The sequence below is a fragment of the Maribellus luteus genome (genome assembly GCF_003576475.1).
In the GTDB taxonomy this organism is placed as follows: domain Bacteria; phylum Bacteroidota; class Bacteroidia; order Bacteroidales; family Prolixibacteraceae; genus Draconibacterium; species Draconibacterium luteum.
On record NZ_QWGR01000025.1, the window covers coordinates 1 to 43250 of the forward strand.

Sequence of the window (43250 nt, forward strand, 5' to 3'; positions counted from 1 at the left end):
CACAGTACATAATAACCTTACTCCACTCTTTCGTTCTTTCAGTTAATTATTAGAAGATAAGAAAATGTAAACTTAGGCAGTACATATTGCAGGGCGGGGTTCGGTGGTACGCCAACTGCGTCCCGAGTACTCGGGATCGCATCGCAGTTCCGTGTCCTTCGGACAGGAACGCTCTCCGAAATCCGCCCCGACAACATGTACCAACCGTTAGCACCAATTTTAAATTGCACAATTATCATGGAATCACTCCGCTCGCGCCGATTTGCAATCGGTGTGCAATCCAAATGGATTGAAAATAACAGTATCAGCCTTTGGCTGAGGCACGGATTGAAAATCCGCGCCAGCGAGGACTTAAATAAGCATGCATTAATAGAGTGTATGTTACACCGTGAAATGCACAAACGTTATGGGCATAATATTGAAAAAGCCTTGATATGAAAAAAATATTATTCGGAATTGTAATTCTAATCTCGAATTCTTGTCATTTACTTGGACCAGGAGACGGAATTAAATTCACGGTTAAAAACAATTCTGACTTTCCGGTTGACAATGTAAGATTTACAACATCTGAAAATCTTGCCGAATTTAAGTTTGACAACATCAAACCAAATCAAAGTGTGTCTGATTTTTTATCTATGAAAGAAAATAAAAGTGATGGAAGTTACGTGTTGGAATTTACTCGCATGAATGGGAAAAGGGAATCAAAAGGATATGGATATTATACGAATGGCGGAGCTCTTGACAGTTGGATTGAGTTTGAAATTAAAAATGATACTATAATTTCGAAATATAGCGGAATGAAACATTAAAAAATACTCTGCACAACATATACCATCCACTGGCGGTGCCAGCAAAAACAAACCCGTAAAAAACAAATGATAGAGAAACAAAACAAAATTCCCGACAATTCAATTCTGAAGAATGACGAGAAATCATTCCACTATGTGGATAGCTTTCAAAGTCAAGACGCAACTATCCGACCGGATAATGATGTAATCAGTATCGGAAAGTTATTCTTAACCAGTGGTCCCGGGTGGGCTGACCGTTTAATGTCGATCAGGGACAAAGCAGTTGGCGTGGTTGGATTGAAAACCGCAGGACAACTGACTTCGGAAGCAAAGAATCCTGATAATTTTAAATTCCAGGTGGGAGAACAACTCGGCATTTTTAAACTGTACGCAAAAACCGGGAATGAACTTGTGTTGGGCGACGACGACAAACACCTTAGCTTCAGAGTTTCATTATTACTCGACGGCAAAAAGAAAATAATGATAACAACGGCGGTTGAATACAAAAATGTTTTTGGGAGAATTTACTTTTTGCCCGTTAAGCCCATTCATCAGCTTATAGTAAAAGGGACATTGCGGGAAATTATCAGAAAATTGGAAAACGAAACCGCCGAAAACCTGCAAACAACGAACCACCGTTGAAATCACGAAAAAATGAATGAAGTGACAACTAAATATTTTGTTGACAGAAAAGATTGGAGAAAATGGCTCGAAACGAACTTTGAAACCGAGGATGATATTTGGTTGGAATATCCATTAAAGAAGACCGGACGAAAACGCATCCTGTACAACGACGCCGTTGAAGAAGCGTTGTGTTTTGGGTGGATCGACAGCACTGTTAAGTCACTAAACGAAGAAAGCTCAATTCAAAGGTTTTGTAAACGACGAAAGAACTCGTCGATCTCGCAACCAAACATTGAACGCCTAAAATGGCTCTTTGAAAACGGATTGATTCACGACTCAATTCGAAACGAGGTTGTAAAAACAATTCAACGAGAATTCATTTTTCCCGAAGACATAATAACCCGGTTAAAATCGGAGAAAGCTGTTTGGGAAAACTATCAAAACTTTTCAGAACCTTACAAACGGATCAGAATTGCATACATTGATAGTGCACGGAAAAGACCCGAGGAATTTGACAAACGCCTGAGCAATTTTATAGCCAAAACCAAAGAAAACAAAATAATAAAAGGATTTGGCGGAATTGAGAAATACTATTAATGCGAGAATAGCTAAGAGCTACGAGCCACTAGCCGCAAGCTATTGGTTATTCGGTATTCAATCTATCAATCAATGCGAGAATGCAGAAATGCTTTAATGCGTAAATAAGCTGCAATCTGCAAGCCATTAACCACAAGCTTCAAGTCATTGGTCACTGGTCATTGATTGGTTAAATTCAATCCCTCAGCCCATCAGTCCTTCAATCCCTGAATACTGAGACTGAGACTGAACACTGCGACTGTTCTCTGAACTCTGAACACTAAACTCTGAACTTTGCTACTCCTCACCTCTCCCCTTTCCACTCAAGCAAACCATCCACACGGGAAATAACTTTCCGGTTATCAATGTACCAGCGAAGCACCTCGCGCATTTTTTCGGGTTTCCCCTCCAGGCGAAAGATCAGGTCATCGAGTCTGCACGGCGATTCAAGTATTTTGGCAATCTTTTTACCGATGGCTTTGAACTCAAAAGCAGAGATTTCCATTTGTTTCATCGCTTTGCACACATCGCAAATTCCGCAAGGCGCCGCATCGTCTTCCCCAAAATAATCCAGCAGAATCTGGCTCCGGCACTCCGACGAGCTCCCTGCATAATGCAACACTGAGTCAATGCGTCCGGCATACTCTTTTTTTCGTATGTCGTAATTCTCTTTCGAAATTTTCAGGCGGTCAATCGTCACCCTTTCCTTGCTGAAATAAACAAACGGCGTCTGGCTACGGGGCACATAATCGATCACATTCGATTTCCGCAGATGTTTCAGGTAATTATAAACACTCTCCCGGTCGATTCCGGCGCGTTTGGCCAGCAATTCTTCATCGATCGACACATAGCCGGTAAACAAACCGGTGTACGAACGAAGCAGCAATTTTATAAAATCGTCGAAAACCGAGTTCGCCACCTGGTATTTATACAATTCGTCGCGCGAAATCACAAACGATACCCGCGAAGGATTGTCCACTTCTTCAGTAAATTCGAGATAACCTTCGCGCTGCAATATTTTCAGGCTGCTGTACACCATGGCCTGCTGAAATTTGTAGGCCTGCGCGAAAGCCTGCAAGCCAAACTCGTAAGTCATTCCCTTTCCGTAGCCCACCGCCACCTGAAAATAATTACAAAGCGCATCGTAAATACGCTTGATATTGGGAATTTCGGGGAAAGCCGTTGAAACATGCTTTTTTAGTTTTGTCCGGTCGGCATTGTTGTAAAGCAGCACTGCTGCCGACTTTTTGCCATCCCGGCCCGCACGCCCGGCTTCCTGGTAATAGGCTTCCAGCGAATCAGGTGCATCAATGTGGATCACAAAACGCACGTCGGGTTTGTCGATCCCCATCCCAAAAGCATTGGTGGCCACAATCACTCGCGTCTCACCTTTCAGCCAGGCATCCTGTCGCGAACTGCGCACCAGGTTGCTTAGTCCGGCATGGTAGTAACTGGCCGATATTCTTTCTTTTTTCAGAAAATCGGCCACTTCGCGGGTCGCCTTTCGGTTGCGCACATAAATCACCCCCGAGCCGTTTACTTTCTGAAGCGTTCTTAATAAGTAGCCGTTTTTATCTTCCACCTGTCGTACGAGGTAAGCCAGGTTCTCCCGCTCAAACGACATTTTTTGCAGGTTCTTTTCAGCAAATCCCAGCTTTTCCTGAATATCATCGGCCACCCGCGGAGTGGCGGTAGCAGTTAAAGCCAGCACCGGCACATCCTTCAAGGTTTTTCTGACCTCCACAATATTCAGGTAACTCGGTCTGAAATCGTAGCCCCACTGCGAAATACAATGCGCCTCGTCAACAGCCAGCAGGTTGATGTTCATTTGCTCCAGCCGCTCCAGAAAACGTTCGGAGTTCAACCTTTCGGGCGAAACATACAGAAACTTGTAATCGCCCCACACCGCACTGTCGAAGGTAAGTTTGATCTCCCTTTTCGACAGGCCGCTGTGAATGGCCAACGCTTTAATGCCTTTGCGGTTCAGGCTCTCCACCTGGTCTTTCATCAGTGCAATCAAAGGCGTTACCACCAAACACATCCCCGGCTTCGACAACGAAAACACCTGGAAAGTCACCGACTTACCCCCGCCGGTAGGCATCAGTCCAAGCGTATCTTTTCCGCTGGCCACCGACTCAATAATCTCAAGCTGCAAGGGCCTGAAATCGGGGTAACCCCAGTATTTGGTCAATATTTGATGGTATGTACTCATTCAATAGTGGGCAAAATCATTTTTCAGTTAACGCATCCAGGCGAAATCTCTTGTCTGTTTTATGCGATTTAATTTTTTCTTTACGTACGAATATCACACTCAAAGTATGCATGTCCTTTAGCGGGCAGATGATCTTTCTGAATCGGCGTAAGCCAATTGCCATGCTCATTTCATACAAATTAAGAAATCATTTCAGGTATTAACAATTTTTATTGTTCAAAATAATTCCACGATAAAATTAAGTGCCAGCAGTCTGCTATTTTTTTGTAGTTTTGCGCATTAAAATAATTCATAAAAAAGATTGCCATGTCGTTTATTGAAGACAAAATCCAATTTGAAGGACTCACCTTCGACGATGTTCTTTTACTTCCCGCTTACTCGGAACTTTTACCACGGGAAGTTGATCTCACCTCGCACTTCACACGTAATATCAGAATCAATACGCCCATTTTGTCGGCTGCTATGGATACAGTTACCGAACACAAGATGGCGATTGCGATTGCCCGTGAAGGCGGAATTGGAGTGATTCACAAAAACATGGGAATTGAGGAGCAGGCGCACCAGGTAATGACGGTTAAACGCGCCGAAAACGGGATGATCTATGACCCGATTACCATTACCGCCGAAAAAAAGGTAAAAGATGCGCTCGACCTGATGGCCAAATACAAAATCGGAGGTATTCCGGTTGTGGACGGCCATGGCTACCTGGTAGGAATTGTTACCAACCGCGACCTTCGTTTCGAAAAAAACATGGGCCGTCCGATCTCGGAAGTGATGACCAAAGACAACCTGGTTTCCACCACCGACTCCACTCACCTCGAAAAAGCAGCAGACATTCTGCAACAATACAAAATTGAGAAGCTGCCCGTAGTGGACAAAAACAACAAGCTGATCGGGCTGGTAACTTACAAAGACATCACCAAAGCCAAAGACAAACCACTGGCATGCAAAGACGAAAAAGGCCGTTTGCGTGTGGCTGCCGGAGTTGGAATTGCCGGTGACACCCTGGATCGCGTAGATGCGCTGATCAAAGCCCAGGTGGATGCCTTGGTGATCGACACCGCACACGGACATTCAAAAGGTGTGCTTGAAATGCTGAAAAGAATAAAAGCCAAATACCCCGAGAAAGACATTGTTGCCGGAAACATTGGTACTGCCGAAGCTGCCATTGCATTGGTGAAAGCCGGCGCCGACGCGGTAAAAGTGGGCATCGGTCCCGGATCGATCTGTACCACCCGTGTAATTGCCGGTGTTGGTATTCCGCAACTTTCAGCCATTTACAATGTATCAAAAGCCATCAAAGGCTCGGGTGTGCCGATTATTGGTGACGGTGGTATCCGTTACTCGGGCGACATTGTAAAAGGATTGGCAGCCGGTGCCGATTCAATCATGGCCGGTGGCTTGTTTGCCGGGGTGGAAGAATCTCCGGGCGAAACCATTCTTTACCAGGGAAGAAAATTCAAATCTTACCGCGGAATGGGTTCGGTGGAAGCCATGCAACAAGGCTCGAAAGACCGCTATTTCCAGGACATGGAAGAAGACATCAAAAAGCTGGTGCCGGAAGGTATTGCCGCCCGCGTTCCGTTTAAAGGTTCGCTGTACGAAGTTCTTTACCAGTTACTTGGTGGTTTGCGTGCCGGTATGGGTTATTGCGGTGCTCAAAACATTAAAGCATTGCAGGAAGCACGATTCACCCGCATCTCCAATGCAGGTGTTGCAGAAAGTCACCCGCACGATGTGAGCATTACGCGTGAAGCACCGAACTACAGCAGCCGTTCGTAAGAGCGCTGCTGTAAATATATACCTGGCAGTTTGTACCGCTTAAACCTTGAATAAATGTATCGGGTCATTTTTTCATGCTTTTTAATTTTGAGTGCCGCATTTCATTTGCGGGCACAAGATGATCAACCCCTGCTGACCATCGACGGAAAACCGGTTAGCAAGGCTGAATTCGAATACATTTATCAAAAAAACAATACCAACGTTTACGCTGATTCCGAAAAAAAAACACCGGAAGAGTACCTGCCTTTGTTCATCGACTTTAAACTGAAAGTGACCGAAGCCGAAAGGCTGAAGATGGATACCAGCCGGGCGTTTATCAACGAGCTGGCAGGTTACCGGAATGAGATTGCTGCGCACTACCTTACCGATATCAATTTTGAAGACAAACTGGTACACGAGATGTACCGCAGAATGACACAGGAGGTAGATGCCAGTCACATCTTGTTAAACGTGGCCGAAAGTGCCTCGCCGGAGCAGGAGCAAAAGGTGCTGGAAAAAATCAACTCGGTTCGCCGGGAAATTCTCAACGGAAAAGATTTCGGAGAAGCGGCTGTTGAATATTCCGAAGATCCTTCGGCCAAAGACAACAAAGGCCACCTGGGCTACTTCTCGGCTTTTACCATGGTTTATCCGTTTGAAAATGCAGCCTACACAACACCTGTGGGTGAAATATCGGAACCGGTTCGGAGTCAGTTTGGGTTTCACCTTGTGAAAGTCAACGACATCCGCCCCAACAAGGGAGAAATTTTGGTGGCGCACATCATGAAAAGCATACCTGCCGATGCCACCGCAGAAAAGAAAAATGCGCTGAAAGCACAGATCGACTCTATTTACGTTCGGCTAAAAAACGGAGCCGACTTTGCCGAACTGGCCAAAAAAGAATCCAACGACCGTCGTACGGCGGTAAAAGGAGGCGAAATGCCCCGTTTTTCAAGAGGACGGATTATTGCGCAATTTGCCAACCCGGCCTTCGAATTAAAAAACAACGGCGATATTTCGGAACCCATCGAAACACCGTTTGGCTATCACATTATCAAAAAGCTGGACCAATTCCCGGTAGCGTCTTTCGATGAACTCAAAAAGGAAATTGAAACACGCATTTCCCGCGATCCGGAACGCCGCACTTCCAGCGAAAAAGTTTTTGTGGAAAAGCTGAAAAAGGAATACAATTTTTCGGAGAACCATTCATCGAAACAATTACTGGCAGATAAAAATGTAGATTCGGAAGATCTGCCGGCCGACCTGGCTCTGTTTTCCATCGACAATAAAAACTACACATCTGCAGATTTCCAAAAGTGGATTTTGGAGAAAAAAATAAAATCCGGTCTGCTTCTTTCGTTTTACAACGAGTGGGTGAATGCTGAAATCATTGCATGGGAGGATTCAAAACTGGAAGACAAGTACCCCGCTTTCAGGTACCTGATTCAGGAATACCACGACGGTATTTTGCTCTTCAATATTTCGCAGGAAAAGATCTGGAACTTTGCCAGTGAAGATTCACTTGGCTTGCAGCAGTTTTACGGGCAACTGAAAGACAAACAAATGTGGAAAGAGCGCTTCAAAGGCAGCATAATTACCTGTAAAAGCGAGGGAATAAGAGACCAGGCTGATAACCTGCTGGGTGCCGGCCTGAGCGTGGAAGAAGTGGCCGAACACTTAAATACCAACGGAGAGGTGTTTACCTACGAAACCGGCGCCTGGGAAGAAGGATCAAACCCGGTAGTAGATTATTATGTGTGGAACGGAAGCGAACCCGAAAATTTTAACAGCCTCACTACGTTTATCAGAGGCGACAAGGTGGGTCCCGAGCCCAAGTTGCTCGATGAAGCCCGCGGCCTTTATATTTCAGACTACCAGCAATACCTGGAAGAAAAATGGCTAAAGGAACTCAGGGCCAGATACAAAGTAAAAGTGAACCGGAAAGTATTAAAAACGATTGAAGGTGTTTAAAACAAGCTTGCTATATGGATTGATTTTGGGAGCGTTCGTTTTTATGAATGGCTGCTCGGAAGCGCCCCGCGAAGAACCGGTGGCACAGGTTGGCGACCGCTTTCTGTACAAATCCGACCTGCTCAAAATATTTCCCGGAAATGCCACCCGCGAAGACAGCATTTTGATTGCTACCGACTACATCAACAAGTGGGTGAAACAGGAGTTGATGATCCAAAAAGCCAACGAAAATCTTAGTCCGGGACAAAAAGACGTTACCCGCGAGCTGGAAGAATACCGCAACTCGCTGATCATTTTCCGCTACAAAAACGAGTTGATGCAGCAACGCATGGACACCGTGGTAACTCCCGCCCAGATTGAACAATATTACGAGCAAAACAAAACCACCTTTAATCTCGACCGGAGCATTGTAAAGGGCGTTTACGTGCGCATTCCGCAGGAACTGGCAAACGTTGACGCACTAAAAACCATGGTTCAGGATATGACCGACGAAGGGCAAAGCATTTTGCGCGATTACTGCACCCGTTATGCAAAAAACTTTGAGATCGCCACCAACTGGATCGACTTCAAAGTGCTGAACCGGAACCTGCCTGTTCAGATCGACGACCCCGAGGCTTTTTTGAGGAATAACAGCCTGAAAGAGATGACCGATGAAGATTATTATTATCTTGTCAGCATTCTCGACTACAAACTAACAAACGATTTGGCTCCCCTCGAATTTGTGGAAAACGATATAAAGAATCTAATTTTGAACCAGCGTAAGATCAAATTCCTGCGCGAAGTGGAAACCAATATCTTCAAAGAAGGAGAACGACAAAAGAAATTTAAAATTTATGATACAGCTATCAACAATGAATAAAATGCAAAAGATTTTTGGAGCGTTTTTGCTCACGTTTTTTCTCATAGGAAGCGTTGCTGCACAAGACAAAGTAATCGACCAGATTGTGGCCGTTGTGGGCGGAAATATTATTCTGAAGTCCGATATCGAGAATATGAATATTAGCCAGCAGGCACAGGGAATTACCTCGGAAGGCGATATGAAATGCGAGATTCTCGAACAATTCCTGATCAACAAACTGCTGGTTGCCGAAGCCGAGCTGGATACCCTGATTACGGTTACTCCCAGCGAAGTAAACCAGCAGATGGACGGAACACTGCAAATGTACATTGCCCACTTCGGTTCGGAAAAAGCCGTGGAAGGCTACTTTAAAAAACCGATTGCTTCGGTTAAGGCCGACATGCAGGAATCGATCCGCGAACAGCTGCTTAGCCAGAAAATGCGCAATAAAATTGTTGAAAACGTTAGTGTTACGCCATCCGAAGTGCGTTACAATTACAGAAGCCTGACAAAGGACGAGGTACCAACCATTCCTACTCAGTATGAATACGCACAAATTACCATTCAACCCAAAATTGATTTGGAAGAAGAAAACCGCGTGAAGGCTCAACTCCGCGACATCAAAAAAAGGATTGAAAACGGTTCCAGCTTTGCCGCTATGGCGGTGATTTATTCCGAAGGTCCTTCGGCAAAAGACGGAGGTGTAATTGGTTATTCAGGCCGTGCGCAGCTTGACCCGGCGTATGCAGCAGCAGCCTTCAACCTGAAAGGCGACCAGGTTTCAAACGTGGTAAAGAGTGCTTTTGGCTACCACATCATCCAGCTGGTTGACAAGCAGGGCGCCAAAATAAATACCCGTCACATTCTGATGAAACCCAAAGTTTCGGTGGAAGCGAAGGAACAGGCCAACAACCGTCTCGACAGTCTGGCTAACATGATCCGCAAAGACGAAATCAGTTTCGACCAGGCTGCTGCCATGTTTTCGTTCGACAAAAACAGCCGCAACAACGGTGGTGTGGCCATCAACCCCAACACCATGTCGTCGAAATTTGCAGTGGAAGAACTTGACGGCGATGTAAGTAAAATTCTTACCGGAATGAACCTCAACGAAATTTCAAAACCTTTTGAAACCATCGATGCCGAAAACCAGCAGACGATTTATAAAATCATAAAGCTTACCAACCGGATTGATGCTCACAAAGCCGATCTTCAGAACGATTATCAAACGCTGGCAGAAATGTACCTAATGAAGAAAAAGGAAGAAACACTCGAGAAATGGATTGCCGAGCGTCAGTCGCAGACTTACATCCGTATCGACAATACTTACGCCAACTGTAACTTCAAATTTGATCACTGGATTAAGTAACACCTGAATAAAGCCCATGGAATACAAAAATGATGTTGCTGCGCTGGATGCCCTGCGCGAAAAGTTTAACGAGCTAAAAGCGGAAATTAAAAAGGTCATTTATGGCCAGGATGCAATCATTGATCAGGTGCTGGTATCGCTGTTCAGCCGGGGCCACGTGCTTTTGATTGGTGTACCGGGACTGGCAAAAACCCTGCTGGTTACCACCATTGCCAAAACGCTGGGCTTGAAATACAACCGTATTCAGTTTACTCCCGATTTAATGCCTTCGGACATTATTGGCACCGAGATTCTGAACAACGAACGCAACTTCAAATTTATTCAGGGGCCTATTTTTGCCAACATTATTCTGGCCGATGAGATCAACCGTACGCCTCCCAAAACGCAGTCGGCCTTGCTGGAAGCGATGCAGGAACGCGCGGTAACAGCAGCCGGGCAACATTTCGAACTCGACAGGCCGTTTTTTGTACTGGCTACTCAAAACCCGATCGAACAGGAAGGAACCTATCCCCTTCCCGAAGCACAGCTCGACCGTTTTATGTTTTCGGTATGGCTCGATTATCCCAAGCTGGAAGACGAGCTTACCATTGTAAAAAACACCACTTCTACGCTCGATGCAAAACCCAACACCGTTATTTCGGGCAAAGAGATCATGTTTTTCCAGGAACTGATCCGCAAAATACCGGTGAACGACAATGTGCTGAAATATGCCGTTACGCTGGCAGCCAAAACAAGGCCGGGTACCGAAACTGCTGCCGAAGTTTCCACGCATTACCTGAAATGGGGAGCCGGGCCAAGAGCCTCGCAGTACCTGGTTCTGGGCGCAAAAACACATGCGGCACTGCGCGGAAAATATTCACCCGACATTGAAGATGTGAAAGCCATCGCTCCTTCGATTCTGAGGCACAGAATCATCAAAAACTACAAGGCGGAAGCCGAAAATATTTCCATCGACGACATCATTGCGAAACTGCTTTAATGCTTACATACCGTTACATTATCACTACCATTAAAAATCCCCTGCTCCTGGTTGGCGCTGTGGGTTTATTGCTGTTTTTTACGGCCCCGGTAAAGGCTCAGGAGAAAAAAAGAGTGGATATTATCCAGGCAGGTTCGTTGGAACAAAGCGAAAAAATTGCCAATGCCCAACGCCTGCTCGACAATGTTATTATTAAGCACGAAAACATATTGATGTACTGCGACAGCGCCTACACCTACGAAGGCACCAACCGCGTTGATGCTTTTGGCAACGTGCACATTAACCAGGGCGACACGCTTCACCTTTATGCCCGCAAAGTTTTTTACGATGGCGACCGAAGCTTTGCGCAGGCCATCAACAACGTAAGGCTCGAGAAAAGGGAAATCACCCTTTACACCGATACGCTGGATTACGACATGAACCTCAACATCGGGTACTACGATTGCTCGGGTAAAATTGTAGACAGTACCAACACCCTGACCAGCAAAGTTGGCCAGTATTACCTGAACGAAGACATGGTACATTTTACTGACAGCGTAGTTGGTTTTAACGATAAGTACACGCTAAACAGCGAAGACATAAAATACAACACCAAAACCGAGGTTATCTATTTTTCGTCGCCTACTACCATTCAGGATTCGTCCAGCACCCTGTACGCCGAAGAAGGCTGGTACAACACGCTTACCGGGGATGCCGACCTGAACAAGCTCCCCAGGATCTACAACGAAACTCAGTTTCTCAGTGCCGAACAGATTACCTTCAACAAAACAAGCGGCGACACACGGGCACTCGGAAATGTATTTTTACAGGATTACGAAAACAGCAGCATCGTTAAAGGGCAAAAGGTGGATTACAACGAACAGACGGAAATGGCGCTTGTTACCGATTCGGCCGTTTTTATTTCGTACAACCAAACCGATAGTTTGTACCTGCATGCCGACACTTTGCGCACCATGCCCGACACAATTGAAGGCGAAAACATAGTAAAAGCCTATTACGGCGTTCGGTTTTACCGGAGCGATGTGCAGGGCGTTTGCGACTCGATGATCTATTTTACCAAAGATTCAACGGTGGAACTGCACAACAACCCGGTTTTGTGGTCGGGCATACAACAGTTAAGCGCCGAGAACATTAAAATGATACAACACACCAATGCGCCCGACGAATTGCGTTTGTATTCCAACAGCTTTATTATTTCGGAACAGGACACCGGCATGTTCGACCAGATTAAGGGCAAGAACATGGTGGGCTATGTAAAAAACGGGCAGCTCGATTACATTGATGTGGATGGAAACGGCCAGACCCTTTATTACGCCAGGGAGAAAGCAGAAATAATAGGTTTGAACCGGGCCGAAAGCAGTAACATTTCCATTCGCTTTCAGGACGGAAAGATCCACAAAATTGCTTTCCAGAAACAACCCGAAGGAGAACTGACTCCTCTGGCCGATGTTACGGACAACAACAAAAAGCTTTCAAATTTTAACTGGCAGATCGAATTAAGGCCGGTTTCGAAAGACGATATATTTCGTAAAACCGAAAAGGTAAAACCCGTAGTGGAGGAGCCCAAAAGAGCGAACGCCAAAGTGCCAACAGGACCGGGGGTACGGTAGAAACACAACGCGAGGGTATTTTTCCTTCATCTGATCTGTAAAAGTTAACATATCATTCGACAATCTTCGATGTCAGACAAGTAAAACCCAATTACATTTTTTCTAACCAATTTTCATTGTCTGTCAGATAAAATCCCATTTTTAAAGTAGTATTTGCGGGTGTGCTTTGGGGCAGCCCTGTTAATGTTGTTTGTGTTTTTGTTTGGTTAATTCCAGGTAAAAAAAAAATTGAAGGTATGTTTATAAAAAAGCTGCTCTTAAAAATGTCATTACAAACGACGTGTAACCTACCCCTCGTTACCGCTGTGCTCAAACGAGGGGTAGAGAAGCAGCCCGGTTAATTGTTGTTTGCCTCGCTGCCGCACGATTGCACCGTGTGGTATTATTGACAACCAAAATGGCTTTGTATTCATTCCTGGTAAAAACATCTAACCATTCAACAACGGCAAAACCTACAAAATATACGCCGTCAGGATTATGGAATTTATAATTTCGTCTCATTTTAGCCGGGTACTATGTTTCGGAATTGTTGATCTGGTGTTTACAAACCACGCGATACAATCGCGCGGGAGCGGGATTGTTTCCTTTTCTGTTTTTGCTTTTGGTAATTTTTCTTTTTTTATTTTAGCAAATGAAACATAGCCGTTCCTGTGCTGTGTTTCTTCGAAAAGGTCGCTTACTTGCGCCTGTGATTTTATTGAAACCAATAACAAAACAAGCACGATAAAAATAATGTTCTTTTTCATTGCTGTAGGTATTAAAAGTTAAAGTTCCTTTGTCATGAGATAAGCATAAGAATCAACAGAATTTCGAGGTAATACTAATGTATCCTCCTTTAGCATGTCAATTACAAATTCATCTTTCAATCCCAAGTCATTAATAAATTCAAAATCCAGGATCCACGCATCAAACCCAAATTCCGTTTGTTTACGCACAAACTCAGTCTGTGTGGCGGCGTATGTATCGCCTTCAAAAACAACGTACATACTATCGTTGGGCAAGAATTGGAACCACGAATCAGTAAGATCAATTCTGCCATGTCCGGTAAAACCGCCATATGCGTAGTGCATCTTCCATTTGCCCTGAATAGTGTTTTTTATCAAAGACAATGATTTTACGTCCCTCAACAAGATTATACCATTTTCATCTGGTGGCGGTAGATGTTCTATATCCTCTTTTTCGCACCCTGTCCCAAAAACAATATAGAGCGGTAGCAGGAGTAGAAAAAATGTTAGTAATTTTAATTCTTTTGATTTCATATTTTTATAGTACTTAGTAGTGAGTAGTTTTAAGTAGTTTCCCCGAATAGGGAAAGATAAGAGCGCATTTAAAAGGTCTGTTACAGCTGCTTAACACAATTTCGATTTCGGGGAGTAACCACATACGGCGAAAGAAAGAAAGAAAGAAATATTTTTTCATAACATTGTTTTTAATTAGGAGAAATTTCAATTCTGGAATCTAAATTTTTAGAATAATTAAAAGTAAATTTTGCTTTTGGGTTCTCACTACGCACATATATCTCAATATTGTAGCTCCTGTTTTCCATTGAGCCGATTACACATTCAAGGTCGTAAGAACAAATACAATTACATAGTATCGGTGTTTGCTCACTAAAAACAACTTTTAGTATTTCATTTTGAATAAATGCACTTGAGGTTATTTCTCCCGGGCAACAACTTAAAGTCGCATTAATAAACTTAACCCGAAGTTGGTTCTCTCCTTCTGCCTTAAGTTCAATATATCTTTCAATATCCGTGGATTTTGTATTCTCTTTACAGCCCTGCGTTTTTATTTCGCTTACTGTTAATTGGTTGTCTTTCAATGGTGGTAATTGTTCTTCATTCTGGCAGCTTGCGCCCATTAGGACAAACACCAAACAAAATAAACTTAGTTTTAAAATTTGTGTTTTCATTTTCTTGTATTTAAAATGTAGTAAATAGTACTGATTAGTTGGTACAAAGTACATTTAAGTAGTTTCCCCGAATAGGGAAAGATAAGAGCGCATTAAAAGGTCGGTTACGTTGTTCTACAACGCTTGGGTTGGGGCTTCGTAGCCTGGCTACTGCCTAAATTTTCTTTTGTTTTTTATAGAGGGTTATTCATGGTTGAGTTTTATTGTAGTTTATGTATTAAGAGATGCTTAAATATAGAAAATGGTTGCGTTTCAGGCAATTTATTGTCACATTATTTTTACCATATGTTCATTTATTGAAAAATGGCGCTTATATTCTGATCTCCAAATCAACCCGCACAAGCCAGGTTAAAAACAGAGTTTGCAGTATTAATCTTAACTTTTCTCACAAAAAGGCAGGTTTTATTTTCATTTTAAAAAAATATTTTGATATTTGCAGGAAATCGTAAGAAAACGACATGAGATTCAACATTTCCATTATTAGCATTCTTCTTGGTATTCTTCTTCTAACAAGGCAGAAATGAGAATGGTATGTTGATAAACGATATTGGATAAGTAAAGCCATTCTCAAGTAAGAGGGTGGCTTTTTTCATGTTGAAAGATGAAAGTTGAAAGTCACAAGACGAAAGCTTGAAAGACTTGTAGCTTGAAGCTTGAGACTTGCAACTATAAAAAGGAAATAATAACTGATAAATAAATTAAAATGAGCGACAGACTGTACATTTTCGACACAACATTGAGGGACGGAGAACAGGTCCCGGGGTGTCAGTTGAATACGGTAGAAAAGATTGAAGTTGCCAAAGCATTGCAGGAATTAGGCGTTGACGTAATTGAAGCCGGATTTCCTATTTCCAGCCCGGGCGATTTCGAATCGGTAGTAGAGATTTCAAAAGCGGTTACCTGGCCCACCATTTGTGCCCTTACCCGCGCAGTTCAAAAAGACATTGATGTAGCCGCCGAATCGCTAAAATACGCGAAAAAAGGTCGTATCCACACCGGAATCGGAACATCGGATTTTCATATTTACCACAAACTCAACTCCAATCCCGAAGAGATTATTGAACGTGCTGTGGAAGCCGTGAAATATGCCAAAAAGTACGTTGAAGATGTAGAGTTTTATGCCGAAGATGCCGGTCGTACCGGTAACGAATACCTGGCCCGTGTTATTGAAGCGGTTATTAAAGCGGGTGCCACCGTGGTAAATATTCCGGATACCACCGGCTATACCCTGCCCCACGATTTTGGAGCAAAAATCAAATACCTGGTGGACAACGTACCCAACATCCACAAAGCAGTTATATCAACCCACTGCCACAACGATTTGGGAATGGCCACCGCCAACACCATTTCGGGTATTATGAACGGTGCCCGCCAGGCCGAAGTGACCATTAACGGGATTGGCGAACGCGCGGGTAACACTTCGCTGGAAGAAGTGGTAATGACGCTGAAAACACATTACCAGGCCTTGCAGATTGAAACCGGAGTAAACACCAAACAGATTTACCAGACCAGCCGTTTGGTATCAACCCTGATGAACATGCCGGTACAACCCAACAAAGCAGTGGTGGGTAGAAACGCCTTTGCTCACTCATCGGGGATTCACCAGGACGGAGTATTAAAAAACCGTGAGAATTACGAGATCATGGACCCGACCGATGTGGGCATCAACGAATCGGCCATTTTGCTGACTGCAAGAAGCGGACGCGCTGCATTGAAACACCGCCTGGAATTGCTGGGCTTTCAGTTGACCAAAGAAAAACTGGATGAAGTGTACGACGAGTTCCTGAAACTGGCCGACAAGAAAAAAGACATCCGCGACGACGATATCGCATTACTGGTTGGAGATGCTACCCGCAAAGAACATCGCATCAAGCTGAATTACCTGCAGGTGATTTCCGGCAAAAGCCTGAAACCGATGGCATCAGTAGTTTTGGATATTGCCGGTGAAAAATTCGATGCCACATCAGCCGGCAACGGCCCCGTGGATGCAGCCATTTCCGCCGTTAAAAAGATCATTCACCGTCAGGTAGTGATCGAAGAGTTCCTGGTGCAAGCCATTACCCGCGGTAGCGACGACATTGGTAAAGTACACATGCAGGTTGAGTACCAGGATTCGGTTTACCACGGCTTTGGTGCACACACCGATATTATCACGGCTTCGGTGGAAGCTTTCCTCGATGCCATCAACAAATTGCCGGTAGGAGAATAAGTTCAGAGTTTAGAGTTCAAAGAATAAAAATTATACGGAGATACTAGTTCTGAATCAGAATCGAACATCCGATATCCAGTATCAAGTATCAAGAATCCAGTATCAAGATTATGGAAGCAAAAACATTATTTGATAAAATTTGGGACGCACACGTGGTGAAAAAGGTCGAAGGTGGCCCCAATGTATTGTACATCGACCGCCATCTGATCCACGAAGTTACCAGTCCGGTTGCTTTTTTAGGCTTAAAAAACCGCGGGCTGAAAGTATTTCGCCCCGACAAAACCACAGCTACGCCCGACCACAACGTTCCTACCCAGGAGCAGCATCTTTCCATTAAAGATGAATTATCGCGCAACCAGGTGGAAAAACTGAAACAGAACTGCGCCGAGCACGGCATCGTTTACCACGATTTGCAGTCGGAAGGACACGGCATCGTTCACATCATTGGCCCGGAAATGGGACTTACCCAACCCGGGATGACGATTGTTTGCGGCGACAGCCACACCTCTACCCACGGAGCCTTTGGCGCCATCGCCTTCGGTATCGGAACCAGTGAAGTAGAAATGGTATTTGCCAGTCAGTGCATTATGCAGCCCAAACCCAAAAAAATGCGCATCACTGTTAATGGTGAGTTGGAAAAAGGCGTGACCGCAAAAGACATTGCGCTTTACATCATTTCAAAAATTTCGACCAGCGGCGGAACAGGTCACTTTATTGAATACGCAGGCTCGGCGATTACCGAACTTAGTATGGAAGGCCGTATGACCCTTTGCAACCTGAGTATTGAAAGTGGTGCCCGTGGCGGAATGATCGCCCCTGACGAAACTACATTTGCGTACGTAAAAGGCCGTCAGTTTGCTCCAAAAGGTGAAGAATGGGAAAGCGCTCTTGCTAAATGGAAAGAACTAAAAACAGATGAAGGTGCTTTATTTGATACAGAATACGTTTTTGATGCAGCAGACATTGAACCGATGATCACTTACGGTACCAACCCCGGAATGGGTGTTGGCGTTACCCAAAGCATTCCTACTTCGGAAGGGATGGAAGGAACGGATAAAACAACCTACATCAAATCGTTGCAGTACATGGGTTACCACGAAGGTGACCCGATGAAAGGCAAAACGGTTGACTATGTATTCCTGGGCAGTTGTACCAATGGCCGAATTGAAGATTTCAGGGCTTTTGCCGAATTTGTAAAAGGCAAACAGAAAGCACCGGGCGTGGATGCATGGCTGGTGCCCGGATCAAAACGCGTAGAAAACCAGATCAGGGAAGAAGGTTTAACTGAAATTCTGGAAGCTGCCGGTTTTGAGCTGCGTCAGCCCGGATGTTCAGCCTGTCTGGCAATGAACGAAGACAAAATTCCGGAAGGGAAATATGCGGTCTCCACCACCAACCGAAACTTTGAAGGTCGCCAGGGCCCCGGTTCCAGAACGCTGCTGGCCAGCCCGCTTACAGCCGCTGCCGCCGCAGTTACCGGAGTTGTAACCGACCCGAGAGAAATGTTATAATAAAATTTGCAAAGTGCAAAGAGCTTGGTGCAAAGAGCAAAGCATTTACACAATGCTCTATGCTCCATGCCCTTGGCAAAAAATTACAAAAATGGCTTACGATAAATTTTCAGTAATCAATACACCGGCAGTGCCGCTACCGATCGAGAATGTGGACACTGACCAGATTATTCCCGCACGTTTCCTGAAAGCTGTGGAACGCAAGGGATTTGGAGACAACCTGTTCCGCGACTGGCGGTACGAAAAAGACGGAACACCCAAAGCAGATTTTCCGTTGAACAACACAAAGTATTCAGGAAAAATACTGGTTGGAGGCAAGAACTTCGGAAGTGGTTCGAGCCGCGAACACGCAGCATGGGCAATTTACGACTATGGTTTCCGCGTGGTGGTTTCCAGTTTTTTTGCCGACATTTTTAAAGGCAATGCTCTGAACAACGGACTATTACCGGTTGTTGTTACTCCGGAATTCCTTCAGAAAATATTTGATGCCATCGAAAAAGAGGCAACAACAACTTTTGAGGTGGATCTCGAAAAACAAACTTTTACAATTACAGCGACAGGAGAATCGACCGAATTTGAGATCAATCCGTATAAAAAACATTGTTTGCAAAACGGTTTGGATGATATCGATTACCTGGTGGCAATGAAAGACGAGATCGCTGCATTTGAAGCCCCCTAAATCCCCCAAGGGGGACTTACGATAAGGTGTTATAATTGATGAACAATTTGAAATAGTGGATTTCAGTTCAAAGGAATCATCAATCATAAAAACAGAGAATGATAATCAATAAAATACGAATAAATATCCTCCCCTTTGGGGAGGCCGGGAGGGGCTAAAAAATGACAGGAAAGACAGTGGAAGTTTTAGGAAAGCGGCTCATTATTATGGATACCACTTTGCGTGATGGTGAGCAAACCTCCGGGGTGTCGTTCAGCGAGCACGAAAAGCTGAGCGTTGCCAGGGTGCTGCTTGAGGACGTGAGAGTGGACCGCATTGAAATTGCTTCGGCCCGCGTGTCGGAAGGCGAATTTAAAGGAACACAACGCGTAATGAAGTGGGCTGCCAAGAAAGGCCACCTCGAAAAAATTGAGGTGCTGGGCTTTGTAGATGGAAAAGTGTCGCTTCAGTGGATTGCCGATGCAGGTGGGAAAGTAATCAACCTGCTTTGCAAAGGTTCGTACAAACATGTAACCGAGCAGCTTCGAAAAACACCCGAAGAACATCTGAACGACGTTCGGAAAGTAATTGCCAACGCCAACGAGATGGGCATCAGGGTGAATATTTACCTGGAAGACTGGTCGAACGGAATGCGCAGCTCAAAAGACTATGTTCATTTTATGATTTCGGCCCTGCAGAAGGAACAGATCGGACGAATTATGCTGCCTGATACTTTGGGCATTCTTGACCCGGACGAAACCTACGACTTTTGCCTCGAAATGATTGAAGCCTTTCCTGACGTTGACTTTGATTTTCATGCCCACAACGATTACGACCTGGCCATTGCCAATGTTTTCCACGCCTTAAAAGCCGGAATCCGCTGTGTACACACCACGGTGAACGGTTTGGGTGAACGGGCCGGAAATGCACCTTTATCGAGCGTAATTGCGACCATAAAGGATCATTTAAAAATGAAAACCAATGTGAACGAAACCCAGCTGAACAAGATCTCCAAGTTGGTGGAATCGTTTTCCGGAATTCGCATCCCCACCAATAAACCTTTGATCGGGGAATTTGTGTTCACACAGTGTAGCGGAATACATGCCGACGGCGACAGCAAAAACAACCTGTATTTCAACGATCTCTTGCCTGAACGTTTTGGCAGAATTCGACAGTACGCACTCGGAAAAACATCAGGGAAGGCCAACATCAAAAAGAACCTGGATGAACTGGGAATTGAGCTGGATGCTGAATCGCTGAAAAAAGTGACCAACCGGATCATTGAGCTGGCCGACGAAAAGGAATCAATCACCAACGAAGATCTTCCGTACATTGTTTCCGATGTGCTTCACAGCGACCTGGTGGAACAAAAAGTGAGGGTGGTGAATTACTCCATCACTTACACCATGGGGCTTCGGCCGGTTGCCAATGTGGCGCTGGAGATCGACGGAAAAGAATACGAGGAATACAGCGATGGCGATGGTCAGTACGATGCCTTTGTAAAAGCGCTCCGGAGAATTTACCAACGACTGGGCAAATCGTTCCCGAAACTGGTCGACTACGTGGTTACCATTCCGCCGGGCGGACATACCGATGCCCTTGTGGAGACCGTCATTACCTGGCAGAACAACCGCGAATTCAAAACCAAAGGGCTGGATCCGGACCAGAATGCCGCAGCGATTAAAGCAACCATCCGTATGCTGAACATCATTGAAAACGAGTTCAAACCGGAAATGTTAGATAAAATAGTTAGTACAAATTCATAAAAACCAGATGAACCGGAGTTATAAAAACGGGACTTCGGGAACTTCGATGATCTGCTGCAAAAACACCGCTGATCGTCGTTAATTATTAATCACATGAAACTAAACATTGCAATACTTCCCGGAGACGGGATCGGGCCTGAGATTGTAGAACAGGCAATGAAATCGGTGAAAGCAATTGCGCAGAAATTCAATCACGAACTTGAATACCAATACGGATTAACCGGTGCCGCTGCCATCGACCAGGTGGGTGATCCCTACCCTGCTGAAACGCATGATTTATGCATGAAATCGGACGCTGTTCTTTTTGGCGCCATTGGTGATCCAAAATTCGACAACAACCCAAAAGCACCGGTGCGCCCTGAACAAGGTTTACTGGCCATGCGCAAAAAACTGGGTTTGTATGCCAACATCCGCCCGGTAGAAACGTTTGAGTCCTTACTGCACAAATCGCCTTTACGCCGCGAATTGGTGGAAGGGGCCGATTTTGTTTGCATCCGCGAATTAACCGGAGGAATGTATTTTGGCGAAAAAGGCCGTAAAGACAATGGGAATACGGCATTTGACACTTGTATTTACACGCGTGAGGAAGTGGAGCGTATTTTAAAACTGGGGTACGAATTTGCTGCTAAACGTAACAAAAAGCTTACGGTTGTTGACAAAGCCAATGTATTGGAAAGCTCACGTTTGTGGCGTGAAGTGGCCCAGGAGATGGCTCCCAACTATCCGGATATCAAAACGGAATACATGTTTGTGGATAATGCTGCCATGCAGATTATTCAGTGGCCCAAGAATTTCGATGTAATGGTTACTGAAAACATGTTTGGTGATATCCTGACCGACGAGGCGAGCGTGATCACCGGTTCGCTTGGATTGTTGCCATCTGCATCCGTTGGTATCCACACCTCTGTTTTCGAACCCATTCACGGTTCGTATCCGCAGGCTGCCGGGAAAGATATTGCCAACCCGATTGCCACCATCCTTTCGGCTGCCATGATGTTTGAATATGCTTTCGACCTGAAAGAAGAAGGCAAACTGATCCGCGATGCTGTGGCTGCTTCAATGGAAGAAGGCTTTGTTACCGAAGACATTGCTGAAGGGCCGGCTTACAAAACTTCGCAGGTGGGCGACTGGATTGCACACTGGATTGAAAAGAATTAAGGAAATTAAATCATCCGATACAAAGAACCGTTCTTCAACAGAGCGGTTCTTTTTTTTATCTAACAGTCAACATCCTCCTGTTACTCCATATCCCGGTATTCAAAAACAACATTAACCGGTTCCTGTCCCGAAAAACGGACATTATTCATTACCGCTTTTACCGGTAAACCTTCTGCATTGTATTCGTACGATATTTTATACTCAGGCGGTAAACTACTCATTACCAAATTGGAATACGATGAATAAACCGGGTTGTTAACCTGCTTAATATCGGCACTCTGCATATAACTATATCCATTCAACATGCTTAAACCGGAAACCGCATGGGGGTTGTTTTTTGTATCGTACCTGAATTTAATTTCGATCAGGTTTATATCCGATCCGTCAGCCGGACGAACCAATTTCTCCAGTGTATTCCCGCGTGCGTCGTATTTATAACTGATGTAGTGCAAGATTTCTCCTTCCGTAGAATATTCAATTCCCTTGCTTATTTTTCCATTCTTGTACCTGTATTCCGTCTTTGCATTCCACTCATTGTTGCTGTCCGGAGATTTATAATGCACATTCTGTTCAATCAATAAACCGGTTGAATGATACGAATAAGTAGTTACATAATCTCCACTTACCTTTTTAAACAGCTGTCCCTCATTATTGTAATAAAATGAATCCGAAAAAACCAGGTCTTCCGGGAAAATGGTTTGTATCTCCACCAGGCGGTTTTGGTTATCGTATTTAAAATTGGTACTGTATTCGGTATCGCCATCTATTCTGGTTACTGACATGAGGAGCTTGTCCACATCAGGATAATCGTAGGTAAAATCATCTTTTTTGCAGGAAGTCAGAAACAAAGCCCCCGAGAATACGATCAAGATTAGCTTTTTCATAAATAATGGTTTTTAATCACTTAGATGAAAATACCCGGCAGAAGGTTGCGTTGCATACAATCATTTATTAGAAATGGCACCAATTCCCCTGTGAAATCTTATACCACTTCACAGCTAAAGGACTATCCAAATTTATTGTCAAAACTACTGTTGTCCGGTAAAAATAATCCGGATCTAAATGACGATGTTGCCTGATAGTTCTGCAGAAGCATAAAAAGAACAAAAAACAGACAGCTTAGTGACCATTTATTATAAGTTTTGGTCATTACAGTGTTATAAACTACTTTTGAGAATAAAAAATGTTTACAAGAACAATTGAAAATACTATAAAAGATAAATTCAATAGTAGAAAAGCAATTATTGTAGTAGGCGCAAGGCAAGTTGGTAAAACAACTCTATTGAAAGAGGTTTTAACAGACAAAGAATTTTTGTTTCTTGATGCCGATGACCCATCAACCAGAAGTCTTCTTCAAAATCCAACAACAGAACAAATAAGAACATTTATTGGAGATTATAAATATGTATTTCTCGATGAAGCTCAAAGAATACCAGGAATTGGATTAACCTTAAAAATAATCACAGACCAATTTAAAGATGTTCAATTATTTGTTAGCGGTTCTTCATCTTTTGATTTAGGGAATGCCCTTAACGAGCCATTGACTGGCAGAAAATGGGAATACGAGTTATTTCCAATTTCCTGGGAGGAATACGAAAATAAAATTGGATTTATAAAAGCAGAGCAGCAACTAGAAAATAGATTGTTGTATGGGTTTTATCCGGAAGTAATAAATAATCAAGGCAAAGAACGGGAAACTCTAAAAAACCTTGTAGCCAGCTATTTATATAGAGATATCCTGGCATTCTCAGACATTAGAAAGCCTGAAGTTCTCGACCAACTACTGCAAGCTTTAGCTTTACAGATGGGCAATGAAGTTAACTACAATGAATTATCTCAACTCATAGGGGTGAATAAAATTACAATACAGAATTACATTGATATTTTAGAAAAAGGCTACATCGTTTTTCGTCTCAATAGTTTTAGTCGAAACTTAAGAAATGAGATCAAGCAAAATCGTAAAATTTATTTTTATGATAATGGCATTCGAAATATGATAATTGGTGATTTTAAACCTTTGAACCTAAGACTGGACAAAGGAGCTTTGTGGGAAAACTTCCTTGTATCGGAAAGGCTAAAACAAAATATCTACAAAGACACATTTGCAAGAATTTATTTCTGGAGAACGCAGCAACAGCAGGAAATCGATTTTGTAGAAGAAAAAGACGGAAAAATCACTGCATTTGAGTTTAAATGGAAAGATAAGAAAACCAAGTTCCCTCAAAAATTCTTAGATGCATATAGTGCAAAAGGATTTGTAATTGACCGAGATAATTTTAGAGATTTTGTAAGCATAAAAAACTAAATACCAATGCATAATGATGCTCAAACATAAGCCTTAAATTGTGTATCATTCGATCACAAGGCTTCGGAAGAAGCAACCTAAAAGAATTATCAAACACGAATATTTGAAAACCGCTTAATAAGAATTCCTTATTGAAATTTACGAATCATTTCCTCCAGTCGCACTCCATAATCCTCCTCTCCTTCTGTCAGCACCACATTGTCAACTTTCTGAATATCGTCCTCGTTGGTACTGTTGTAACGAATCGGTGGGTTTCCCGGTGGACAAAACAGGTAATTTTCCTTTACCAGGTTGGTAGTGGCCCGGTGAAAACGCAACGGTGATTTGGCGATATTGTAAATCAGGTTATTGGCCACAAGCACATCGGTAGTACCTTCATCCAGAAACATACCGTTGCTTTCGGCCCTTCCCGCATTTATTTGCACATCGTGAATGTGATTGTTTACCAGGCGGCTTCCCGGCTGCAGGCCCAGCATGTAAATTCCTCCTCCATCGCTCAGTACGTTCATTATATTGTGAATGTGGTTTCCATCTATCACATTTTCCCGGCAGGGAGTGGCAACCGGGCTCCACATCCACCCAACAGAAATTCCGGTATACGGCAGGTTATGTATATGATTGTTTTTGATGTTTACCTCAGCGGTTAAACCACACCAAATGCCCACTGCACCATAAAGCCGAACGCCACACTCTGTAACGGTACAGTTCTCGATTGTATTGGCAAGGGCGACTTCCTCCGGAGCTTCCTGCCACCAGGGCTGACCCTTTACCCGACGGTCCTGCCCTTCTCCGATCATAATCCCGTTTCCGGAAATATCGGAAAACTGCGAATTGCTGACACGGCAGTTTTTACAGCCGGAGGAAAACCATAAACCGGAGCCTCCCAAATTTTGAAAAGTGCACTTATTAAAAGTAATGTTCTCGGCCCATTCAGCTTTTATTGCTGCCGGAACCACATCCCATTGCTGGCTTGCCGGTCGCGGATCGTAAAAACAGGCCTGAATGCCGCAATATCCGCGGGGAGGTGTTCCCCACGCACTGTGCCGGAACGTAATCCCTTCAAAAGAAATATTTTTTACCGGATGCTCTTTTGTTCCTGTCAACGATAAAAGGCCTTCTGAAATTGGGAATACAACATCCAATTCTTCCGGATGCTGATCAGGCGGCAACTTCAACAAAATCTTACCGGTTTCAGAATCGAAATACCATTCAAAATCGGCATCAAGAAACGCTCGGTCATTCTCCAGAAAATACCGGGGATGCTCCTCCCAGTTATCCAGATTAAAGAACGGCAGGCATTTCGCCCCGATGGAATCAACCGCAGTAATTTGTTTTTCCCGAAGATTTATTTCTTTTAGTCCGATCCGGGAAACTGACCAGTCGTGCAACAACACCAGCTCTGTATCATCTGCTCTCTGAGGTGCCGGGAACTCATCCGCTTCAAAAAAGAAGTTGGTACGGCGATCCTCTCCTACTCTTTTCACCCTCAAGAAACCTTCGTTCGGAAATCTTGCACGGACACACCGCTTATCGCCAATAAATAACTCTCGGGGCATTTTGCCCGGTTCCACAAGGGCTTCCCAGAGTCCATCGTCCAGTTGCTGCCAATCCCGAATCCTGATTCCGCCCGAAATAACCGGATTGGCCCCTTCTTCGGCCCGCAACAAAAGCTGGGTTTCCGGGTTGGAAAATATTCCCGATTCAACCAAAAGAGGCTCTTCCTGAAAATAGGTCCCTTCAGTAAGATGAATGACAAAGCTGCCCGAAACATCGTGCGGCAGGTTTTCCAGCGCTTTCCGAATGGTTTTAAAAGGCTCCTTCGCGGTTCCTGAATTTGCATCGTTTCCACCTGGAGAAACATAAAATTCGGAGGTGGTCCGGCTACACGAAGTTATCATAAGGATAATGCTTACCAGCAAACAGTTTCGGATTGAACGCCTCTTAATCATTGCTAACTTTTTATGAATATTGCTTCTAAAATTATCGAAATTAAGACAAACACCAACTCTCACCAGCAGATAAAACCTCGAACAATTGTCCATTTAAAACGTTATTTTCCCAAAACCGCATGGGTTTAAAAGTTAAGAAATGATTACAGAAAAAACTGCATTGAAAACCAACCAACAAATAACAACCCAGGAAGCACTTAAGGATTATTACACCGCTTTCCTGAGCAGACAGCTAAGCATCACCGGACGAAGAGAAGTACACAACGGACGTGCTCATTTCGGAATTTTCGGCGATGGAAAAGAAGTGGCACAAATTGCCTATGCTAAAAATTTTCAAAAAGGAGACTGGCGCTCGGGTTATTACCGCGACCAGACTTTTATGATGGCGCTGGGTTTGCTGCAACCCGAAGAATTTTTTTCGATGATATACGGCGATACCGACATCGAAATCAACCCGTCAACCGGTGGGCGTAACTTTAACAACCACTTTTCGACCCGAAACATTACGTCTGAAGGTGAAATAAAAAACCTCGCCGATCAATACAACTCGGCTTCCGATATTTCTTCAACCGCCGGGCAAATGCCACGCTTATTGGGACTGGCACAGGGTTCGAAAATCGTTCGCGAAAACCCGGACTTAGTTAGTCAACTTAAAAACAACCTGAAAGGTAACGAAGTGGCTTTTGGCAGCATCGGCGATGCGAGCACTTCGGAAGGTATCTTTTTTGAAACCATTAATGCGGCAGGCGTTATGCAGGTTCCGCTGGCTGTGGCTGTTTACGACGACGGTTTCGGCATTAGTGTGCCCATTGAACTACAAACCACCAAATCGAGCATTTCGGAGGCACTAAAAGGCTTTGAAAAAGAAAAAGACACCAACGGTATTAAAATATACAAATGCATTGGCTGGGACTATCCGCAGCTCGTTAAAACATTTGAAGAAGGCATTAACTTTTGCCGGAAAAACCAAACTCCGGTGGTATTTCATATCTACGAATTAACCCAGCCGCTGGGGCATTCTACATCAGGTTCGCACGAGCGTTACAAGTCGAAAGAACGGCTTGCCTGGGAAAACGAGTTTGATGCCGTAAACCAGATGCGGAAGTGGATGCTGGAAACCGGCATCGCCGATCTGGAGATGATTGAGGAGATTGAAAAATCGGCACAAAAAAGGGTGAAAGAAGCCCGCAAAAATGCCTGGAACAATTATGTTAACGGTTTTCAGAAAGAACGTGAATCGATTGTAAGCATATTAAAAAAGATCGACGCGAAAAGCGACCTTCAGAGTTTGCGCCGGTTTGAAAAAGTAACGGAAAAGATTTTCCCTACGCGCCGCTCGCATTTAAGCTTTGCCAAACGTTTGAACCTGGAGTTGCATTTGCTGGCTGATTTGCAAACCGAACGAACCGAACTAAAAAACTGGATTCGTAAGTTTGAAGAACGTTCCCGCGAATTTTACAGCAGTAATTTGTACCGGACCGGCGCCGACTCCATTCACCATGTTTCGCCTGTGCCCGTAAAATACGATGAGAATTCGGAGGAAGTAAACGGGTCGGTGGTGATCAATAAAAACTTCGATGCACTCTTTTCAAAATACCCCAACCTGGTAACTTTTGGCGAAGACACCGGAAAACTGGGCGATGTAAACCAGGGAATGAAAGGGATGCAGGAAAAATACGGCATTCACCGTGTTTCGGATGCGGGAATCAGGGAAGCCACCATCATTGGACAAGGTGTGGGATTGGCGCTTTGTGGTTTTCGCCCCATTGCGGAAATTCAGTACCTCGATTACCTCATCTATGCGCAATCGCAACTAAGCGACGACCTGGCAACCATGCAGTACCGAACCATGGGGAAACAGGCTGCCCCGGTGATTGTTCGTACACGCGGACATCAGCTGCAGGGAATCTGGCACGCCGGATCGCCAATGCAAATGTTGCTCGGATCGTTGCGCGGAATGTACCTGTGTGTTCCCAGAAACTTGACCCAGGCGGCAGGATTTTACAACACCCTTCTCGAAGGAAATGACCCTGCCCTGGTGATCGAACCCTTAAAAGCATACAATGTAAAAGAAAAACTGCCTGCCAACCACGGCGAATACAAAGTGCCGCTGGGAGTTCCGGAAGTTATGCGCGAAGGAAGCGACATCACCGTTGTTACTTATGCCTGGAATGTGCATCACGCCATTAAAGCAGCCGATTTAATTCAGAAATACAAGGGGATTTCACTTGAAGTTATTGACGTGCAAACATTGATGCCTTTCGACGTGAATCACCGCATCCTTGAATCCATCCAAAAAACCAACAAGGTGATTTTTATGGACGAAGATGTTCCCGGAGGAGGCACTGCCTACATGATGCAAAAGGTGCTGGAAGAGCAAAAAGCCTTTGATTACCTGGATACCGCACCGCGTACCCTGCCTGCCATGGAGCATCGCCCGGCTTATGGTATCGACGGCGAGTATTTTTCGAAACCCAACGTAGAAAGGCTTTTCAGGGCTGCGTATGAAATAATGCGGGAAGTGGAGCCGGCTAATTACCCGGAGCTGTAATCCGGGTCTCTTCCTCTGTTCTTGTTGTGTTATAAAATCCGGGAAAAATCTTCCCGGGTTATGATCATTTAACCAATTCTTTAAATGCAAGCTGGTAATTTTCGTCGTATTGCTTGCTGTAAAGTTTGGTGTAATTATTATATACTTCCTGTGCCAGGCTGTGTTTTCCCTGCATATAAAGAATTTTGCACTTGTACTTTAAGGCTGTTTCATTCATCGGGCCGAACATAAAAATCACTTCCGCAATCTGAATGATAAGGCTGGCCTGTTCTGTCACATCCAGAATACGGCATGCATACTCAAGTTTACCAACAATTTTTCGGGTTATATCGTCTTTTTCTTTAGCAAGCCAGTCATTTTCAATTCCAAATAAAAAGCGGCCTCTGCTCAATGTTGCCACACTTTCCTTTAATTCCCGAACAAAGAACTGTTCATCGTTTGAAGTAAATACATAGCGGATGTATTCCAGATCGCAGAACACATCGTTGCTGTGATTAATTCTCCACTGGCTACCGTCGTATGAAATACTGATGTTCCCAATATCTTCCAGAATCGATCGCAGCTTTTTAATATTCACTCCGCGATTGTTTTTAGCCTTCGACTCAGGTTTATCCGGCCACAAATATTCCTGGATGGTAGCAGATGAAATTCCCTTGTTGTCATCCATGGTAAACAACAGGATGAGCAAAAACAGCTCTCTCAGCGTAGGACTAAAACGGTAAGTTATATCTTTCCCCCGTTTATCGTATACCTGAAATCCACCAAATAACAGCACCTTTCCTTCCGGCCTTGTTTTCGGCTCCGAGCCTGACAGGATTTCACTTAATCGGCTTTCATTGCCCTTATTTTTTCGTAAGGAGTTGTTCTTTCTGATCAGCAGAAATACCAATACTCCAACGATTAAGAGCACTACAGCAAGCAGCATCGGGTATATTGAATCAAAAAAAACGAACGAATCCAAATGAACCGGCTTATCATATACAAAATCTGACGGAGGATAATTGATTGAATACAAATTTACCTCGAACTTCCCGTCCGGCTTTTTGTGCATGGTAAGCACCACCAGCTTATTGTGCGAACGCCAACGATAAAGATCGGCGTAAGAGCTTATATCAGAAAACGTATAGGGAATTTTACTACCGAAAAACAATCCCTGGTCACCAAGCATACTTCCTCTGTAAAGTTGAAGATCGCTAACATAATGGTTGAGCGAGAAGCAGAGCGTATAAAAGCAATTCCTGGCATCATCCACAATCATCGAGTTTAGCGGCGTGAAGTTTATTTTTCGCGCTAAGCGGGGCTCGTACATCTTGTGTATTTGATTGGTTTTGAAATTTATCCGAAACAAATCATAATAAAAATTCTTCCCAAAAATTTGCTTGCCGTCTTCGTTTCCCACACCTCCGTAGAGATAGTAAATGTTACTGTCTTTTTGGCTTTGTCCGAGCGAAGCCAGGTAACGCGGGCCTATCCGGTCGCCGGTCATTTTCAGTTCTGACCAGGTGCAGGAATCTTCATCAAAAACCCGGATTGTATTGAAGAAAGTAAAAAAGCCATAGCCACAAACTGCTGTATAATTTCCGCTTACGGGATGCAGCAGTTGATTATGATGCCAATATTTGGGAAGGTAGGCGATAGTGTCAAAGCTATTGTTCCAGCTCAGTGTTTTTTCATCAAATTTTGTAGAAAGCTTCCTGTATTCAGAATAAGTCACCAGCTCTCCCTTTTTATTGAAAAACACTTGCTGTCCCTCTTCGTAGAACGGGTTTCCACTGGCATATGGCAACATTGTTTCGCTTCCGTTATTCAAGCTGTACTTTAGTAGTTTTTTAGTTCGCTGAACAAAATAAATCTCCTCTTTATCTTCGTTATAGGCAATTTGCGGAAACTCATCAAGTCCCAGCGTTCTGATTTTTTTCCATACCTGGTGCTGTTCAACCACCCAGGCCGGATTGATTACTTCAGCCACTTTACCTCGTACCGAATCCCTGACGGTGGTACCATCGGTAAACGACAATGGCCAGAAATAGCTCAGGCAATCGTTATTAAAAAACTTTATGTTCCGGACAGAAATGGGAGGAACCTCGCCAATGCCTCTTCCGAAATCCTCCACACAACCAAATCCCCATTTTAATTTGAGCGTTTCAGGAAACGGAATATGATCCGTAATGATTTTGTCGGCAAATTGAAGCGTAATTTCACTCGAATCAGGATCGACACTTAGCCTGATCTTGTACCACACGTTCACCAGCTTCTTCTGTTCTGAGGTCATGCCAAGCTGCAGGTTTGTCTCTTTCTTGTCAACCAGCACAAGAAGATCGGGCGATACCTCATCAATTTTGCATATTAAATCTATTTTATGCTCGCCCTCTTTATCCATCAACCTGAAAACGTAGCCGTAACGTTCGGCATAATCCCGAAAAGATATTTCAAATTCGATCGAAAACTTCCCCTCGTATTTTATGGCGCCGTTTTTTGTTAAATCGATTCCGGTTCTTTCTTCCACCCCTACTTCTTTGGATTGGAAGAAAACTCCACGGCGCTCGTTCGCACACACATTTATGGCTAACAGCAATAATACCCATGCAATATGGAATCGTTTTTTCACAAGCATATGAGTTTATTGTTAAACCAAAGGGGCAGCAGTGCGGTGGCTCTGAACTGTCTTATAATCATAATTCAAAAACGGTAAATATCAATTAACCTTCTGTTGATTCTGAACGAGTTTAGACTATCTGGCTTAACAAAAAACTCTGTAGAAATTAAGTATTACACCCAGTAAGAACGGGCAAAAAACAGGAAACTCATCCATCAAGACCTTCAATCCATAAAAAACAAAGCCTCTTTTCCCGAATAATACCTACCATTCATTCTACTGACAAACATTCTCTTACAAATATATTAATCCAATATTAATCTTGATTAACAAGAAATAAGAAAAATTCACTCTGGCACAAAAAAGGAAAGTGGTCGATCTACCGTAATTTGACGTAATTATTCACTAATAAGCTACTTATGAAAAAAATTTACTTTGTGCTCAGCCATAGCCATCTGAAATGGCTGACGATTAAAAAATCAGTGGTTATTTTTGGTTTAATTGCATTATTACTTACCGGTCTGACATCGGTATCCAGTGCCCAGGGGGTTATGAGAGGAACAATAACTGACGATTCCAACCTGCCTCTACCGGGAGTTTCGGTAATGGTGCAAAACACAACAAACGGTACCATTACGGATATAGACGGAAACTATGTCCTTTCCAATCTCAACACCGGTGATGTTGTTATTTTTAGTTTTATCGGGATGATTACTCAGCAAATTACCTATTCCGGCCAGTCGGAAGTGAATATTCAAATGCTTACCGACACCAAGAGCCTCGACGAGGTTGTTGTTACGGCGCTGGGTATTCAGCGTGATAAAAAATCGCTGACGTATTCTTCTCAGCAAGTAACCGGAGAAGAGCTAATGAAAACCAAAGATGTAAACTTCATGAACAGCCTGGCTGGTAAAACGGCCGGTCTCGACGTTAAAAAGAGCAGTTCCGGTGCCGGAGGTTCTACACGGACGGTTTTAAGGGGAAGCAAATCGATCAGCGGACTAAGCGAACCGCTTTATGTTATTGACGGTATTCCGATGATCAACCGCAAAGGCGGTCAGCCGGGCATGTGGGGAGGCACCGACCAGGGAGATGGTTTGTCTCAGATTAACCCGGAAGACATCGAAAGCATCAGTATTCTGAAAGGATCGAACGCAGCCGTACTATATGGTAGCGAAGGTGCCAACGGTGTGGTAATCATCAACACCAAAAAAGGCCGTACCGGACAAACAGTGGTAAGTGCCAGCTCCAGCACCGTATTTGAAAGTATTTTACTGATGCCCGAACTTCAGTTTACTTACGGTGCCGACGGTGGACAATTAAGCTGGTCGGATACAAAAGGAAGCTATGATGACACATTTGTCGACGATTTCTTTGAAACCGGTCATAACCTGATCAACACTATTTCGATCAGCGGAGGCAACGCCAGAACAACCGCTTATTTCTCATACGGAAATACATCGAACAAAGGGATTGTTCCGAAAAACACGTATTCAAAACACAACGTAACATTTAAACAAGCCACCAAGTTGTTTAACGACAAGGTTACTGTTCGCTCAAATGTTATGATATCTTCTGAATCTACGAAAAACAGGAACCCTGCCGGTTATTACCTGAACCCCTTGGTGGGTTTATATACTTTCCCGAGAGAAAGAGACTTTGACAGCTACAAAGAAAACTACGAGGTATTTAACGTGGATCGTAACATGAACCTGCAAAACTGGTTTATTCAGGGTGACCATTTTCAATCGAACCCTTACTGGGTGATTAATAAAGAGCCCCGGGAAGACCTCACCAAAAGGCTGATTGCACAAGCTGCCATTGAGTGGGCTATTGACAAACACTGGAACATAGAAGTTCGCGGAAATGTGGACTATGCAGATAAGATATTTGAACAAAAACACTATGCCGGATCCAACTTTGTGAACTGTTCGCAAAACGGTCGCTGGCAATACCAGAATTACAATGATTTCCAGCTTTACACCGATGCTTTGTTAAAATACAACAACGAGTTTGGTGATTTCAGGATTGATGGTGTTCTGGGAGCTGTTTATTCAAAAACCACATTGGGAAAAGGTGTTTCTGTTGACAATGGAACTGATGCGCTGTTCTATCCCAACGAGTTTTATTTCCAGAACCTGCCGACCAATGTTCAGGTTAGCTCAACACTGGCCGACCGAAGAATCAAACAGGGATTGCTGGGAACCCTTACATTGGGTTATAAAGAGATGTTGTTCCTTGATCTTGCCGGGCGTAACGAGTGGGCTTCCACCCTTATCGGAACCGGAAATGAGTCGTACTTCTACCCATCTGTTGGTATTTCGGCTATAATCAGCGAGATGCTAACCATGCCTACCTGGGTAAGCTATGGTAAAGTAAGAGCTTCGCATACCACGGTTGCCAACGAAGTTCCCTGGAACAGAATTCATCCGCAAAATACCATTACTGCCAGTGGCGGGGTTTCAAGAAATACCCAAAAGCCATTTACCGATCTGAAACCGGAAATGCTAAAAAGCCTTGAGCTGGGTACTGAGTGGAGTTTCTTCGACAACCGCCTGTCATTTGATTTCACGTACTACGACATTACCAGTAACGATCAGTTCATCGAACTTCCGGCTCCTTCCGGCTCCGGATTTACGACCTATTTCATTAACGCAGGTGAAATCGTAAACAAAGGTTACGAGGTTACCTTAAAAGCCGAACCGGTTCGCACTGAAAACCTGACGTGGACAACCGTGTTCAACTTCGATAGCAACAAAAACGAAATTGTTGAGTTTGTAGCGGAATATCCGGATAGAACCTTTAGCTATGGTTCATCAGAAGGTTATGAGACCTATATTAAGGCCGGTGGTTCATTTGGCGATTTATACGGATACAAATTCAAAAGGAATGAAGCCGGGCAAATTATGCTGAACGAAACTACGGGCGCTCCGCTTCGTACTGCCGACAGAGAATATCTTGGAAACTTAAACCCCGACTGGAGTTTGGGATGGAACAACACCGTCACGTATAAAAACTTTGCAGTTAGCGTATTGATCAACAGCAGAATTGGAGGTAAAACAGTTAGTCAAACCGAATCCATTCTCGACGGATACGGGGTTTCAAAACGTACCGCTTACGCACGTGACCTAGGCTATGTCCCAATCGATGCTATCCAGGGTACAACCAGGGTGAACAAATTAGACCCGAAACTGTATTACACCACCATTGGCGACCGGAACGGAACACTTGAACCCTACGTTTACGACCGTACCAATATAAAACTGGCACAGCTTGCCATTTCATACGATTTCGATGTGAATGCTCTTAACATTCCTGTTAAACAAGCATCCATTTCTCTGATAGGACAAAACTTACTGTTCTTATACAAAAAGGCTCCATTTGATCCGGAACTGACCATGAATACAACCAACAGTTCGCAGTCGCTGGATAACTTCAACCTGCCTTCTACAAGAACTTATGGATTCAATGTAAAATTCACGTTCTAATCAGTTAATTGGTAACATAAAAATTTAACAAGATGAAAAAATATATAATCATATTGCTAATCGCTTTTTTTGCGAATGCATGTACCGATAATTTTGAGGAATTCAACAGCAATCCATACCAAATTAGCGGCGAGTCGTTAAAGCAGGACTTTAACTTTGTTGGGGCGTATTTCCCTACCCTGTTGGCAAATATTTTCGGACATCAGATTGAAGAAAACCTGGCTGCCGAATCATTCTGCGACCATATGGCGACTCCTACTCCTTTTGTTGCAGGTGTTAACAACACGACGTATTACATACGATGGAATACTTACTGGAACCGTATTTATAACAGTATAATGGCTCCGTCGGAACAGGTAATAAAACTAGCTCAGGAAGAAGATTATCCGGTGTTTGAGGCATGGGCCAAATTAATCCGGATCATGGGAATGTCGCGTTTAACCACCTATCACGGACCTGTAATTTATTCCGATTACGGCTCTTCGGCAGCTACGGTTAATTACGACAGCGAACAAAACCTGTACAATACATTTTTCACCCAGCTCGATGAAATTCAAGCGGTATTCTCGGCCAATGCAGACTACAACGGGATGAAAAATTTTGATGCAACTTACAAAGGAGATGTAACACAATGGATGAAACTGGTAAATTCACTGCGTTTGCGTCTGGCCATCAGAATCTCGAAAGTTGCCCCGACTGTTGCCAAAACGCAGGGAGAAAAGGCCATTGCCGATCCGGCAGGGCTTATTCTGACCAATGCCGACAACACAACCATTTCGCTTTACGGAGGAAAATTGTACCTCTCTATCATTTGTTTTGAATGGGATGATACACGTATGTCTGCCGGTATGGAATCAATTCTGATTGGCTTAAAAGATAACCGGATTTCCAAAATGTTTGCTCCGGCAACCGACAATACGCTTTATCCTGATCATCCGGAATGGCCTTACAAAGGAATCAGAAACGGTGCTTTGCTGGCAGATAAATCACAACGTACTTCGTTTTCGAAAATAAACGAAAGCTTCAAATCCATTACCAAACGGAATTATTTGGCAGCATCAGAGGTTTATTTCGATTTGGCAGAAGCCGGTTTGCGCGGCTGGACAGGTGCAGGCAATCCCCAGGAAAATTATGAAACCGGTGTCCGGCTTTCATTTGCCGACTGGGGCGCAGGAGGAGTTGACGCTTATCTTGCCGATGAAACGAGTAAACCGTTAAACTATACCGACCCTGTTTCTTCGCCGGTTAACGATTATGTAGCCAGGTCTACCATAACCGTAAAATGGAACAATGCCGATTCAAACGAACTGAAACTCGAAAAAATAATCACCCAAAAGTGGATCGCAGGATTTTTCAATCCGAATGAACCCTGGGCTGATTTTAGAAGAACAGGCTATCCAAAACTAAATCCGGTTTACAAAAACGACAGTAGTCCGGACTGGGGTGTTATTCCTGCAGGAGATTTTATCAAACGTATGCCTTTTGTTAATGCAGAACGCACAGGCAACCCTCAAGGAGTTGCAGCAGCCGTTGCAACAATGGGCTCCGGCGCCAAAGACGATATCGCTACCTCGCTGTGGTGGGACGTTGACGGACCAAACTTTTAGTACACTATAGAAATTCTTATACAAAGGCCGTCCGCTGTGACGGCCTTTGAATTTCACACGTTCTTTTCATCTTATTAAAATTGTTTGTCTTTTAAGGAATAAGATAGAACTCGCATGATTTTAATTATTCGCGTATGTGTTCCCGAGGATTCAGGATCATGCTCGTTTCATTCTACTTTACAAGCTATCAGCTATTAGTAAATCACCAGCCTAAACCAAGTCTATGAAATCTAAAATCATCATTCGTTTAGCAGCCATCTTCCTACTGGTTTTGTCACACTCCCTCTCCAACGGACAAGCCAACCAGGATAAGCTGGCAAAGCCCATCGAAAACAAACTTCAGTTCAACGGTTATACCAACCACTGGCAAAACAATTACACCGTTTGGAACCGCTACGGAAACCTGTTTAAAACCGCCATCACTGATATTCCTCCAACCATTTTGCAAAGTAAAATTGACGCAGCCGACGACATGGGAATTCCCGGATTATTTATGCAGGAAGGCTTTATCTCCGCTCTTTTCCAAAACCCGTATAAAGTTCTTGATCAGCCCTCAAAAGAAGAACTTTCCAAAGAATCAACCAATGCCAATGTACTAGCGATCATAAGCACGGAAACGGCTTTGGGTGCAGAACTGGAAGCAGAGGCAAAAGCTATTTTTAATTGGGCAGATGCATTAAACAGCTATCAGTTTGGAGCAATTGATTTTGAACCGGTTTACGCTTTTGTTTCAAAAAACGGGAATAAAAATTTTTTTGCCGTTGTAACCGCCGATCATGCTAAAGCAGAGCAACTCGTTCAACGAATCGCCGACGCCCGGGAGATTCTATCGCAGTTTAACCTGAAAAAAGGATGGTTCGGTGCCTCTACCCTGCTAAAAAGCGTAACCTGTACGCCGGGTCATCCACTGGAATTAATCGGCCGCGGAATGAACGAAGGAAACAGCTGGTTTATTTTTGATGGATACATGGACTTTCTGGCCCAACAGGAGATAAAAAACTGGGTACAGGAAATTGACTTGCCGGTATTGGCCGATGTTGGTTTTTCGCCGATATACGGCTGTAATGATTACGATGGCTTGCAGGTACAAGACATGCAAACCAAACAGGCATGGATCGACTATGCACATCAAAAAGGGGGCTATGCCTTTCGTCCGGTTTACGATCCTCCCTCTGATGCTTTCGAATTCGACGGATACATCGCCGTTGAAGGCAACAAAGAACAGATCGACAATGAAAATGTGCCGTTCATCAATAAAACCGGTATGCTAAGCGGGAACATGACGTCTTCAATGGTGCTGTTTGTCGAAAAAGAAGAGGAATTTACGCAAGCTACTTTGTGGAATACCATTTTAAGCCGAAAAGCCGTAGCCGTTTTTGAAAATGCACTGATGATGGGGCCTTCAGAATTCAGGAATGCCCTCCAGTTGCTGTATCTCGACCGGTATTTCCTTGAAAATTACTTCGGGGATAACATCGACATGGAAGCTTCCGTTAATGGCTACAACCTGCAAGTCATGCTTCGAAATTACACCGACAGCCCCTTAAACGGAAGCTTGTCATTTACTTTCCCTGCCGGTATTGAGACAGCCGGGAAAGTCAACACTTCGGTTTCACTGGAGCCGGGAGAATCCAGACAATTCAATGTTCCGCTTACCATCAGCAAACAAGCTATGGGATTGACTAATCCTGTTGCCGTTCATTTTAACCATGGAAACGCGACAAAAAACATCGTCACCATGCTGGATCTGCCACCTGCTATTTCAGCACATCAACTGCTTTATGGTCACGAACCCGAAGTTCTTTTTCCGGTAACCATTCATAACTTTTCTGAAAAAGGAGCATTTCCGGTAACCGTGGAAGTATTCAAAAAAAATAATCCGGACAAAGCGGTATTTACGCAAACGATAAACTGCGAAACCGGTATTTCAACTTTCAAGGAATTAAATTTCAACCTCCATCTGGATGCCGGACAATATGAAGTTAAGGTTCGTACACTGGGGACTGAATTTAAGGGACAACTGGGAGTTGGGGCAAAAGCCGGCAATGCCTATGCCTACGAAATGGATTTAAACAGCGATGGGATAAATGAATACCGCATGGAAAACGACTCGGTGGAAGTAACTTTGCTACGCACCGGCGCACGGGTAATCGAATACATCGTAAAAAGCAAAAAAGACAACGTGCTGTTTAAAATTTGGCCCGAAAAAACCTACAACGATAAAAAGCCATTTCGAAAATACGGCTATTATCCTTACGGAGGTTTTGAGGATTTTCTGGGACAGGCAAGCATGGAAACACACAAAATATACAATGCCCGTTTAATAAAGGCAGAGGGCGATTTTGTACGCGTTGAAATGGAAGCTGACTACTTTGGAAATCATTTGAAAAAGACCTTTACCCTTTACGGAAATTCGCCACTGCTGGAAGTACGTTATGCGCTTACTTTCAAAAATCCGGAAGCTAATGTTATCGGGCCGCAACCCATTCTGGAACTGGGCGAAAAACACTGGACCGAAGATGTTTTTACCGTTCCAACAACCTATGGATTAAAGGAATACCGCATGCGACCGGAGCAATACTACGGCCAGGCCATTCAGGTGCAGGAAGGCTGGAATGCCGGTTACGATACCCAGGCAAAAGTTAGCTTTGTTGGCGCTTTCCCTGTCTCACAACCATTGTTTCTGCATATGTGGATGAATCACCCCGATAACCAGGAAGCACCGCACTATTACGTGGAATTTCAACCCTGGACACCCATCATTCAGAAAACAACCATGTACTTTTCCTATTACTTGTGGGGAAGCGGCAGCTATTGGGAACAAAGCGTTAAAGAACTCAGAGACCGAAACCTGATAAGCACCCGGCAATAAACCGGATATTTTTCAACACTAAAAGCAACAAACAGATGAAATACTTCTTATACATTACCCTGGTAGTTTTAACCTCCGTCAGTCTTTCTGCAACAAGCCAGGCAAAAGAAAAGCAAGGAAAGCTGACAGTTGAAAGCATGAAACTGGGCTACCCTGTACCCGCGATCCCTTTTTATCATTTTATCGCCCAACTGAATTTGCCGGAAGCATCGATTATTGAAGTGGAGGCCGCAGTAAACGGGAAACCCATGCGTTTTGTAAACCTCTACAAAGGCGATCTTCATGAAGAGTTGGATAAACCCGCGCTGACCCACCGCCCTCCGTCGGGCTATGCACTGTCGCAGGACAATACTTTGTACAAACAGCCAGTTATTACCGGATGGATGAAATGGAATCCGGGAGAATCGTACGAAATTACGCTTACCCTTCGGGTAAAGAAATCGGCGCGGCCTTCGGACGACGACACCTTTTTAACGGCAACCCAGATTGTAAAAGCCCCGGAACAGGCCAAAATCTTTGACTCGGCATGGAAAAACTACAAATCGATCGTACTGAGCGAAACGGCCGGAATAGATCGCGAAAAGGAACCGGTAGAAGTCCTGCTTCCCTTTTATCCGGACGAAGCAAACGATCTGAAACGTGAGATCAGGGTACTGGAAGTGGATCCTGAAAATTTTGCATTAACCGAAGTTCCCTGCCAGGTATTCGACATTCAGCAATACACCGTTGAGGACGATCTCGAACCCGAAAAAGAAGGGCAAGCCAAACGACATATTCCGCTATGGATGCCAACTGTCACCTGCAAGCTGGCATTCCTCGCCAATGTCCCGGCCAAAAGCAGCAAAGTGTACCTGGTGTACTACAACAACGAAAAAGCGCTGGCTAAAACCTGGCAAACCGATCTGCGTGTTCAGGGCGAACTTCCGGGACTTCGGATTGATAACGACTATTTTAATGCGGTCCTTCATCCCAATTCAGGGCACCTCGACCAACTCACGCTTAAATCCAAACCCGAAGCGCCCTTGTTTCACCGGATGGAAACAAACGGAGCCATACACTGGAACCCGGGAATTTATGTGCCTCCCCGCGCCTGGACACACACTGCCGACTGGAAGCACGACCAGAACATGTACTCCATTTCCGGCCCGGTGCTTGCCACTGCCGAATTTTGGGGAAATCTGCGCGATATGCCCGAAGTAGATGCTTCGGTACGCTATACTTTTTATCCCGGCGTTCCGTATTTTGAAAGCACCACCAACATGCGCATCAACGAAACCGTTCAGACCATTGCCCTGCGAAATGCAGAAATTGTGTTTAAACGCGAATTGATGACCCATGCTGCCTGGTACGATGTTATCAGAGACGAGGTGATTACTTACAATGTGGCGAACATGGCCGATCTTACCGATCTGAAAATGGAAGCCGATGTGCCGTGGATCACTTTTTACAATGAAAACACGGGGATTGGATTTGCCGGTATTCAGCTTGATTATGCCAATGCCTCGCTCGAATCAAGGTCGCGCCTGCTGAATCCGTATTTCTACATCACTGCCGGCCCCTGGATATACTGGGCCAGAGCTTTGTCGCTAAGTTTCCTGGGCTCGAACATGCAGCAGGTGATTCCCGCCATGAAAGGCAGTTTGTTCACCGAAAAATGGGCCTACCTGGTTTACGAAACCGATAAGGAAACTCCTTACCGGGAAGTATTAAACTGGCAAAAAAAACTAACCCAGCCCTTGCGGGTTCAGTTGGTGGAAGAAGTGGATGAACGTGTTTCCAGATCGCTGGTTGAGATTTATATGGACGAAGGCAAAAGCGGCTGGGAAGAACGCGAAACCGGAAAACACAAATAGGATTTCCGGGTTAGGCGTGTTTCCAACCCTGTACATATAATAAGTCAGCTAAAAAATCAAAAGAAGGATGTAAAAACTACTTTTTCTTTAGTATCATTTTTTGGCTGTCGGCCTCTACAATCTTTCGGGTAAATTCCACATAATCGGCATATTTTTCAGGTGGAAATACACCCCTGTTTTTTAGATTGCGCCGCGTATAGACAATGGAGTTCTGGCTGTGTTTCAATTCTGATTGATACACACCAAACTCCGTTTCAATTTTTACAGGTTCGGGCAAATATTCAATTTCATAGCCTTCCGGAATAACAAAAGTAACGCAATCCTCATCCTGGTATGACAACCGCGTTTTAAACGGAAATTTCCGGTCGCTTGCTTTTTTCGGAACCGAACTATGCTTGTTTAAACTGTTTACGGGAACAAACATACGGTCGCCCATCTTTGTCGCAAAGCGATCAACCTCCAGCAAGCGTGTCCGGGTAGCTGAAGGAATTCTTTCCGGGCGGTTTTCATAAGCGATCGTACGGTAATTTGCCCCGGGAATATTACTTGTTTTATAGGCATCTTCAATTATATCTTCGTGGGTTTTCCGCAGGTCTCTCTCAATGTATTCATACTGAAGCCCGTTGAACACCACCGTATCCTTTACAACTGCATTTCCACTCTCGTTAACAAGTATCGAAGCTTTCATTTTCCAGGTGTTCTCGTTCAAACCATAATTCTTTGTCTGAATCAAGCGACTGTTGTTTTTATCAATCAGCAGCGCACTTCGTTCCGAAGTGAAACTCCCCTGAAAGCCAAAGGGTGAGAACTGGCTGGTACATTCCAGAAAAATTGTATCCGATTCAACTGGTACTGTGAGAATAACGTGATTAAAGTTCTGGGATGGAAAATCAACATCTATTTCTCCTGTGTTTGTTCCGGCTTTAACAAGCGTATAATACGATTCGATGCCAATACTTTGCAACATCGATTTCATGTAATTGGTCAATGCCTTGCAATCGCCGTATCCTACCTCCTCTACTTTTTGTGCCGGGAATGGCTGAAACCCACCGATTCCCAACTGAATACTGACGTAACGGGTGTTTTTCTGCAACAACTCATAAACCAGTTTTATCTTTTCCACAGGATCATCGACTGAAGCAGTTAATTCTTTCAGAAACTGCACGCGGTCTTCCGGCAGGTCATTTCTGTCTTCGATTAAACTATATACCCAATCTCCAAACGCTTTCCAGCTGTCCATGCTCCCTTTGGTTCCATAAAATTCAAAATTCAGGGGAGCAACTACCACTCGCGGAACAAAATTAACCATCGACACCGCCAGCGGCTCATGTTCCATTGCTTCCATGTTTTCCAATTCCCACAAGTAGGTTTTTACACCATCAACCAATTCGCCATTTTTAACCGTATTGACCAACTTGTTCGGTTTAATCCTGATCCCTTCATCTTCATAATCAAGAATTTTATAGCTGGCGAATACGATCGATTTGTTGTAAGCATCGCAAGGCATCCAGTTGTAAAAATCGATGGCCCCTTTCTGTTCAATCGTGCATTCATATTCAACCGTATAAGGATACGTGCTGATCTGGGGAGTGATGCGTTTAAACCGGCCGTCGGTGTACATCGAAAAGCCATCAAACATCGTCTGGTCGTACACTTCGCTTTTCTTTACTTTTTTGATCAGGTTACCCTCCTTATCGTAAAAGTTGGCCACCTTTATGTCCACCTCACTGTTTGAATCGTAAGGAATAAGCAAAACTCCCTCGCCTTCCCCGTTTTCATTAAAAATGGTAATCACCTCTTTTATGGAATACCTGATTTTTGTTTTTGAGAAAATTTCCAGCGTTGTTTCACTGGTTCGCACAACCGAATTTGCATCGGTCAGCAAGTTGGCTGCAATTTCCGACACCGGATAAAATACATCTTTAGCCGAAGTTACAGTAACGGCAATGAGTAGTATAAGCATTAAAAACAACAGTTTTACTTTCATGGGTAATTGGGTTGATTGTTGCACAGTGTGCCTGTTGCACAACTCACCAGGTTTTGTTAACAAATTTAGCATAATCCCGGAGAGTAAGCAGTTATCTTTCATT

The 43250-nt window shown here is 44.1% G+C and carries 28 protein-coding genes; 20 read left to right on the plus strand and 8 right to left on the minus strand.

The window, feature by feature from the left end; all coding sequences use genetic code 11:
* Nucleotides 1-434 precede the first annotated feature (434 nt).
* The 3 genes from D1614_RS22895 (at nucleotide 435) to D1614_RS22905 (ending at nucleotide 2009) form a co-directional block, all read left to right on the plus strand.
* Nucleotides 435-809: a hypothetical protein gene (locus tag D1614_RS22895; protein ID WP_119440329.1), complete on the plus strand. Its 375-nt coding sequence runs from the start codon at nucleotides 435-437 to the stop codon at nucleotides 807-809.
* 66 nt (nucleotides 810-875) lie between these two features.
* The gene (locus D1614_RS22900; protein WP_119440330.1) at nucleotides 876-1430 is read left to right on the plus strand and encodes a DUF2867 domain-containing protein; all 555 of its coding nucleotides are present in this window, start codon (nucleotides 876-878) and stop codon (nucleotides 1428-1430) included.
* A gap of 12 nt (nucleotides 1431-1442) precedes the next feature.
* Nucleotides 1443-2009, plus strand: a complete 567-nt coding sequence (locus tag D1614_RS22905; RefSeq protein ID WP_119440331.1) for a YdeI/OmpD-associated family protein — start codon at nucleotides 1443-1445, stop codon at nucleotides 2007-2009.
* Between the two features lie 283 nt (nucleotides 2010-2292).
* Here the strand turns inward: D1614_RS22905 and D1614_RS22910 are convergent, their stop codons facing one another.
* Nucleotides 2293-4200, minus strand: coding sequence for a RecQ family ATP-dependent DNA helicase (locus D1614_RS22910; RefSeq protein ID WP_119440332.1), 1908 nt, complete (start codon nucleotides 4198-4200; stop codon nucleotides 2293-2295).
* A 306-nt stretch (nucleotides 4201-4506) separates the two neighbouring features.
* On the opposite strand from D1614_RS22910, the gene guaB reads away from it, so the two are divergent.
* The 6 genes from guaB to D1614_RS22940 are packed head-to-tail and all read left to right on the plus strand — an operon-like array spanning nucleotide 4507 to nucleotide 12725.
* Nucleotides 4507-5982 (plus strand): IMP dehydrogenase, encoded by a 1476-nt coding sequence (gene guaB / locus D1614_RS22915; RefSeq protein ID WP_119440333.1) that lies wholly within the window; start codon nucleotides 4507-4509, stop codon nucleotides 5980-5982.
* 54 nt (nucleotides 5983-6036) lie between these two features.
* The gene (locus D1614_RS22920; protein WP_119440334.1) at nucleotides 6037-7932 is read left to right on the plus strand and encodes a peptidylprolyl isomerase; all 1896 of its coding nucleotides are present in this window, start codon (nucleotides 6037-6039) and stop codon (nucleotides 7930-7932) included.
* Nucleotides 7925-8791, plus strand: coding sequence for a hypothetical protein (locus D1614_RS22925; protein ID WP_147384352.1), 867 nt, complete (start codon nucleotides 7925-7927; stop codon nucleotides 8789-8791). The genes D1614_RS22920 and D1614_RS22925 overlap by 8 nt, the downstream gene beginning before the upstream one ends.
* A complete protein-coding gene (locus tag D1614_RS22930; protein WP_119440336.1) occupies nucleotides 8766-10136 on the plus strand; it encodes a peptidylprolyl isomerase in 1371 nt (456 codons plus the stop codon). The genes D1614_RS22925 and D1614_RS22930 overlap by 26 nt, the downstream gene beginning before the upstream one ends.
* Nucleotides 10137-10152: 16 nt before the next feature.
* The gene (locus tag D1614_RS22935) at nucleotides 10153-11115 is read left to right on the plus strand and encodes an AAA family ATPase (RefSeq protein WP_119440337.1); all 963 of its coding nucleotides are present in this window, start codon (nucleotides 10153-10155) and stop codon (nucleotides 11113-11115) included.
* Nucleotides 11115-12725, plus strand: a complete 1611-nt coding sequence (locus D1614_RS22940) for an OstA-like protein (protein WP_119440338.1) — start codon at nucleotides 11115-11117, stop codon at nucleotides 12723-12725. Before D1614_RS22935 ends, D1614_RS22940 begins: the two co-directional genes overlap by 1 nt.
* Nucleotides 12726-13222: 497 nt before the next feature.
* Here D1614_RS22940 and D1614_RS22950 read toward each other — a convergent pair whose 3' ends face one another.
* The 3 genes from D1614_RS22950 to D1614_RS22960 form a co-directional block, all read right to left on the minus strand.
* Nucleotides 13223-13471: a hypothetical protein gene (locus D1614_RS22950; protein WP_119440339.1), complete on the minus strand. Its 249-nt coding sequence runs from the start codon at nucleotides 13469-13471 to the stop codon at nucleotides 13223-13225.
* An 18-nt stretch (nucleotides 13472-13489) separates the two neighbouring features.
* Nucleotides 13490-13984, minus strand: coding sequence for a hypothetical protein (locus D1614_RS22955; protein ID WP_119440340.1), 495 nt, complete (start codon nucleotides 13982-13984; stop codon nucleotides 13490-13492).
* Nucleotides 13985-14154: 170 nt separating this feature from the next.
* A complete protein-coding gene (locus D1614_RS22960) occupies nucleotides 14155-14637 on the minus strand; it encodes a hypothetical protein (RefSeq protein ID WP_147384353.1) in 483 nt (160 codons plus the stop codon).
* A 703-nt stretch (nucleotides 14638-15340) separates the two neighbouring features.
* On the opposite strand from D1614_RS22960, the gene D1614_RS22965 reads away from it, so the two are divergent.
* The 5 genes from D1614_RS22965 (at nucleotide 15341) to leuB (ending at nucleotide 21939) form a co-directional block, all read left to right on the plus strand.
* Nucleotides 15341-16846, plus strand: a complete 1506-nt coding sequence (locus D1614_RS22965) for a 2-isopropylmalate synthase (RefSeq protein WP_119440342.1) — start codon at nucleotides 15341-15343, stop codon at nucleotides 16844-16846.
* A gap of 110 nt (nucleotides 16847-16956) precedes the next feature.
* The gene (gene leuC, locus D1614_RS22970; protein ID WP_119440343.1) at nucleotides 16957-18357 is read left to right on the plus strand and encodes a 3-isopropylmalate dehydratase large subunit; all 1401 of its coding nucleotides are present in this window, start codon (nucleotides 16957-16959) and stop codon (nucleotides 18355-18357) included.
* Nucleotides 18358-18448: 91 nt separating this feature from the next.
* Nucleotides 18449-19036: a 3-isopropylmalate dehydratase small subunit gene (gene leuD, locus D1614_RS22975; RefSeq protein ID WP_119440355.1), complete on the plus strand. Its 588-nt coding sequence runs from the start codon at nucleotides 18449-18451 to the stop codon at nucleotides 19034-19036.
* Between the two features lie 161 nt (nucleotides 19037-19197).
* Nucleotides 19198-20781: a hydroxymethylglutaryl-CoA lyase-like TIM-barrel protein gene (locus tag D1614_RS22980; RefSeq protein WP_206610129.1), complete on the plus strand. Its 1584-nt coding sequence runs from the start codon at nucleotides 19198-19200 to the stop codon at nucleotides 20779-20781.
* Nucleotides 20782-20874: 93 nt separating this feature from the next.
* Complete coding sequence (gene leuB, locus D1614_RS22985; protein WP_119440344.1) at nucleotides 20875-21939, plus strand: 3-isopropylmalate dehydrogenase; 1065 nt, start codon at nucleotides 20875-20877, stop codon at nucleotides 21937-21939.
* Between the two features lie 80 nt (nucleotides 21940-22019).
* Here the strand turns inward: leuB and D1614_RS22990 are convergent, their stop codons facing one another.
* The gene (locus D1614_RS22990; protein WP_119440345.1) at nucleotides 22020-22823 is read right to left on the minus strand and encodes a hypothetical protein; all 804 of its coding nucleotides are present in this window, start codon (nucleotides 22821-22823) and stop codon (nucleotides 22020-22022) included.
* Nucleotides 22824-23122: 299 nt separating this feature from the next.
* Here D1614_RS22990 and D1614_RS22995 point away from each other — a divergent pair, with 299 nt between their 5' ends.
* Complete coding sequence (locus D1614_RS22995; protein WP_119440346.1) at nucleotides 23123-24244, plus strand: ATP-binding protein; 1122 nt, start codon at nucleotides 23123-23125, stop codon at nucleotides 24242-24244.
* A 128-nt stretch (nucleotides 24245-24372) separates the two neighbouring features.
* Here D1614_RS22995 and D1614_RS23000 read toward each other — a convergent pair whose 3' ends face one another.
* On the minus strand, nucleotides 24373-26193 hold the full coding sequence (locus D1614_RS23000) for a right-handed parallel beta-helix repeat-containing protein (RefSeq protein ID WP_162304611.1): 1821 nt from the start codon (nucleotides 26191-26193) through the stop codon (nucleotides 24373-24375).
* A gap of 139 nt (nucleotides 26194-26332) precedes the next feature.
* On the opposite strand from D1614_RS23000, the gene D1614_RS23005 reads away from it, so the two are divergent.
* Nucleotides 26333-28744 carry an alpha-ketoacid dehydrogenase subunit alpha/beta gene (locus tag D1614_RS23005; protein WP_119440348.1) on the plus strand — a complete coding sequence of 804 codons (2412 nt, stop codon included), beginning with the start codon at nucleotides 26333-26335 and terminating at the stop codon, nucleotides 28742-28744.
* Nucleotides 28745-28808: 64 nt separating this feature from the next.
* Here the strand turns inward: D1614_RS23005 and D1614_RS23010 are convergent, their stop codons facing one another.
* A complete protein-coding gene (locus D1614_RS23010) occupies nucleotides 28809-31352 on the minus strand; it encodes a hypothetical protein (protein WP_147384354.1) in 2544 nt (847 codons plus the stop codon).
* A gap of 407 nt (nucleotides 31353-31759) precedes the next feature.
* Here D1614_RS23010 and D1614_RS23015 point away from each other — a divergent pair, with 407 nt between their 5' ends.
* From D1614_RS23015 to D1614_RS23030, 4 genes are all read left to right on the plus strand, one after another.
* The gene (locus D1614_RS23015) at nucleotides 31760-34828 is read left to right on the plus strand and encodes a SusC/RagA family TonB-linked outer membrane protein (RefSeq protein WP_119440350.1); all 3069 of its coding nucleotides are present in this window, start codon (nucleotides 31760-31762) and stop codon (nucleotides 34826-34828) included.
* Between the two features lie 32 nt (nucleotides 34829-34860).
* On the plus strand, nucleotides 34861-36435 hold the full coding sequence (locus tag D1614_RS23020; RefSeq protein WP_119440351.1) for a SusD/RagB family nutrient-binding outer membrane lipoprotein: 1575 nt from the start codon (nucleotides 34861-34863) through the stop codon (nucleotides 36433-36435).
* A 223-nt stretch (nucleotides 36436-36658) separates the two neighbouring features.
* Complete coding sequence (locus tag D1614_RS23025; RefSeq protein ID WP_119440352.1) at nucleotides 36659-39307, plus strand: hypothetical protein; 2649 nt, start codon at nucleotides 36659-36661, stop codon at nucleotides 39305-39307.
* A gap of 35 nt (nucleotides 39308-39342) precedes the next feature.
* On the plus strand, nucleotides 39343-41160 hold the full coding sequence (locus D1614_RS23030) for a hypothetical protein (protein WP_119440353.1): 1818 nt from the start codon (nucleotides 39343-39345) through the stop codon (nucleotides 41158-41160).
* Nucleotides 41161-41236: 76 nt separating this feature from the next.
* Here the strand turns inward: D1614_RS23030 and D1614_RS23035 are convergent.
* Nucleotides 41237-43250: DUF3858 domain-containing protein (locus tag D1614_RS23035; protein ID WP_119440354.1), on the minus strand; the 2014-nt coding region annotated here is incomplete at its 5' end.

Bases quoted from the DNA above. Each gene is read 5' to 3' on its own strand.
- guaB (WP_119440333.1), top strand. From the start codon at position 4,507: ATGTCGTTTATTGAAGACAAAATCCAATTTGAAGGACTCACCTTCGAC.
- D1614_RS22905 (WP_119440331.1), top strand. From the start codon at position 1,443: ATGAATGAAGTGACAACTAAATATTTTGTTGACAGAAAAGATTGGAGA.
- D1614_RS22960 (WP_147384353.1), bottom strand. From the start codon at position 14,637: ATGAAAACACAAATTTTAAAACTAAGTTTATTTTGTTTGGTGTTTGTC.
- D1614_RS22940 (WP_119440338.1), top strand. From the start codon at position 11,115: ATGCTTACATACCGTTACATTATCACTACCATTAAAAATCCCCTGCTC.
- D1614_RS22900 (WP_119440330.1), top strand. From the start codon at position 876: ATGATAGAGAAACAAAACAAAATTCCCGACAATTCAATTCTGAAGAAT.
- D1614_RS22920 (WP_119440334.1), top strand. From the start codon at position 6,037: ATGTATCGGGTCATTTTTTCATGCTTTTTAATTTTGAGTGCCGCATTT.
- D1614_RS22950 (WP_119440339.1), bottom strand. From the start codon at position 13,471: ATGAAAAAGAACATTATTTTTATCGTGCTTGTTTTGTTATTGGTTTCA.
- D1614_RS23000 (WP_162304611.1), bottom strand. From the start codon at position 26,193: ATGATTAAGAGGCGTTCAATCCGAAACTGTTTGCTGGTAAGCATTATC.
- D1614_RS23030 (WP_119440353.1), top strand. From the start codon at position 39,343: ATGAAATACTTCTTATACATTACCCTGGTAGTTTTAACCTCCGTCAGT.
- D1614_RS22965 (WP_119440342.1), top strand. From the start codon at position 15,341: ATGAGCGACAGACTGTACATTTTCGACACAACATTGAGGGACGGAGAA.
- D1614_RS23005 (WP_119440348.1), top strand. From the start codon at position 26,333: ATGATTACAGAAAAAACTGCATTGAAAACCAACCAACAAATAACAACC.
- leuB (WP_119440344.1), top strand. From the start codon at position 20,875: ATGAAACTAAACATTGCAATACTTCCCGGAGACGGGATCGGGCCTGAG.
- D1614_RS22935 (WP_119440337.1), top strand. From the start codon at position 10,153: ATGGAATACAAAAATGATGTTGCTGCGCTGGATGCCCTGCGCGAAAAG.
- D1614_RS23015 (WP_119440350.1), top strand. From the start codon at position 31,760: ATGAAAAAAATTTACTTTGTGCTCAGCCATAGCCATCTGAAATGGCTG.
- D1614_RS22990 (WP_119440345.1), bottom strand. From the start codon at position 22,823: ATGAAAAAGCTAATCTTGATCGTATTCTCGGGGGCTTTGTTTCTGACT.
- D1614_RS22980 (WP_206610129.1), top strand. From the start codon at position 19,198: ATGACAGGAAAGACAGTGGAAGTTTTAGGAAAGCGGCTCATTATTATG.
- D1614_RS22930 (WP_119440336.1), top strand. From the start codon at position 8,766: ATGATACAGCTATCAACAATGAATAAAATGCAAAAGATTTTTGGAGCG.
- D1614_RS22895 (WP_119440329.1), top strand. From the start codon at position 435: ATGAAAAAAATATTATTCGGAATTGTAATTCTAATCTCGAATTCTTGT.
- leuC (WP_119440343.1), top strand. From the start codon at position 16,957: ATGGAAGCAAAAACATTATTTGATAAAATTTGGGACGCACACGTGGTG.
- D1614_RS22995 (WP_119440346.1), top strand. From the start codon at position 23,123: ATGTTTACAAGAACAATTGAAAATACTATAAAAGATAAATTCAATAGT.
- leuD (WP_119440355.1), top strand. From the start codon at position 18,449: ATGGCTTACGATAAATTTTCAGTAATCAATACACCGGCAGTGCCGCTA.
- D1614_RS23020 (WP_119440351.1), top strand. From the start codon at position 34,861: ATGAAAAAATATATAATCATATTGCTAATCGCTTTTTTTGCGAATGCA.
- D1614_RS22955 (WP_119440340.1), bottom strand. From the start codon at position 13,984: ATGAAATCAAAAGAATTAAAATTACTAACATTTTTTCTACTCCTGCTA.
- D1614_RS22910 (WP_119440332.1), bottom strand. From the start codon at position 4,200: ATGAGTACATACCATCAAATATTGACCAAATACTGGGGTTACCCCGAT.
- D1614_RS23025 (WP_119440352.1), top strand. From the start codon at position 36,659: ATGAAATCTAAAATCATCATTCGTTTAGCAGCCATCTTCCTACTGGTT.